We start from the raw sequence: 56,971 nt of genomic DNA, 5'->3' as shown, positions 1-56,971 counted from the left end.
CACATCGAGGACACGATGATCGCCGGCGCGGGGCTCAACGACCGCAAGGCCGTCGAGTTCGTCGTCGAACATGCGCCCCTGGCGATCGAGAAACTCGCCGCGCTGGGCGTGCCGTTCAACCCCGGCGGGCGTGAAGGTGCGGACGACCGCTGGCACCTGACCCGCGAGGGCGGGCACAGCCACCGCCGCATCGTCCATGTCAACGACGCCACCGGACAGGCGGTGCAGATCGCGCTGGAAAAGGCAGCGAAGGCGCATCCGAACATCACCCTGTTCCCCGACCGCGCCGCGATCGACCTGATCACCAGCCGCCATGGCGAACGCTATTCGGGCGATGGCCATGTCTGGGGCGTCTATGCGGTCGACCGCGCGAGCGGCCAGATCGAGACCTTCACCGGCAAGGCGACGGTGCTGGCCAGCGGCGGGGCAAGCCGCGCCTATCTCTTCTCGACATCGCCGCGCGGCGCGACCGGCGACGGCATCGCGATGGCGTGGCGCGCGGGCTGCCGCGTCTCCAACATGGAGTTCATGCAGTTCCACCCGACCTGCCTCTACAATCTGGAGGTCAAGAATTTCCTGATCACAGAGGCGATGCGCGGCGAAGGCGGACAGCTCAAGCTGCCGACCAACGGACGCCGCTTCATGCCGCGCTTCGACAAGCGCGCCGAGCTCGCCCCGCGCGACATCGTGGCGCGCGCTATCGACCATGAGATCAAGCGGCTCGGCCTCGACTATGTCCATCTCGACATCAGCCACAAGCCGCCCGAATTCGTGATCGAGCATTTTCCGACGATCCACGCCAAGCTGCTGACCCTGGGCATCGACATCACCAAGCAGCCGATCCCGATCGTCCCCGCCGCGCATTACACCTGCGGGGGCGTGGTAATCGATCTCGACGGCCGCACCGACCTGCCGGGCCTCTACGCGGCGGGCGAAGTAACCCAGTCGGGGCTGCACGGCGCGAACCGCCTCGCCTCCAACTCGCTGCTCGAATGCTTCGTGTTCGGCGACGCCGCGGCAGAGCATATCAAGGCCAATTTCGCCGATATGCCCGCTCCGCCGCCGATCCGCCCCTGGGACGAGAGCCGCGTCACCGATTCGGACGAGGAGGTGATCGTCCAGCACAACTGGCGCGAGATCCGGCGCTTCATGTGGGACTATGTCGGCATCGTGCGGACCACCAAGCGGCTCGAGCGCGCCGCGCACCGCGTCGCGCTGCTGCGGCAGGAAGTCGCCGACTATTACGGCAATTTCCGCGTGACCCCGGATCTGCTCGAGCTGCGTAACCTCGTCGAGGTCGCCGACCTGATCGTCCGCTCGGCGCTCCACCGCAAGGAGAGCCGGGGCTTGCATTACACGATGGACTATCCCGACCTGCTGGACGAGGCGAAGGATACTATTCTCGTTCCTTGAAGGACGGACTCAGGCCCGCTCCATGCCGCGCAGTTCGGTAACAGGCGCGCGCGCCGAGACCCCATCGATCAGCAGCCGCGCCGCGATCCAGCGTTCGCGGCCGATGTGCGCCTTGATCCGCGCGAGCAGGCGAACGACCGCCGGACGGTAACTGTCCCAATGCGCCGGAATGTCGAGATTGGCGCAACGCGCGACATGGGCGCGATATTCGTCGCCCAGCGCGATGCACTCCGCCTTCATCTGCTCGGCCAGCCGTGCCTTGTCGAGCGGACCGTTGCGGATGATCGGATCGAACAGTTCGTAATGCTTGAACATCTGATAGGCGCCCAGCACCCGCGTCAGCTCCCACCGCGCCTGGCTGAGCCGGCCCTGGTCGGGCCGGGCATGCGGCGCCAGCAGCACGTCGCCGCGGCTTATGATTTCCAGGGCCTTGGCCTGATGTTCGTCCAGGCGGGACAGCAAGGGGTGGTGATGTGCAGTCATGTCACTGCGCTGGACCGATAAGGTGACCGAGATATTACCGAGCCGCCCCGACCGGACGAACTTGCGACCAAGGTCTATGATCGGAGCGCCGGAGCATTGCTGCATCCCGCATCTCCCGGTCATCGTGATCAGACCTGCAATCGTTACCATTCTGCAACCAATGATAGGATATCACGCGAGTCGCAGGAGAGATCATTGCAGATCACCGTGGACAACAGCACATCCAATTTCTGGCAGCGGCTCGGCGCGCCGTTGATCGCGCTGGTCGGCACGCTGCTCGTCTGCGTCTTCGCGCTATTCTACTGGCTGACCCTCCAGCAGGATCGCTTGAGCATCGCCCAGGAGCAGCAGCTCACATCGGCGGCGCTCAGTGCACGGGTGGAGTTTCTCCGCCGCAATCTCGGCGACTATGCGGTGTGGGACGACATCGTCCACAACCTGATCGAAAAGCGTGACTACGACTGGGCCGATGCGAATATCGGCCCCTATCTCTTCACCATGCAGGGCTATGATTATACGCTGGTGCTCGATGGTCATGGCGAGGCCGTCTATGCCTCGGCCGGCAATAAGCGGACATCGCGGCTGCTGGCCCGGATCGACGACGGCGCGCTCGGCCGGCTGATCGCGGCGCTGGCACGTCAGCCTGGTACGGACCGCCGCAAGGTAGTGCTCGCCAGAATCGACGGCATCCCCGCCTTGCTGGGCGCTGCGGCGATCATACCGAGCACGCCCGGAGCGAAACTCCCCCCGCCCCATTATCTGGTCCTGATCAAGAAGCTGGATAGTTCCGTGATGGAGGCCTTGAGCCGCGACTATGCCTTGCGCGGCCTACGCATCGCCGGCCCGAACGTCTCCGACGGGCCGGGCATGGCGCTGTTGACCGATGACGGCCGATCGATCGGCAAGCTCATGTGGATTCCCCTCGGCCCCGGCAGCAAGCTCCGGTCGCTCGCCTGGCCGCTCCTCATGACGCTGTCGCTGATCGCGGCAGGCGGGGTCTGGCTCCTGCTGCGCCAGAGCTGGGTGTCCGTCAAGGCGCGGGCCGAGGCACAGGCTGAGGCGCTGGACAGCGCGCGTCAGGCCGCCGACGCCAATCAAAGGCTCGTCGACGCCGAAAAGGAACGTCAGCGGGCGCTGGAAAAGGCGGTGGCAGCGGCGCGCGAGGAAAATGCCGTCCTGAATGCCGCGGCCGAGCGCGAACGGGCGCTGGCCCGGCAGGCGGAAGCCCGCTCGCTCAACAACGCCGCCGATCATCTCGAGGACGAAATCGGCACGGTGGCATCCGCGCTGGCGATAGCCGCCGGCGCGCTGGAGGAAACCGCCGAGGCGGTGCGCCGGACAGCCGAGATGTCCAGCCGTTCGGCAAGCGATGTCGCCACCGCCAGCCACCAGACGCGCACCCATCTCGAAGAAATTGTCCCTGAAGCGAGTGCGCTCGCCAATTCGATGGCCGATGTCCGATCGAATATGGCGACTGCCGTGGAGGCGGTCTCCCAAGCCCGCGACGAAGCGCGGGTCGCGGTGGTGCGCATGTCCGATCTCACAAAGGCCGTCGATCAGATAGGGGGCATCGTCGGTGCGATCGGCGAGCTGACGAGCCAGACCAACCTGCTTGCGCTCAATGCGGCGATCGAAGCGGCGCGGGCCGGATCGGCGGGACATGGCTTCGCGGTGGTCGCCGACGAAGTGCGGCGGCTCGCCGCGCACACCGGCGATCTCCTGACGCAGATCGATCAGCAGGTCCAGGCGATACGCTCCACCAGCCAGGAGTCGGAACGAATCACCATGCGGGTCGGATCGCTGCTCGGACCGGCGGTCGACGCGTCGGCGAACATCGCCTCAGCGATCGACCGGCAAAATCAATCGATCGATGCGATGGGCGTCAGCTTCCAAAGGGTAACGCAGGTCGCGGCCGATCTCGTCACCCTGTCCACCCTCGCCGACGATGCCGCGCGCGAAGGTTTCGCGGCGGCCGATGTGGTGAAATCCACCGCAAGCGGCGTCGCCGACGAATCGGTGCGGCTCAATGGCGCGGTCGTCGATGTGCAATATCGCCTGCGGGGCCAAGCGAAAGACGAGGTCGACAAGGCGGCATAGCCTACCTTGGACAAGCGCTCTGCCATGGACTAGGGCCATCCGATGCAATCGGCGATCCGCGCATTTTTGAGAACTGAGGCCGGAGGCGGCATCGTCCTGATCATGACCGCGGCAACGGCGCTGGTTGCTGCGAATAGCCCGGCGGCTGAGCTCTATTTCGGCCTGCTTCATAAGAAGGCTGGCCCGCTCAGCCTGCTGCACTGGATCAACGACGCGCTCATGGCGCTCTTCTTCCTGCTCGTCGGGCTCGAAATAAAGCGCGAGTTCGTCGGTGGTCATCTGGCCAGCTGGTCCGATCGGCTGCTGCCGTTCCTCGCCGCGGCGGCGGGGATGGCGGTGCCTGCGCTGGTCTATACCGCGTTCACCGGGGGCACGCCGGGGCTGGCGCGCGGCTGGGCGATCCCGACCGCCACCGACATCGCCTTTGCGATCGGTGTGCTCGCACTGCTGGGTTCGCGTGCACCCGCGTCACTGAAGCTCTTCCTGACTACGGTTGCGATCGTCGACGACATGGGCGCGGTCGCGATCATCGCGCTCGCCTATACGCCTGCGATCAACGGGGCGGCGCTACTGGCGGCCGCGATCATCTTCGCAGCAATGCTGGGGCTCGGCCGCCTGGGGGTTCGCCGCCTGCCGCCCTACCTGCTGCTCGCCGCCGCATTGTGGGGCGCGGTGCTGCTGTCCGGGGTGCATGCGACGATCGCCGGGGTGCTCGCCGCCTTCGCCATTCCGATCGGCAGCGGAGACCGGTCGCCGCTCCACCGGCTCGAACATGCGCTCCACCCCTGGGTCGCCTTCGGCATCGTGCCGCTTTTCGGCTTCGCCAATGCGGGCGTTTCCTTCGCCGGAGTCGGACTGGCCGACATCGTCCGGCCCCTGCCGCTCGGCATCGCGCTGGGCCTGTTCCTGGGCAAGCAACTGGGAATCTTCGGCAGCGTCCGCCTGGCGGTGGCGCTCGGGATTGCTCAGCGGCCAAACGGCGCGACCTGGGTCCAGGTCTATGGCGTGGCGTTGCTCTGCGGGATCGGCTTCACGATGAGCCTCTTCATCGGCGGCCTCGCCTTCCACGATCCGCTGCTCGGCGACGAGGTCAAGATCGGCGTGCTCGGGGGATCGTTGCTTTCGGCGATCTGCGGCTATGTGCTGCTCCGCTTTTCCGCGGCGGCCCGGCAGGCGAAATAAGACCTATTTCAGCTTGTCCTTCAGCCCCTTGAGTGCGGCGAACGGACCGGTGACGATCTCGTCCTCCGACAGAACGCCCGCCGCCTTCAGTATCTCATCGGCATCGGCCGCGCGAGGGAAGGGATCGAGGCTCAGCGCGAGCGTCTCGGCCACCGCCTCGCCAAGGTCGACCATGCCGCCTGCATAGTCGATCGTGTCGAAATCCTCGGCGTCGAGCTCGATCTCCTCGGCGGTCTCCTGCCCCTCGGGCACGAAGCGCAGACTGAACGCCTCGTCGATCTCGGCCGGCACCGGCGCGCCGCTGGCGACGCAGGCCTGCGCGACCGACGCCTTCACCCGGCCCTCGGCGAGGACGAGATCGCCCTCGCGGCGCAGCGTGGCATCGGCGCTCAGTGAATAGAGTGCGATCAGCGCGAAGCGCTCGGCGAGCGCCGCACGCTCGGCCTCTTCCGCCACGATCGACAGCGCGCGGCCGCCTTCGCCCAGCGTGTCGATGCGCACCGGCCGGGAGAATTCGGGAATCATCCGCCGATCCCGTTGGCGCGCAGCGCGGCCCAGTCGGTCTTATCCAGCCGCGCCTTGATCGCGCGCATCCGTCCGGCAACCAGCGTGGGCTGCGCGTCCGGCCCGGGTTCGCCCCGCCACAGATTGCGGACCAGCGCCTCTTCCAGCACCGCACCCTGGCCGATCGCCTCGCGATATGCGGTGAGCCGCCCGCCCATCGCGGCGATCATGTTGCCGATATGCTTGCCGACGACGACGTCACCGATGCCGAGCTGGCGAAGCTGGCCGTCCATGTCGTCGATGAACACCTCGGTCAGCCGCGCGCTGGGCTCGCGCCCGGCATTGCCCTCGGCCTCGGCGCGGACGATCACCAGAGACAGGATCGCCGCGATCATGTCGAACCGGCCGTCGAGCGTGTCGGGCACGCCCATCTCGGCGTACCAGGCAGGATCGCGGGCCTCGGTCACTACCGAATTGTAGAGCGGGATCAGAACCTCGCGGGGATCGGGACCGATGCCGAAAAGCGTCTTCAAGAAATTCACGTCGAATCCTCACACCCGTTCAGCGGGTATCAAGCGCTGCCCTTTATATAGTGCGCGCGCATCTTGCCACTGGGTAGGGCCTGCGCATATTGAGGCGGAGCGCGCGGGCCATCCCACGTGTACGTGTTTCAAGGAGATGTCGATGCCCCGGACCCTGTTGCGATCGGCGGCCCTCGCCGGAACGATCGCCATATTGGGCCTGACCGCCGGCTGCTCGCGCACCCGCGACCATAAGGGCTATGTCGTCGACACCACCCTGATCGAGACGGTCGCGCCCGGCATCGACAACCGCGAATCGGTCGCCCGTACGCTCGGCCGCCCAAGCTTCGCAGGGCAGTTCGACAAGGATCGCACCTGGTACTATGTCGCCCGCGACACCCGGCAGATCGGCTTCCAGACGCCGAAACCGGTCGCACAGACCGTTCTCGCGGTACATTTCGACGACAAGGGCAATGTTGCCGCAGTCGAGCGCACCGGCATGGAGAAGATCGCCCATGTCTCGCCTTATGGCGACAAGACTCCGACCCTTGGCAGCAAGCGCGGCTTCTTCCGCGAGCTGTTCGGAAATATCGGTCGCGTGGGCTCGGTCGGTCAGGCCGGCGGCACGGCGGATAATCCGAACTGAGGCTGAGGCCTCAGTTCTTTTTTGTCAGCCCTCAGACGCCGGGCGGCCAGCATCCGCTGGCCTTGGCTTCCTCGCAATAAGCTCGGGCCGGCGTTGGCGCTTGGGGAGCCTGTCGGCTCCATTGTGACATCTCCACGTCATCCCCACGGGCCCTGGAATCTCACTTTCCCTTATCTTCCCTCTTGCTTCAGCGGGCGGGCCAGCAGGGCCCTAACCACATCGTCGACCTTCGCCGCGCCGGTGAGCAGCGCGCAAACTGCGTCGACGATCGGCATGTCGACCCCCACCGCCCTGGCGGCCTCGGCCAGGACCGGCGCGGTCGACGCGCCTTCCGCAACCGTGCGGCGGTCGTTGAGCAGGTCGGCAGGGGGGATGCCCTGCCCCAGCCCCTTGCCGAGCGAGAAGTTGCGCGAACTGGTCGAAGAGCAGGTGAGGACGAGATCGCCCAGCCCGGACAGACCCGCCAGCGTCTCGGCCCGTGCGCCGCGCGCCAGGCCGAAGCGCGTCATCTCCGCGAAGCCACGGCTGATCAGCGCGGCGCGCGCATTCTGGCCCAGCCCCGCGCCTTCGACCACACCGCAGGCGATAGCCAGAACGTTCTTGACCGCGCCGCCGATCTCCGCGCCGACCACGTCCTGCGACAGATAGGGCCGGAACCCCGGTCGGCGAAGCCGTTCGGCGAGCGCCAGCCCGACTTCCTCGTCGCCGCAGGCCAGCGTGATCGCGGTCGGCTGGCCCGCCGCCACCTCATGCGCGAAGGTCGGCCCCGACAGCACCGCGATCGGCGCGCCCGGCGCAGCCTTCTCCGCGACTTCGGACATGAGCAGGCGGCTGCCCGCCTCAATCCCCTTGGCGCACAGCACCAGCGGCCGCCTCGACGCGGGCAGGCCGGCCAGCACCGATCCCAAGAACTGCGCGGGGACCACGACGACCAGCGCGTCGCAATTGTCGAGCGCGGCGAGGTCGCCGGTCGCGACGATCTTTTCGCTCAGCGGCAGGACCGGCAGGAAAAGCGGGTTGTTATGCGTGCCGTTGATCGCCTCGACCACCTCGGGCTCGCGTGCCCACAGCAGCACGTCCGATCCGTCGCTGGCGATCACCTGCGCCATCGCCGTGCCCCACGCGCCGCCGCCGATCACGCCCAGCTTATTTAGGGGCAGCGTCTCCAGCTTCATCGTCATGCCTTCACCCCGGCGCCGCGCGCCTTTTCCGCCGTCGGATCGAGCGGCCAACGCGCCCGCGCGGGAACATCCATATCGTCGATCATCCCCGCCGCGAAGCGCTCCGCGCCCGCCCAGGCGATCATCGCGCCATTGTCGGTGCACAGCCACAGCGGCGGCGCGGCGAAGGCAAGGCCCGAGCGCTCCGCCAATCCCGACAACGCTCCGCGCACCGCCTGATTCGCCGCGACCCCGCCCGCGACGACCAGCGCGGTCGCGCCATCGGCGATATCGATCGCGCGGGTGGTGCGGTCGATCAGGCAGTCGACCACTGCCTGCTGGAAGGAAGCGGCGATGTCCTCCGGCTTGTAGATGGCGGCGTCGCGGGCGCGCAGCACCGCGCTCTTCAGCCCCGCGAAGGAGAAATGCGGCTCCGCGCTGCCGGCCAGCGGACGCGGCAGCGGCACCGCCTTCGCATCGCCCAGCCGCGCCGCGGCCTCGACGGCCGGGCCGCCGGGAAAGCCGAGCCCGAGCAGCTTGGCGGTCTTGTCGAACGCCTCGCCCGCGGCATCGTCGATCGTCGTCGCGAGGCGGCGGTAGTCGCCCACCCCGCGCACCAGCAGCAACTGGCAATGGCCGCCCGACACGAGCAGCAGCAGATAGGGAAAGGCGAGCGAGCGATCGGCCAGGCGCGGCGAAAGCGCATGGCCCTCGAGATGGTTGACCGCGATCAGCGGCTTGTTCGCGGCATGGGCGAGCGCCTTACCGGTGATCAGCCCGACCATCACCCCGCCGATCAGCCCCGGCCCCGCGGTCGCGGCGATCGCGTCGACATCCGCGAGGGTCACCCCCGCATCGGCCAGCGCGCCTTCGACCAGCGGCGTCGCCATCTCGACATGCGCGCGCGCCGCTAGTTCAGGCACCACCCCGCCAAATGGGCGGTGTGCCTCCTCCTGCCCGGCAAGGCGATGCGCCAGCACCTTGCCGTCGCTGGTCACCAGCGCGGCGGCGGTTTCGTCGCAGCTTGATTCGATACCGAGGATCAGGGCCATGGCGCGCCTGTAGGCGATGCCGCAGAAAATGTTAACCTTGCCGCGCTAGCGCAGGAGAATGGCTGGCTATGTCCCCGGCGGATCGATCGACAGGCGCGCCGCGCAGGGCGCGGCGCGTTGGGGCGCATCTTCTCCCCTCCCGCGTGCGGGAGGGGCCGGGGGTGGGCCGGCTGGACGCATCGTCGGCGTATATCTCGGGCCGGAGAGCCCACCCCTAGCCGCTCCCGCACGCGGGAGGGGAATATATGCGGTGCTCACCCGCCGCGTCCCCGCGACGATCCTGTTTGCGCTTCCGGTCGGCTGGCTCGCTTATGACCTGCTGCTGCTCTGCCGCTTCATAGGGCTCAACCATCCCGCGCTCCATGCGGCCTGGGCTATGCTGACCGCGGGCCTGTTCTGGCTGGCGACCCTGCCACGCCGCCGCGATCTGCAAGACGGGCCGACCGTCGCGACATTGCTCGCCTGCCTCGGCATCGCCAGTTTGCTGATGCTGTTGGGCGGCGAGGGGCGCTTCTTCTACGCCAACCCCGACTGGCAGGTGCGCGACGCGGTGCTGCGCGACATGCGCATCCACCCCTGGCCGTTCGTCTACGCCTCGGGCGACATGCTGCGCGCGCCGATCGGCATGTATCTGGTCCCGGCGCTGGCCGGGAAAGCCTTCGGCCAGACGGGGGCGGACCTTGCCCTGCTCGGGCAGAACAGCCTGTTGTTGGGCACGCTGCTGGCCCTCGGATCGACGCTGTTCGCAAGCCTGCCCAGGCGGCTCATCGCGCTCGCGGTCTTCCTCGCCTTCAGCGGCCTCGACGTGCTCGGTCAGCTCAAGGTCGGCCATGTGCCGGTCCCGACCGCGCATCTGGAGGGCTGGGGGCCGACGCAATTCTCCTCGACGATCACCCTTGCCTTCTGGGTGCCGCCCCACGCCATCGCAGGCTGGTTCGGTGCACTCGGCTTCCTGCTGTGGCGGGTCGAACGGCTCGGCCTCGGCAGCCTGCTCGTGCTGCCGCCGCTGATCGCGCTCTGGTCGCCGCTGGCCGCGATGGGGCTGATGCCCTTCATAGCCCATGCCTGCTGGCATGATCTGCGCCGCGGCCGGATCACGCTCGCCGATTTCGCGCTGCCCGCATTGGCGGCGGTGATCGCGCTGCCCGCACTGCTCTACATGGCGGCGGCGGGGGAGCAGGTCGGCGTGCGCTTCTTCCCGATCCACCCCGCCCATTATCTGTTGTTCGAAACGCTCGAGGCGCTGCCCTATCTGCTGATCGCTTGGGCCGGGTGGCGTGCGCGCTTCGGCGGTCCCGTACTCGCCATCGTCGCGCTGATGCTGCTGGCCGCGCCGTTGATCCAGGTCGGCTGGTGGATCGACTTCGCGATGCGTGCGACCATTCCGGCGCTGGCGATCCTGGCGCTGCATCTCGGCGACATGCTCGGCGGCGGCTGGGCCGCCTCGGCGCGGCGCAAGGCGGCGCTGATCGCGCTGCTCGCCATCGGAAGCCTGACGGGCCTGACCGAAATCGCCCGCGCGCTGACCCTTCCGGCCTCGCCCGCCCCCCGCTGCGGCTTCGCGCGCGCCTGGGACGAGAGCTTCGCCGCTTGGCCGAAGGCATCCTATCTGGCTCCGCTCTCGGCGATGCCGTCCGCGATCCGCCCCGCCGCCCCCGCCCGCGTCATCGCGTCGGACCCGGCCAGCTGCTACGACCGGCCCTGGCCGAAACCACCCCTGTTCTAAGGCTGGATTGACGCCTTAGGCGTGCGTTAACCATTATTACCCTACTGCCATCACATGGTAGATAACGAACCGACAATCCCGCAGGCGGAACGGCGCCGGACGAGAAGCGACAGCGGCGCATGGACGGCGATCTGCCGATCGCAGGCGGTGATCGAATTCGATCTGAGCGGCGTGATCCTGTGGGCCAACCAACTGTTCCTCGACACGATGGGCTACCGGCTCGACGAGATCGTCGGCGAGAACCACCGCATCTTCTGCTTCGCCGACTATAGCCGGACGCCGGCCTATGCCAGGTTCTGGGAGCGACTGAGTCACGGCGAGTTCGATGCTGGCGAATATAAGCGCCGCGGCAGAGACGGACGCGAAGTCTGGCTGCAGGCGACCTATAATCCCGTGATGGACGCCGATGGCCGCCCCGAGCGCATCCTGAAGATCGCATCCGACATCACCGCGGCCAAGGCGCATCAGGCGGAGTTCGAAGGCAAGCTTCGCGCGATCGACGCCTCGCAGGCGGTGATCGAATTCGCGCTCGACGGCACCATCCTTGCCGCCAATGCCAATTTCCTCGCCATCTTCGGCTACCGCGAAACCGATCTGGTCGGCCAGCATCACCGCCTGCTGTGCGACAACCAGCTCGTCCATTCCACCGAATATCGCGATTTCTGGATGCGTCTCGGCCGGGGCGAATATGACTCGGGCCGCTATATGCGCCGCGCCCGCGATGGCAGCCCGGTGTGGATTCAGGCGACCTACAATCCTATTCTCGACGCCGATGGACGCCCGTCGAAGATCGTCAAATTCGCTAGCGACATCAGCCATGCGGTGCAGCTGGAACAGGAAATCAAGGCGCGGCTGGCCGAGAGCCAGGCGTTCCGCGCCGACCTGGAGGCGCGCGGCGGGGACATCCAGGAGATGATCGCCGAGGTTTCCCAGATCGTCGCCAGCATCAACGACATCGCCGCTCAGACCAACCTGCTGGCGCTCAACGCCACCATCGAGGCGGCGCGCGCCGGCGAGGCCGGGCGCGGCTTCGCGGTGGTCGCCAGCGAGGTCAAGAAGCTGGCGAGCGACACCAAGGTCGCGACCGAAGCCGCGGCTCGTATGATGCGTGAACGGATCACCGCCGCAGCGCTATCGGCCTGAGTCGAGGGAGCCGGGGTTCACGCACCGGGACCGCCCCGCTAAGAGCCTCTTCATGGACGACAATGTGACTCCGAAAGCGCCCTGGCGTGCCGAGGCGCGCGCGCTGCTGTCGCTGAGCGTGCCGCTGGTCATCGGCAACCTCGGCTGGTCGGCAATCGCCGCGATCGACCTGCTGCTGCTCGGCCGCCTCGGCGCGGATTCGGTGGCGGCGGGCGCACTGGCGCTCAACCTCTACCATGCCTTCCTGATCTGCGGCATCGGCCTGACGACCGCCGCCTCGCCGCTGATCGCCAGCGAGCGCGGACGGCGGCTCCATTCCGTGCGCGACATTCGCCGCACCTTCCGCCAGACGATCTGGGCGGCGGCGCTGATCTGCGTGCCGAGCTGGTTCGCTCTCTGGCAGGCGACCCCGATCCTGATCTTCATCGGCCAGGACCCCGAGCTGGCCGTCGAAGCCGCCAGGCTGATGCACGCGCTGCAATGGGCGCTGCTGCCCTATCTGATGTTCATGACGATGCGCAATTTCGTCGCCGCGCTCGAGCGGCCGATCTGGGGCGTGATCGTCACCCTGGCCGCGGTGCCGTTCAACGCGCTGGCGGGCTGGGTGCTGATCTTTGGCCATTTCGGGCTGCCCGCTATGGGGCTGCACGGCGCGGGCCTGGCAAGCTTCCTGACGTCGCTGTTCATGGCGATGGGGCTGGCCGGCGTGATCATGCTCGATCGGCGCTTCCGCCGTTATCATCTGTTCGGGCGTTTCTGGCGCGCCGACTGGAGCCGCTTCCGGACGGTATGGCGCGTCGGCCTGCCGATCGCGGTGACGCTGGGCTTCGAAGTCACGGTGTTCAACGCGGCGGTCTTCCTGATGGGCCTGATCGGCCGCGCGCCCCTCGCCGCCCATGCGATCGCGCTGCAGATCGCAGCGCTGTGCTTCATGGTGCCGATGGGCATCGGCCAGGCCGCGACGGTGCGGGTCGGCTATGCCCATGGCCGGCGCGACCGCGCGGCGGCGGGCCGCGCTGGCTGGCTGGCGCTGCTGCTCGGCACCGCCTTCGCCGCCTTTTCCGCCGCGATGCTCGTCGCCATCCCCCGGTTGCTGGTCGGCGGCTTCATCGATGTCGACGCCCCCGCCAACGCAGAGGTGACGCGCCTCGCCATATCCTTCCTTGCCGTCGCCGCGCTGTTCCAGCTGGCCGACGGCGCCCAGGCGATCGGCGCGGGCGTGCTGCGCGGATTGCAGGACACCCGCGTGCCGATGATCTTCGCCGCCTTCGGCTATTGGGTGATCGGCATCGGCGTCGGCACGCTGCTGGCCTTTCCGGTCGGCCTCGACGGCATCGGCATCTGGCTGGGCCTGGCCAGCGGCCTCGGCGTGGTGGCCATCCTGCTGGTCTGGCGCTGGGCCTGGCGCGAGCGGCTGGGGCTGGTGCCGGGATAGACCTGCTTCTATGGACTGCCTGATATGACCACCCCCGCTCCTTCCCGCCCCTTACGTCTCGGCACCCGTGGATCGCCGCTGGCACTGACCCAGGCCCGCATGGTGATCGCGGCTTTGCGCGCCGCCCATGGCTGGGGCGAGGATGCGGTGGAGATCGTGACGATCAAGACCAGCGGCGACCGGATTCAGGACCGTGCGCTGGCCGAAGTCGGCGGTAAGGCGCTGTGGACCAAGGAACTCGATCGCGCGCTGACCGATGGCGAGATCGACTTCGCAGTGCATTCGATGAAGGACGTCGAGACGATCCGCCCGGCCGAGATCGTCATCGCCGCGATGCTGCCGCGCGCCGACGTCCGCGACCGCCTGATCGGCGCCACGTCGATCGCCGCTCTGCCACCCGGCGCGCGGGTCGGCACCTCATCGCCGCGCCGTTCGGCCCAGGTCCTGCGCGCCCGTCCCGACGCCGAAATCGTGCTGTTCCGCGGCAATGTCGACACGCGGCTGGGAAAACTGGCGGCGGGCGAAGCCGAAGCGACCCTGCTCGCGGGCGCGGGACTCGACCGGCTCGGCCGCGCCGATGTCGGCCACGCCATCCCGACCGACGAGATGCTGCCCGCCCCCGCGCAGGGGGCGGTCGGAATCGAGACGCTGGCGGGGCGGGCGGAGATGCGCGCGCTGCTCGGCGCGATCGACGATGCGACCACCAATGCCTGTGTCAGCGCCGAGCGCGCGCTGCTCGCGGCGCTGGGGGGCGACTGCCGCTCGCCGATCGCCGCGCTGGCGGTCCGTTCGGGCGCGGGGCTGCACCTGCGCGCCGAGATCTTGACCGAGGACGGCAGTGAATGCCGCCCGGGCGAGGCGATGCTGATGCAGACCAGCGATGCCGCCCGGCTCGCGCATCGGCTGCTCGACGGCGCATCGCCGCGTCTCCGTTCACTGTTCGCCGGCGCATGAGCCGCGCCCCGCTCCTGATCCTCCGTCCCGAACCGGGCGCGAGCATGACCGCGAAGCGCGCCTTCGACGAGGGCTGGAAGCCGATCGTATCGCCGATCTTCCGGATCGAACCGGTGGCCTGGGAGGCCCCGCCTGCCGGGGACTATGATGCCCTGTTCGCCACGAGCGCGAATGCGGTGCGGCAGGCCGGCAAGGCGGCGACGCGCTATGCGGCGATGCCGGCCTATGCGGTCGGCGACGCCACCGCCCGCGCGCTGAAGGCCGCGGGCTTCACCGATATCCGCACCGGGCGCGGCGACGCCGCAGTGATGCTCGACGCCGCCGCCGAAAATGGCGTGACGAGGGCGCTGCACCTGGCGGGAGAGGATTATCGCGACGTCGGCCATGACGCGATCAGCATCGACCGGCGCATCGTCTATCGCAGCGCCGCGCTCGAGCGGCTGAGCGAGAAAGCGCTGACGGCACTGCGCGACAGCGGGGCCACCGTCCTGCTCCATTCGGGCCGCGCCGCAGAGCAGTTCGCCAAGCTGTGCGACGGAGCCAGGGTTTCGCGCCGCCATGTCCGCATCGCCGCACTCGCGCCCGCAGTGCTCGCCGCGGCCGGCCCCGGCTGGCGCGGATCGATCGCCGCTACCAAGCCGGATGATGCGGCGCTGCTGGCGGCGGCGGCCCGGCTGTGCCAATAAGACGGTCAGAGAGCAAAGAGAGACGAGCCGCATGCCCGATCCCGCCGATGCTTATGGCCCCCGCCGCCGGTCGGTAACGCCGATCCTGGTACTGATGATCATCGCCCTGCTGATCGGCATGGGCGGCATGGCCTGGCTGTTCCATCGCTATGAAAGCGTCTCGGAACTGATCAAACCCGAGGTGCCGGTGATAGTGCCACCCGCGCCAGCGCGACGGCCCGCGCTCGTCAACATCGCCCCGCCGCCGCCGTCGGATGTCGTCGAGACGATCGTCGATCAGCGGATCGACCGGATCGAAGAACAGGTCGCCGATATCGGCGAGCGCGCCGCCGCCGCGACAGGCGAGGCGCATCGTGCCGAAGGACTGCTCGTCGCCTTCGCCGTGCGCCGCGCGATCGATCGTGGCGCGCCGCTCGGCTATCTGGAGGCGATGCTGCGTGAACGATTTGGCGGGGTCGAGCCCCAGTCCGTAGCGACAGTGATCAGCGCGAGCCGCCAGCCGGTGACGATCGACGCGCTACGCGAGCAGCTCGACACGCTGACTCCGCAGCTGTCGGTCGCGTCTCCCGACGAAGGCTGGTGGGAAGGCTTTCGCCGCGAGCTCGCCGGCCTGATCGTGGTTCGCCAGACCACTGCGCCGCCTTCCACGCCGGTCGACCGCGTCGCCCGCGCGCAGGACGATCTGGCCGCCGGCCGCGTCGACGCCGCGCTGATCGAGATCGCTCGCCTGCCCGGGCGCAAGGCTGCGGGAGGCTGGATCGCCGAAGCCCGCCGCTACGTTCAGGCCCGCACCGCGCTCGACCGGATCGAAAGCGCGGCACTGCTGCAACCGGCGAAGGTCGGCGAGTAGGGGGCTAGAACCAGCCGTCATGCTGAAAGAAGGGCCTGTCATCACTYGGCCGTGACGAATGCGTCGTTACCGTCACCCTGAACTTGTTTCAGGGTCCACCATGCCACCTGCTCCGGCGCTCCCGTGGAGGAGTGGATGCTGAAACAAGTTCAGCATGACGAAGTAGAAAAGTGCGGGCCTCAAAAATCCACCGCGATGCCCTTGAGCTCCCAGTCGCCATAGCGCGTCGGGTCGAGCCCTTCCTTGCGACCACCCCATTCCTCGCCCGGCGTCACCGCCTGCGGCTTGGGTACGGGGGTGTTCGGCGACAGGTGCGCGGGGGGCTTCACATGGGCGGGTCGTTTTCCGGGCATCTCTGATCCTTGCGCCGCGCAGCCGATTGAAGACCGCGCCAGTCTTCCCCACATTGGCGTTACGAGGAGCAATGGCAAGATGAACATGGTGAAGACGACGATGCTGCTGGCGGCGCTGACGGCGCTGTTCATGGCGCTCGGCTTTACGATCGGGGGCACCGGCGGCGCGATGGTCGCGTTGATCGTCGCCGCCGGTATGAACCTGTTCACTTATTGGAACGCCGACACGATCGTGCTGCGCATGCATGGCGCGCGCGAGGTGGACGCCAGCAACTGCCCCGAATTCGTTGGGCTGGTCGCAGGGCTGGCGCGCCGTGCGAACATGCCGATGCCGCGCGTCTACATCATCGACAGTCCGCACCCGAACGCCTTCGCCACCGGGCGCAACCCCGCCAATGCCGCGGTCGCGGCAACCACCGGGCTGCTCGCCATCCTCGACCGGGACGAGATCGAGGGGGTGATGGCGCACGAGCTGGCGCATGTCCGGCATCATGACACGCTGATCATGACGATGACCGCGACGATCGCGGGCGCGATCTCGATGCTCGCCAATTTCGGCCTGTTCTTCGGCGGCGGACGGGGCCGCGACGGCGGGCAGATACTGGCGACGATCCTGGCGGTCTTCGTCGCCCCCTTCGCCGCGATGATCGTCCAGATGGCGATCAGCCGCTCGCGCGAATATGGCGCGGATCGGGGCGGTGCGGAGATTTCCGGCAAACCCCGCGCGCTCGCCTCCGCGCTCGCAAAACTGGCGCAAGGCGCCGCGCACATTCCCAATCCGGTGGTCGAGCGCAACCCCGCCGCAGCGGCGCTGTATATCGTGCCGGGGATGACGCGCGGCAGCGACAGCCTGTTCTCGACCCACCCCGCGACCGAGAACCGCATTGCCCAGCTGGAAATGATCGCCAACGAAATGGGCGTGCTGACCCCCTCCCCCAATTTTGCCGCGATGCCCGCCCCCCGCCGGAGCGCCACGCCCTCGTCCGTGCCGAAGACGAAACGCCGCGCGAGCGCGCTCAATCCGCACGGCGATTGAGGCGCTGCCGACGAACGGCTAGGGGGCGTCGATGACATCACGCCAGGAAGACCCCGCCGGAACACCTACTCGCCGCGCCGCGCTGCGCCTTCTCGACGCCGTGCTGCGCCGTGGCCTGCCGCTCGAAGCCGCCATGGACGCCGCCTGCGCAGAGCTCGACCGCGGCGACGATCGCGCCTTCGCCCATGCCATCGCTGCCGAGGTGTTGCGCCGGACCAGCGATCTCGACGCGCTGATCGACGCCGCTACCGAACGCCCGCTCCCCGCCGATGCCAAGGCGCGGATGGTGTTGCGCATCGCGCTCGTCCAGGCGCTGGCGATGAACACGCCGCAGCATGCCGCGATCACCACCGTGCTGCCACTGGTCGATGGTGGACCGCGCAAGCTGGTCCACGGGGTTTTCGCGCATGTCCTGCGCGAGGGCGGGACGCTGCCCGATCCGCCGCATCTGCCGCCTGCCGTTGCCGAACGCTGGGCGCGCAGCTGGGGCGCGCAGGCCGCCGAGGCGGCGCGCCGGTCAATCGCCGTCCCGCCCCCGGTCGACCTCAGCTTCAAAGCCGGAACCGACATCGCCGATTGGGCCGGGCAGCTCGAGGGTGAAAGCCTCGCACCGGATCATGTCCGCATTCCTGCGGGCCGCCGGATCGTCGATCTGCCCGGCTATGACGACGGTGTCTGGTGGGTGCAGGACATCGCCGCCGCGATTCCCGCGCGCTTGCTGGGCAATGGCGCGGGCCGCCGCGCGCTCGACCTGTGCGCCGCGCCGGGCGGCAAGACGATGCAGCTCGCCAGCGCAGGCTGGACGGTCGACGCGGTCGATATGTCCGAAGCGCGGATGGCGCGCCTTTCCGAGAATCTGGAGCGCACTGGCCTGACCGCCCGCACGCACGTCGCCGACGCGGGCAGCTTCCGCGAAGGCGCGCCTTATGATGCGGTGCTGCTCGATGCGCCCTGTTCGGCGACCGGCATATTCCGCCGCCATCCCGACGTCCTTCATCGTGCAGGGACGCGCGTTATCGCGGACGCCGCCGAAGCCCAGGCGGGGCTGATCGGACATGCCGCCGAGCTCGTAGCCACGGGCGGAACGCTGGTCTATGCGGTCTGCTCGCTCGAGGCCGACGAGGGCGAACAGATCGCCAAGGCTTTCGTCGCGGCCAATAAGGAATGGCGGATCGATCCGGTGACGGCGGACGAGCTTCCCCAAGGCTTTGCGCCCGACAAGGTCGGCCGCGTCCGGGTGCGGCCGGGCACGCTCGCCGAAAAGGGCGGTGCCGACGGCTTCTTCATCGCGCGGTTTCGTCGCGGCTGAAGGTGCTGCCTACCTTGCCCCCCTTCCGACACCCCGCTAATCCGGGGCGATCATGACCAGCCCCATCCTCATTTCGCCCTCGATCCTTTCCGCCGACTTCGCCCGCCTGGGCGAGGAAGTCCGCGCCATCGACGAAGCGGGCGCCGACTGGATCCATGTCGACGTGATGGACGGCCATTTCGTCCCCAACATCACGATCGGTCCGATGGTGGTGAAGGCGCTGCGCCCGCATACCACCAAGCCGTTCGACGTCCATCTGATGATCTCCCCGGTCGATAGTTTCCTGGAGGATTTCGCCAATGCCGGGGCGGATATCATCACCGTTCATCAGGAGGCGGGCCCGCATCTCCACCGCACCGTCCAGCGGATCAAGGCGCTGGGCAAGAAGGCGGGCGTGTCGCTCAATCCCGCGACCCCGGCCAAGACCCTTGACTATATCATTGAGGAGATCGACCTCGTCCTGGTGATGAGCGTCAACCCCGGCTTCGGCGGGCAGAGCTTCATCGAGAGCCAGCTTCGCAAGATCGAGGCGATCCGCAAGATGATCGACAAGACCGGCAAGCCTATCGACCTGGAGGTCGATGGCGGCGTCGATGCGAAGACCGCGCCGCGTGTGATCGCGGCGGGCGCGAACGTGCTGGTCGCGGGCACCGCCACCTTCAAGGGCGGGCCGACAGCCTATGCCGGCAACATCGCGGGCCTGAAACAGGCGTGAGACGCGCGCGATGAGCGATGCCGGCGGATCAGGATTCGACGATACGGTCGAACCCGGCCGGCGCCTCATCCGCGTCGAGCACGACAAGAGCCGCTCGCTCGCCGAACGCCTTTCCGGCCGCCTCCACGAACTCGCCTGGCGCACCCCAGTCCATGGTCTGCGTCTGCGCGGCCGCTATCCGCTCAAACTCTATGACGTTCCCACCGACCCGATCGAGGGCATGGTCCGCCTCGGCGGCGCGATGCTCGACGGCGAGATATTGTGGCAGGGCGAGAGCGTGGCGATCGAAAGCTATGATTTTCGTCCGCGCGACATCTCATCCGCCTTTTCGGACCATTTGCAGAGCTTCGCCTGGCTGCGCGACCTGAGCGCCGCCGGGCCGCGCCAGCGGGTCGCGCCGATCGCCGAACTGCTCACCCGCCGCTGGATCGATGCCTTCGGCAAGCAGGTACACGAGGCAGCTTGGCGGCCCGATCTGTGGGGACGGCGCATCCTGTTCTGGGGCAGCCATGCGCCGCTGATCATGACCGCCGACGATCTGCGCGGGCCAGCGCTCAATGCGCTCAGCCGCGGCGCCAAGCATCTCGACCGCAGCGCCGACAAGGCGGCCCCCGGCCTGGGCCGCGTCGCCGCCTGGGCCGGGGTGGTCGCCGCCGGGCTGCTGATTCCCGGGGGCGAGCTGCGTCAGCTCCACGGCGAGAAGGGTCTCGCCCGCGCGCTCGACGCGGCGCTGCACGGCGATGGCGGCATCGTCAGCCGCTCGCCGATCGAACAGATGGACCTCGTCGGCCTGCTGGCGATGCTCCGCAAATATTATGAGATGCGCGGCCAGCGTCCGCCTGCCGCACTCACCGATGCACTGGCGAAGGCGGTGCCGCCACTGCTGGGCCTGACGCTGGGCGATGGCGGCCTGTCGAGCTGGCAGGGGTCCGCACCGATCGACGGCGGCCGGATCGACGCCGTGGTCTCCGCATCGGGAATCCGCACCCGGCCACTGCGCCAGTCGCGCGAATGGGGCTATCAGCGCCTCCAGACGGGCCACACCCGCATCGTCGTGGACGCGGCGCCACCACCGATCTCGCGCTTCGCGACCCGGGCCTGTGCCTCCACGCTGGCGATGGAGATGTCCGATGGCCCCTATCGGCTGATCGTCAATTGCGGCGGCGGGCGCGGCGCGAACAATGCCCTCCATCCCGAACTCGCCAATGCGCTGCGCAGCACTGCGGCGCATTCGACTCTCGTGCTCGACGACAGCAATTCGACCGCGATCCATTCGGACGGTTCGCTGGGCAAGGGCGTGACCGAGGTCGAGGTCGACCGGCAGGAGGATTTCCAGGGCAGCAGCATCGAGATGCGCCATGACGGCTATGTCCGCCGCTATGGCCTGGCCCACCGCCGCAAGATCGCGATCGCGCCCGGCGGCGGCGAGGTCCGCGGCCAGGACATGCTGATCCCCGAGGGGCGGCGCGCGCGCGGCAAGACGGTCGACTATGCGATCCGCTTCCACCTCGCCCCCGGCGTCGAGGTGTCCGCGACTGCCGATGGCGCAGGTGCTTTGCTCCGTATCGCCGAAGGCGCGCTGTGGCGTTTCCGCGCGATCGGCGGCGAGGTCGGTATCGAGGACAGCCTGTGGATCGACTCGCGCGGCCGGCCGCAGGCGACCCGGCAGCTGGTGATCACCGGCCCCGCCCCGGCTGAGGGGGTCGAAGTGACGTGGATCCTGGCGCGGTCCGGATAGCGGACATGGAGGCTGGTTGCGGTCGCGCGGGAATCCGCGCAGCATCGCGCGTTATGGAGAAGATGCAATGACCCAATCGGTAATCCTCACGGTGGTCGGCAGCGACCGGCCCGGCCTGACCCGCGCGATCGCCGATGCGGTCTTCGCGGCCGGGGGCAACTGGCTGGAAAGCCACTTGTCGCGGCTCGGCGGCAAATATGTCGGTTCGGTGCTGGTCGAGCTGCCCGAGGAGCGCCTCGGCGAGTTGGAGGCGGCAGCCAAGGCGATCGATGCGGTCGGGCTCAACGTAGCGATCGTGCCGTCGTCGCCCGCGGGCAGCGCGCGGCATGGCGAGCCCTTCGGAATCGAAATCGTCGGGCAGGACCGTCCCGGCATCGTCCGCGAGGTCACGACGGTCCTCGCCGGGCTCGACGTCAACATCGAGGACTTCACCACCGCGATCGAGGACAGCGCCTGGTCCGGCGCGCCGCTGTTCCGTGGCAAGGCCAGGTTGCTCGTCCCGGCCGGGGTTTCGACCGATCAGGTGCGTGAGGCGCTCGAGCGCATCTCGGGCGAGATCATGGTCGACGTCACCGTCCAGCCCGAGGCCGCCTGACGGCCGTGCCACCCAAAGCGCGCATCGACGAACTCCTCCGGCTGCAGCGATCTGGTCTCGACCGCGAAGTGATCGAGGCCGGATCGCAACTGGCGGAAGAATATCCCGACTCGGCCTTCCTTCAGCAGCTGCTGGGCATTACCCATGCCCGGCTGGGCGAGGTAGAGGAGGCGCTGGCCCGATTCCGGCGGGCGGTCGCGATCACACCAGGTGATGCCGAAGCGCATCACAATCTAGGGTCCGCGCTTACCAGGGCCGGGCAATATGATGCTGCTCTGACCGCCTATATGGAGGCCTCCGCCCGGCGGCCCGGCCATGCCCCAACCCATTTCGCCATCGCCGAACTGCTGCGCCGCGCCCGGCGCATTGACGCCGCGATCGACCAGTATCGCGCGGTGATCCGTTTCGATCCCGGTCACGCGATCGCGCTCAACAATCTTGGCAATCTCCTTCAGCAAAGGGGGCGTCCAGAGGATGCGCTCGACTGCTACCGCCGCGCGCTGGCCATCGCCCCCGGCTATGCCCCTGCCCGCACCCACAAGCTCAACCTTGAGGCGCATGGTTGCGATTGGGACGGGCTCGCCGCCGACGCAACATGGATCCCCCGTGTCGGTATCGAGGGTCATGCGGTCGCTCCGTTCATGATGCTGGCAAGGGAGGATGATCCGACGCGGCACCGCATCCGCTCCGAGCGGCTTATCGCCGAGCGATATCGGGCAACCCCACTCCCCGCCGCACCACGTCCGGCGCAAATGCCCGAACGGCTGCGGATCGGCTATTTCTCCGCCGACATCCATGATCATGCCACGATGTATCTTACGGCGCGGATGTTCGAGCTGCACGATCGCGAGCGCTTCGCGATCCACGTCTATAGCTACGGCCCTGCCCGCGACGACGCGATGCGTCGGCGGCTGACCAGCGCGGTCGAGACCTTCCGCGATATTCGCGGGCTCAGCGATCGCGAGGCCGCCGAGCTCGCCCGCCGCGACGGGATCGACGTCGCCGTGGACCTGAAGGGCCATACCACCGGAGCACGCCTCGGCATCCTCGCCCTCCGCCCTGCCCCGGTGCAGATCAACTACCTTGGCTACCCCGGGACGATAGGCGCGGACTTCATCGACTATATCATCGCTGATCCGGTGCTGATCCCCGAACGCCTGCGCGACGCTTACACGGAAAAGGTGATCAGCCTGCCGGACAGCTATATGGCGAATGACGACCGGCGCCCGATCTCCGCCGCGCCACAAAGCCGCGCCGCGATGGGTTTGCCCGAAAACGGCTTCGTCTTCACCAGCTTCAACAACAGCTTCAAGCTCAGCGCTGAATTGTTCGATATCTGGATGCGCCTGCTCGGCCAGGTCGAGGACAGTGTGCTGTGGCTGTTCCGCGCGAATGGCCAGGTCGAGGCCAATCTGGCGAAGGAGGCGGCGAAGCGCGGGATCGACCCGGCCCGGCTGATCTTCGCCGATCGGCTGCCGCAGGCCGAACATCTCGCCCGCCAGCGGCTCGCCGATCTGTTTCTCGACAGCTTCAATTTCAACGCCCACACCACCGCAAGCGATGCGCTGTGGGGCGGCCTGCCGATCGTGACGAAGCAGGGCGAGAGCTTCGCCGCGCGGGTCGCCGCCAGCCTGCTGACCGCGATCGGCCTGCCCGAGCTGATCACGCAAAGCGCGGCCGACTATGAAGCGCTCGCCCTGGCCCTCGCCACCAATCGGGACCGACTAGCGGCGATCCGCGCGAAGCTCGACGCGCAGCGGCTGACCACCCCGCTGTTCGACAGCGCGCGGTTCACCCGCAATATCGAGGCAGGCTATGTCGCAGCTTATCAGCGATATTTCGCCGGTCAGCCGCCTGAACATATAAGGATAACGCCCTGATCCCATCGCGGCGGCATCCCTGTGGAATACCACCGCAACCAACTGATTTCGGATGGTATCGTCTTCAACTCGACAAGCGTTCTGGAGCTTGCGATCCGAAGTGATCTCCGAACCGGCAGATGTTTCCATCCGCCTGGAAATCACTCCGAATCAACAAGCCAGGGCAAGCGATGTGATAAGATCAGCTCGACCGCCCCCACGCCCAGATCAATTGTCGTCGCGTGCCGCCTTGGCCTTCACCCCGATATCGACCTTCTCGCCGAAGGACGGTGCGCCCGCGGCCGCAAAGCCATCGGCCTTGAACTGCTGGAATTCACCGGCGATGTAGAAATCATCGGTAGATGTGATCTTGAGCGTGCCGGTCGTGCTCCAACTCAACGAAAGGCCACCGCTGACCGAACCAGCGACACCTCCGGGCAGGGGACCGTCGGGATATTTCGCCTTGAGATCCGTCGCCACTTCGGAGCTGAAGGTCATTTCAGTCGAAAACCCACTCACCTTCAGGGCGCGCGTCAGGATGTAACGCTGATTGTTCAGCACATCGTCCTTCACGCTATCGCCAACCGGAAGTGCCCGCACATAATTCTCGAACGGTCCCTCGGCGATCGGAACCCAACTGATAGACTCGGCCTTGGCGGTCACGCTGCGTGCCTTCGAGAGATCATTTTTCACTGCTGCCGAAACGACCTTCACGTCGAGCGAAGCATCGAGACCCAGCTTGAAGTTGGTCGAAACCTGCCCATCACATCCCGTAGGTGCGTAGGGCCCTGTAAAGCCCTGAGGCTTTGGCATCTGCGAAAGATCATAACGCAGGCGGAACACCCCCTTGTCGTCTTTGCGCCATATTGAGCCTGGACCAACAGCGTTGGTCGGTCCGAAATACAGGATCTTCTTACCGTTCAACGAAGAATTGGCGCAATGTTTGAGAACATCGTTCCAGGCGGTCTTCGAATTGACCCCGCCGCAGCCCGCAAGCATTCCCATTGCCGTCAGGCCGATCAAAGTCCGCGTCGCCATCATATGCCACCCCTTTGCTATTGAAAGAACTTGTCCAGCCGCAGACGGCGCCGATCATAACCTGCCGCTGTCGGATTCAGGCTGCTCGTCACCTCTTTCCAAAGACTGTTTCGCCATTTGCGATAATCAGTGGCCGGTAGGCGCATGGCTTCTCTGGCCGCCAGCAACCAGGCCACTCTCGGCGACGCGAAGCTGGTTCCACAGCCGTTTTTGAGCTGTCCGGAAAAGCCGAGGCCGAACACGTCGAGGTTGTCAGGCCCGAAAACACTCGATTCGCATGCCGGCGCACCCGCGGCGTCGATATTCATCACCGCGAGCACATCGCCCGGAGGCGACATGCTGCGCGCCGCGAACTGGACATTGTTTCCATATATGTCGCTCTTGTCGCCCTTGTTGCCGGCTGCGGCGACGATCGTGCCATAATAGGCGTCGGGCATACGCGGCTGCAGCCTGAAGGCAGGAACCGTCCAGGAGGTGTTCACGAAGCAGGGTTGGCGGAACGTCGCGCCATAATGCTGGCAAAAGGCGAATATCGATTGGACCAGCGCGACATCGGTCTTCTGGATGTCCAGATCCGTCGCCTTGCCGATCCGTTCGACCGCCGAGGCCGCGAACTCGCGCGACTTCGATAACACGTCGCTTGGCGCGGGGTCATCGAACGATCCGTTTCTCAGGATTATCGCCTGATCCAAGGCGATGATCTGTCGGAACACAGCTGCTGCCCCCTTCTGTAAAGCGAACAACGGGACATAGATCACGCGGACACGCGGCCCGCTCGTTTCGAGAGCCTGGAGACCTTCCAGCGCTTCCTTGATTTCAGCCGAATGAAGCACCGACGGCTTTGGTCGCAGCCACGGCGCGTCTGCCTGCTTCCATATCGCCGTGTCGATCTTGTCGTCGACAACACGATATTTTTCCCGGATCGTGTCGATCGATTGCTGGAAAAAGTCCCGCGCTTCGCGAAATGCATCGTCATCCGGCCACGAGTCATCAAGGATGATCAGAACGGGCAATTGTTTCGCCGGACCAGAAATCTTCGACCGGACCAATTTTTCGTCCGATGGCGACAGCGAAAATTCCTGTGCCTGACCAGCCGATGCGCCATCGGAGAAATCGATCTGGAGGATCGCCATCTCCAAGCTTACGGTATCGGGAGACGCCGCCATCGCCTGCTGCGCATCTTCCACGCTGGTCGTGCGGTAGATACTTACGGCCTGTGCCGCCGGGCGCCCGACGTCGCTTACATCCAGCGGGCTCGCCGTTACAGGGGTGCCGCCATCCATGGCCGCACCGCCGCCAAGACGCATCGCGATCTTTGGAATGCCGTTCCAAGCCTTCAAGGGATTGGGCTTCGAAAGCGCCAGCCTTGGCAGGTCGGGTATTCGTATTTCGGACCCGACGGGCAGCCCCTTCGTGGCGATCTCATTGCGGGTGAGCAGGGCGCGCTCCAGCAAGGCATAGGCCTGCGGCGCATTACTGACACCGACCGCGAATTGGCGAGAGATGATGGAAGACGGAGAATCGCCGGGCTGTACGACTATTGTGCGCTCACCCGCAGCAGCCAAATCCTTCTTGAAGGTCTCGGGCGCCTTCTCATAAGCCGCGTTCACGCGTTGCCGGATTACCACGCTGTCGAGATCGGTCAAATCCTGAGCGTGAAGGGGAGTGACGGCCCAGACTCCAGATATCAGAGCCGCCACAGAAAATCCTGCTGCCATTCTCGAATTTTGGAGGCTTGGTCTCGCAAACGGCATCTAACGCCCCCAGATATCGATGACCTACGCCGGATCGGCGATGCACGAAGGCAAGCGCCAATATCCTGCGGAAGAAGATCGTTATGAGGGTGCAATAATTCCTGGTCCGTGCCGGATCACAAAGCACAGATGAATCCGTTTTGGCAGAGATAGTCGGTTCAGGCTTCGGCCAGCTCCGCCGCGATGCCACGCAGTGCCTGTTCGAAGGCGTCGGGCGGCTGGCCGCCCGAGATCAGATAGCGATCGTTGATCACGATCGCGGGTACCGAATGCACACCCCGGCTCTGCCACAGATGCTCGGCCTGTCGGACGTCTTCGGCATAGCGGTCCGACGCCAGTATCTCCGCGGCCCGCGCACGATCGAGCCCGGCGTCCTCGACGGCTTCGAGCAGCACCCCATGGTCCGAAGGATCGCGCTGCTCGCTGAAATAGATTTCGAACAGCCGGTGCTTGAGCGCCTGCTGATACCCACCGCCTTCGCCCTCGGCCCAGTGCAGCAGCCGGTGCGCGTCAAAGGTGTTGTAGATGCGGCTGTCGTCGGTGAAATTGATCGCAAAGCCGACGTCGCCGGCGCGGCCGCGAATCATCTCGCGCGCGGCCGTAGATTGTTCGGGGGTCGAGCCATATTTACGCGCGACATGCTCACCGACATTCTCGCCCTCCTTCACCATCATCGGATTGAGCTCGAAGGGGTGAAAGCGGATATCGGCGCTGACCACATCGCTGGTCCGCTCAAGAGCGATTTCCAGCCCGCGCAGGCCGATGACGCACCAGGGACAGGAGACGTCCGACACGAAGTCGATCTTCAGGTCTTTGGGCATGGCGGCACCCTCTCTCTTGTGCTGCGAGGCTTATACCCATTCGAGCGCGAGGGCCAGTTGCTCGGCGGTGACGACCAGTTCCTCCTCGCCCTCGCCGAGGCCCGACAGGGTGACGCCGAGCAGCCGCACCCCAAGCTCGACCGGCTCCAGCGGCGCGAGCAGCGCCAACGCTACTTCGGTGATCCGGGCAGCGTCGGCGATCGGCGCGGGCAGCGTGCGGGCGCGGGTGAGCGTGCGGAAATCGGCATAGCGAAGCTTGATCGACACGGTGCGCCCCGCCTTGCCCGTTCGCTCGGCATGGCGCGCCACCGTCTCCGCCGAGTCGGCGAGCGCCGCGGCAAGGTCGTCATGGCTGAACAGGTCCTGGAAGAAGGTGTTCTCCGATCCGATCGACTTGCGCACGCGATCGGGCCGCACCGGGCGATGATCGATCGCGCGCGCGGCGAGATAGAAATAATCCCCCGACTTGCCGAACTGCTGCGCCAGAAACTCGCGGCTGCAGCGCCGCAGGTCGGCCCCGCTGTGGATGCCCAGCTTCTCCATCCGTTTTGCGGTGACGGGCCCGATGCCGTGAAAGCGCCCGACCGGCAGACGCTCGATGAAGGCCAGTCCCTGCTCGGGCCGGACCACGCACAGGCCATCGGGCTTGTTGTGGTCCGAGGCGAGCTTGGCGATGAACTTGTTGTAGGAAACGCCTGCCGAGGCGGTGAGGCCGGTCTCTTCCCGAATGCGCGCGCGGATCGCGCGGGCCACCTCGGTCGCGGTGGTGATGCCCTGATGATTTTCGGTGACGTCGAGATAGGCTTCGTCGAGCGAGAGCGGTTCGATCAAATCGGTATAGTCGGCGAAGATGGTGTGGATCTGACGCGACACCTCCCGATAGACGTCGAAGCGCGGGCGCACGAAGATCAGGTCGGGACATTGCCGCCGCGCCACCGCCGACGCCATCGCCGATCGCACGCCATATTTTCGGGCTTCATAACTCGCGGCGGCGACCACCCCGCGTTCGCGGGTGCCACCGACCGCGACGGGCTTGCCGCGCAGCGCCGGATCGTCGCGCTGTTCGACCGACGCATAGAAGGCATCCATGTCGATATGGATGATCTTGCGGCCTCCCTCGGCCGCACCCGCACGTTCGGGCGCCTGATCGGGTCGATCCATGGAACAAAGCAGATACAACAGAGCGAACGGCCATGCCAGCGCGCGTTTCGGCGCATATCGATCCTTTTCGCGGAACCCTGCCATGAGCGCGGCGTTTTTCCTGCAAATCCAGCATATCCTGAGAGGAGAAGCGACTATGGCTACCACGAGCACGACGACGCGCAAGCGTTCGGCCACTGCCAAAGCTACCCCGCGCAAGCGGACCACCCGTGCTGCCGCTACGCGCACGACCCGGGCACAGGCGCTGACCGACGAAGCAAAAACGGCGGTCCGCTCGGCGCGGACCCGCGCCACCCGCGCGATCAAACAGGTGCCGACCGACCGCACCAGCCTGTCGATCGCAGCAGGCGTCATCGCCGGCATCGTCGCAGCGGGCGTCGCGATCTTCATGAACCGCGACAAGCTGCGCGATGTCGCTTCCTCATCGGGTGACCGGCTCAAAAAGGCTGCCGACGACCTGTCGACGATGGCGCATGAGCGCATCGATCAGGCGCGCGACAACATCACCAAGTTCCGCGGCCGCGGTAACGAGAATACCCAGGCGCCGGAGACCCCGGCTTCGGTCGCGATCAACGGCTGAGCAAGCTTGCCGTACGTCTCCGTGCGGGACGGGGGCTAGCGGGAGCGGATGGCGATGCGGCTTCACAGTCGTGTCGCCATCCGTCATTTAGCAACTATGCGATTCGATCCCACCAGCGAGAAATGGCGCTATGACCTGCGCCTGTTCCTGCTTGCATATATATTCGGCGTTATCGCCTTCAGCGCCCTGATACCGGGTTGAACGGACAGCTCACGGGCTGAACGGACAGCTCAATCGCACGCCTTGTGGAGCAGCCAGGCCAGCCACGCCGCGCCGATGCTTGCCACCGCGACCATCAATAGCGTTTCGGCGACCGACACGCCGCCATGGACCATGGCAGCCAGCAGCAGCGTGGCGCCGACCATCGCGCCCGAATTGACGATGTTGTTCGCCGCCACGGTACGCGCGGTCTGCGACTTTGCGACGGTGGTGGTCAGGAAGGCATAGAGCGGCACGACGAACATGCCCCCGGCGATCGCGATCCCCAGCAGGTCGACCAGCACGCGATAAGCACCGGGCAGGTTCAGGAAGGCATCGAGCGTCTCGAGCGCACCTTCCGGCGCCGGCCAATAATGCGCAGTCCACCACAGATCGCAGACGAAGGCCCCCATCACCAGCGCGGCGACGGGCGAGCAGCGCGCCGACACCGCGCCCTGGAGGATGCGGTTGACCGCGACCGAACCGATGGCGACCCCGACCGAGAAGACCGCCAGGAACAGCGTCGCCACCGCCTGATTCGCGCCCAGCACATTCTTGACCAGCGGCGGGAACTGCGCGGCGAGGATCGCGCCCTGCGCCCAGAAGAAGCTGATCGCCAGGATCGCCAGGAACAGCCGGCGGACATGCATGGTGTCCGACACCAGCTTGATCGACGAACGGATGATGTGAAAGTCGACCCCGGCGTCCTGCACCAGCGGCGGCGCTGGAGGCACCTGACGCCCCGACAGCCAGCCCGCGAAGGCGACGAGCAACACCCCGATCGCGGCATGTTCGGAGGTGATGATGCCGCCCGCGATGGTGCCGGCGAGGATCGCGATATAGGTGCCCGCCTCCACCAGCCCGGTACCGGGCAACACCTGATCCTCCTCGAGATGCTGGGGCAGGATCGCATATTTGATCGGGCCGAAGAAGGTCGAGTGGGCGCCCATCGACAGAAGGGCGAGCAGCATCAGCGGCACATTGTGCAGGAATAGTCCCGTCGCGCCCACGACCATGATCGCGATTTCCGCGGTCTTCACGATCCGGATGATCTGCGCCTTGTCATGGCAATCGGCAAGCTGGCCCGACAGTGCGGAGAACAGGAAGAAAGGCAGGATGAACAGCCCGCCCGCTACAGCTGAGAAAGCAGCCTCCTGCGCCGGATCGTTGTAGATGCGGTAGATGACCAGCATGATCATCGCGGTGCGGAACAGATTGTCGTTGAAGGCCCCCAGGAACTGGGTGACGAACAGCGGCAGGAACCGGCGCTTGGCGAGAAGCCGGAAGGACGGGGTCATGCGGGATTTTGCGCCTTATTGGATCGTTATCGGCATCACTCGGGCGTCCCCATAGCCGATAGCGGCGACGAGGTCCAAGCCGATAACGACTGCCGGTGGCGGTTATGTGACGACCGCTGGCTGCGGCGCGCGTGCCCCACTGGACGGCGCGCTCTGATCGCGACACTATCTGCGCGACAGAGACGATCGGGGATCGGAAGGCATGAGACTGCACCGGCGGGAGCTGCTCGCGCTGCTCCCTGCGCTGGCGATGGCCACGCGGGCGGGCGCGCAGGGCGCGGGGATTCCCGAACAAGCCGGGTTCCAGGCGCAGCTCGCGCCCTTCTGGGACCAGCTCGCCATGCTGCCCAGCATCCGCCAGCCCGCGCGGGACAGGGCCTCGGCCGGCATATGCTATATGTTCACCAACAAGGACTGCGCCGTCTGTCAGGTGGTCCATCAGGAATATCCGGAGGGCTTTCGCCAGCTGGAGATGCGCTACGTCATCTACCCTTGGCCAGGCGAACCCTATCGCGAGCTCAATTACATGTATCGCCCGGAAACGACGCTTGCCGAATATCAGACCTATATGGCCCATAAGCTGACCGCGACGACCAGCTCGGACAGCGGTGCGCAGGCGGACCTGATCACCGCGGTCGCGTCGGACATGGCCGCTCAGCTGGTCGAAGGTGGCGGCTTCGGAACGCCCTTCTTCTTCCATGCGGTCGAAGAAGGCACTCCGGGCAAGCTGGTCTACAGCGCGGGCGACATCGTCGCGATGGGCCCGCTGCTCGACCGGTCGGCCTAGCCGTTATTCTGCCGCTTCGGCGGTGTCGGGCACGCGCACCTCACCCTCATCCTCACCATCCCAATAATGAACGCGTTCGGCGCGGACATGGATCATCACCAGCCGGGGCGTGTCGATCCCCTGAGGGAACCAGCGGTCGAGGTCCTTGGTCCAATGCTCCTCGAACCGCGCCTTGTCATGGACAAGATCCGCGGTGCCCTCCACCGCGACGAAGAAAGGCTTGGCATGGAGGATGCCCGACTTGCCCTGGAAACTGAGGCCGACATGACGATCGGCCTGGATGTCGGCGACCATCAGCGCGTCCTCATAGGTGAAATAATAGCTGTCGCCGTCATAATCGACCTGACGGTTGTTGCTCATCGGCCGCGCGCCGATCGCGCCGCCCGCCGTGCGCGTCGACAACATGGTGAAATCGATGTCGCGCATCTTTTCGGCCAGCTCGGCCAAGGTCCGGTCGCTCATGTCGCTCTCCTCTGCTGCTGAGGAGGAGAACGCCGCCCCTGGCCGATCGGTCCGCTCGTTACGGCGGCGCGGTCAGAGCAGCGCCGGTGCCGCGGGCTCCAACGCGGGGAGCGACCAGTCGATCGGCGTCAGTCCCTTCGATTCCAGAAAGGCATTGGCCTTGGAGAAGTGCTTGCATCCGAAGAAACCGCTATGCGCGGAGAGCGGCGAAGGATGCGGAGCCTTCAGGACGAGATGATGACCGCCCTTGTCGATCGAGTCGACGAACGCCGCCTTTTTCTGGGCATAGCTGCCCCATAGCATGAACACGACCGGATCGGCCTTGGCATTGACCAGCCGGATGATCGCGTCGGTGAACTTTTCCCAGCCGCGCTCGCGGTGCGAAGCGGCCAGCCCCATCTCCACGGTCAGCACGCTGTTGAGGAGGAGCACACCCTGCTGCGCCCAATGTTCCAGGAAACCGTGGCCCGGGCGCGGCAGGCCCAGATCGCTGTTCAGCTCCTTGTAAATATTGACCAGGCTGGGCGGCGGCGGGACGCCGGGCCGCACGCTGAAGCACAGCCCGTGCGCCTGCCCCAGGCCATGATAGGGATCCTGCCCCAGGATGACGACGCGGACCTTGTCGAGCGGGGTCAGGTCGAGCGCGCGGAACCACTCACTCGCCGCCGGAAAGATGCGCTTGCCGCTGGCGCGCTCGCCCGAGAGGAAGGTCTTGAGCGCGGCCATGTAGGGCGCGGCGAATTCGCCCTCCAGCGGGGTTTTCCAGCTATCGTGGAGCTTGATGTCGGCCATGCGCGATGTGTGGCGCAGGATCCCGCCACAAACAACCGTCATCCCAGCGAAGCTGGGATCTCTTTGCCTTATCCCACCAAAGAAAACTGATATCCCAGCTTCGCCGGGATGACAAAACCAGTGTCAGATCAGCAGCCGCTCGATCGCCTGCGCCAGCGCGACATAGAGCTTGCCCATATCCGACGACAGCATCGTCACCGCCAGCGCACCGCCGTCGCGGCTGCCGAGGACGCGTTTCAGCAGGCCTTCGAAATCGTGGATATAGCGGTTCACATGCTCGCGAAACTCGACATTGCCGTCGTAGAGGCCGGTGATCCGCGCGGCTTCCTCGGTCCTGAGCAGGCGGACGGCGGCGCGCGTGAAAGCGCCATGATCGCCATGCAGATAGGCTTTCCACGCGCCATCTGGCACGTCGTGCGACAGCAGCTTGGTGACGTCGATCGCCGCCGAATTGAGATGCTCGACGAGGATCGCGACCTCGCGGCTGACCTCTTCCTGGCCCTGCTTCTCCTGCCGGGCATGCGCCTCGGCGATTCGCTTCTCCATCCCGGCGGTCGCCTCCGCCACCGACAGCATCTGGCGCAACAGCCGTTCGCTCGCCTGGTTGGCGGCGGCCACCGCGGCCTCCGCGGTGTCGGAGATCAGGTGGATGCGCTGGGTGATCTGGTCGCCGAAGGCGCGCTCGATCGCTTCCGCGCCGCTGCGCGCCAGCTTGTCGCTGGCGTCGGGGATGATCGATTCGAGCGCCGCCCGCGCACCGCGCGCCGCCTCGCCCGCGGTCTCGCGGATCTTCAGGATCGCGTCGATCAGCTTGCCGCCCGACAGGTCGGACAGCGCGCGCATGTTCGCCTCGCTCTCGCCGATCAGCCGCGCCAGTTCGTTGCTATGATCGCGCAGCGCCTCGAGTCGCGCGTTCGCCTCTTCGGCGAAGGCGTCGGACAATTGCCGCTGGCGTTCGAGCATGTTGTCGCCCTCGGCCGCGATATCCGCCATGCGCCGCGCCGCCTGGTCGCCCAACCCTGCGATGGCGTCGCGCTGCCGGTCGATCATCATGTCGGCTGAGCTCAGCCGGTCGGTGGCGCGCTCGACAGTCGCGGCGAGCTGCTCGGCCTGTGCGGTGATCGCGCGCATCGCCATATCGCCGCGGGCTGCCTCGCCCTCGACGCGCTGCATCGTTTGCGGCAGGTCGCGCTCGACATTGGCGATGATCGAATCGAAGGCGATGCGCAGGCCGTTGGCACGGTCGGTGAGCGTGCGTGCGCCCGCCATGCTGTTGCTGACGGCGGAGCCAAGGCTCTCGACATGGTCGCTCAGCGCCACGATCACCTCCGCCAGGTCGGCGGTCTGTTCGGCGCCGGTCGCGCCCAGCGCCTCGAACCGGCCCTCGATCGCGCCCAGCGCATGTTCGAGATTGGCGACGAGGCGGCGGGCATCCTCATCCTGCTGAACGAGCTGCGCCGACAGGCCGTTGGCGAGACGGCTCATTTCCGACAGGCGCTCCGCGATCGAGGCGGCGGCGGCGGTGCCCGCCTCGTCGAGCGCGGCGCGGCCATGCTCAATCATCGCCGCCATCGCCTCGCGCTGCAGGTCGAGGCTGGTACGGCTCTGGTCGAGTGCGGCGGCCGCGCGGTCGAGCGTGGCGTCGACGGCGGCGCCCAGTCCGGTCGCGGCCTCGTCGATCGTCCGCGCCGTGCGCTCGGTGCGGGTTTCGATCTTGCCGATCTGGGTCGCGAGCCGTCCCGAAGCCGTGCCGATCAGTTCGTCGGCCTCATGGCTGCGCGCGATGATGGCGCTCAGCGCCTCCGACAGACCCTCGGCATGCTCGCGGGCGCTGCTGCCGATCGACTTGATCAGTTCGTTGACCTCGCCGACCATATCGAGCGACCGGGGCAGGTCCTGCATCAGCCCGCTCATGTCGGCGCGGGCAACCCCGGCGGCGTTGTGGAGCAACGTGGTCTGGCGCGAGAGCAGGTCCGTCTCGTCACGCATGTCCATGCTGATCTGCTGGAGCTTTTCGGCGGCGCGATTGCCTTCTTCGAGCAGGGCCCGGCTATGGGCGGCCAGGTCGCTGCGGCGGCTGTCGAGCGCCGCGGACACGCGGGCGACGGCCTCCTCGAGGCGCCGGCTCTCTATCCGCATCGACAGCGCCGTCTCTCCGAAGCGGCGCACCTCGCCCCGGGTGCCGCGCTGAATCAGCATGTAGATGATGCCGAGCAAGGCGAGCGGTCCGCTGGCCAGCGCGACGCTGCTGGCGATCGCGGCGACGTCGAATCCCGTCGGAGCGACTCCGCCAATCCACAGCGCTACCCAGCCCGCCGCCATCATGCCGAACAACGCGCCGACCGCGACATCCCCCGCGCGGCGGCGCGGCATCGAAGACACCGGCTCGGCCAAGGCCGCCAGATCCGTCGGCACGGCATCGGACAGCAGCAGCTCCTCACCGTCGCGGGAGGCTTTTTCCTCTGATGTTTCAGAGGTTTCGCTGTCGGCGGCAGCGGCTCTAACGGCGTCCGCCTCGGCCCCCGTAGCCGCACGCCAGCGATCCAGTGGATGCGGTGCCTTCCCCATGGATCGCGATCCTACAGGAATCGCGAATCGAGCGATAGTCTCGGCTAACGAAATCTTTACCTGCGCAGGGCCTTATCGGGGCATGTCCTTCGAACCCGCCACGCTCGATCATCTGCTTGCCGAAGCCGTCGGCGCCGACAGCGCCGTTGCGAGCGAATTGCGCGCCCTGTTCCTCGCCTCGGCGACAATGCACGTCGCCGCGCTTTCGCAGACGCAGGCGGTTTCCGTCTGGCGCGAAGAGGCGCTCAAGCTTCAGGGGCTGGCCGCCAGTTTCGGCATGAGCATGCTGATGGACGCCGCCGCCCGCGCGGCGCAGGCCGGACCCGATCCGCTGCTGCTGGACCTTGTCGCCGACGCGCTGGCAGCCTGCCGCTAAACGCCTGTTTTCCCTTCGCCTCGCGGAGCGGAAGCCAAATCCCGAACCGCCCCAAATCCGTACAGGCGCGGCGGGATTCCCGCTTTGCCGAATCGCCCCGCAACGCCTATCTCTGTAGGATTGCCCAGGGGGAGTCAGACGTGCCGCTCGCCGCGCTTGTTGCCGCGCAGGAACAGACCGATATCGGCGACGGATTGCGCGCTACCCTGCCGCTCGCCGGGCGCACGCTGATCGAATATCAGGCCGGGCTGGCGATGGCGGCAGGAGCAGAGCATGCCGTCATCCTGGTCGAGCGGGTCCCCGCCGCGCTGGCGCAGGCGGTCGACCGGTTGCGGCGCGAGGGTCTGCGCGTCGAGATCGCGCGCAGCGTGACCGACGCACTCGACCGTTTCCATCCCCAGGAACGCATCATCCTGATAGCGGACGGCGCTGTCGCGGCGCAGGGGGCGGTCGATGCGCTGGCGGCGGCAGGATCACCCGCGCTGCTCGCCTTGCCCGATGTCGAGGACCATGCCGATTTCGAACGGATCGACGCAGCGGACCGCTGGGCCGGCTTTGCGTTGCTCGACAAGCCTGCCTTCGAGGCGACTGCGCAGATGCTCGGCGACTGGGACCTGACCTCGACGCTGTTGCGCCGGCTGGTGCAGGCGGACGCGGCGAGGATCAGCGCGATCGATCCCGACGGCGACCAGGAGCTGCCCCGGCCCGTGCTGACGACCGGCCCCGCCGCGATCAGCGCGATCGAAGCCGGGCTGTTGCGGCGGGCCCAGCCCGACGAAGGCAATTGGACCGAACATGCACTGCACCGCCTGTTTGCAGGGCCGCTGGTGCCACTGTTGATCGCGCGGCGGATCGATCAAAATCATGTCGCCCTCGGCGCGGCCGCGCTCGCCTGGATCGCCGCATTGTTCGCCGCGCTCGGCCTGTACTGGGCCGCCGTCCTGCTCCTGCCCGTTGCCGCCGCCGGCGCTTCGGCGGCGCGGCGGATGGCGCGGATTTGGAGCAGGACGGCGCCACCGCCCCGCCTGACCGACCTTGCCCGCCATGCTGCCGCCCTCGCGGCACTGATCCTGCTCGGCCGGACGCTGGCAGCCGAAGGCGGCTGGGGCTGGTGGACGATCACGGTGCTGGTCCCGGCGGGGCTGTGCGGCGCCGCCGCGCTGACGCCAATCGTGTCGGCATTGCGGGCGCAGCCCGCGCCGCGCTGGCTGGCCAATGCCGATGCGCTGGCGTGGACCGCACCGCTGCTTGCAATAGTGGGCGGCTGGCGATGGATGGTGGCGGCGCTGGCCGGGTACGCGATGATTTCCTTCACGGAGCGGTTCTCCGCAGCGTGGAAGGCGGCACGAACAGGTGAGAGTTGAGGGTTTAGCTTCGATTTAACGACAACGGCCTATGACCTGAACATGATGGAGCTGGACGAAGAACGGCTGGACGGCATGCGGCCCGCGGCAGCGCGGTGGCTGAGCGATGCCGCGCGCGCTCTCGACGGCATCGAAAGCCGCATCGACCGCGCCGCCAGCGACCTGTTCCATAACGACGCCTTCGCCTTGTCCGACCAGCACCGCGCCCAGATAACCCAGCTCATGCGCGCGCTGATCGGCGCGATCGAGGATGAGCTGCGCATCCATATCGGTCATGCACTGCCCGCCGATGCCAGTCCGGAGCTCGTCGCCGCGCTGGGTGCGGCGCGGGTGCCGATCGCGCTGCCCTTGCTTGAGCGCACCCAGTTGCTGCGCGATCCCGATCTCGTCTCTGCGATGCTGCGCCGGGTCGACGAGCATCGGCTGGCGATCATCCTGGGACGCGATTCGCCCTATCATGTCGCGGACCTTGCCCAGCGGCTGCTCGATCTCGGCGACGACGCGGTGGCCGAGGGGGTGATGGCACTGCTGATCGCCGAGAGCCGCCGCTACGATCAGTTCGGCGATCCCGCGCTCGCCCGCACCGATCTGCCTCCCGGCCCCCATCGCCGTCTGCTCTGGGCGGTGGCGGCGGCGCTGCGCCATTATCTCGTCCGCCAGCACGCCCTTCCCGACACCCAGGCGGACCTGCTGATCGCTGGCGCGGCGCGCAATCTGCTCGCCGAACATGAGGACGCCGACACGCTGGAGGGCCGAGCCGATGCCCTCGCCGCGCTCCTCGCCGAGCGCGAGCTGATCGACGACGCGCTGCTCACCGCCGCCCTGGAGGAGGGCTGGCTGGCCTTGTTCACCGCCGCGCTGGCGCAGCGGGCGTCGATGGATTCGCCCGGCGTCTGGTCGATGGTCGCCGACCCCTCGGGGATGATGCTGAGCACGCTGCTGCGCGCGATCGACTGCGGGCGCGAGGCGGCGGTGACGATGCTGTGGCGGATCGGATCGGCCGAGGGCGCGAGCGAGGAGACGCTGGTCGAACGCGCCAACGCCTTCGACTCGCTGAACGTGCATGACGCCGCCGAGGCGGTGCTGATCTGGCGGCTCGACCCCAATTATCGCCGCGCGGTGATCGAGATCGGCGAGAATCCAGCCGCCCGCGGAGCAAAGCGCCGATGAACGCCTCCGCCGGCGTCCGGCCCGTCCATGGGAAAGTCGACGAGCAGGGTCGCCTGGTCGAGGCCGATCCACCGCTGCTGCGGCTGCAGGAACGCGCGGGCGGCGTTCGCGGCGGCGCGCTCGCGGTGCCGCAACTCGCCTCGCTGGCGCGGCTCACCCGGCGGCTGGGGATCAGCATCTCGCGCCGCGTCGTCGCGGCCAATGGTGAACAGGACGTCGATCTGTGGGTACAGGTCAAGCCCGAGGGTCCCTGCGTCGAGCTGGCCATCACCGGCTGGCAGGACATCGCCCCCGCCCCGCCGCAGCCGGGGCAGGACGCGTTGCGCTGGCGCGATTTCAGCCGGGCGAGTGCCGACTGGATCATCGAGACCGATGCGATGCTGCGGATCACCCAGCCACCCGCCAACATGCCCGCAGCGATAGGCCTGCCGATCGAGGCGTTGTTCGCGCTGACCTGCGACGAGGCGGGCGTCAGCCGCATCGCCGAGGCCGCGCGCACCGCCGACCGCTTCGAGGACGACAGCGCGACCTTCCTGCTCGGTTCGGGCGTACCGGTGCGGCTGGCCGGCGTTCCGCTGATCGATGGAATCGGCCATCTTGCGGGCTATCAGCTGCTGATCAGCCGCCGCGACCCCCTGATCCAGGGCCGAGGCTGGACCCCGCCGCCGCCGCCACTCGACGAAGCCTTCGGCAGCCAGCTCGGCCGGGCGATGCGTGAGCCGCTCGACCGGATCATCGCCAATGCCGACATCATCCAGGAGCGCAGCGAGGGCCCGGTCCGGCGCGACTATGCGGCCTATGCGGAGGATATCGCGGGCGCGGGCCGGCACCTGCTCGCGCTGGTCGAGGACCTGGTCGATCTCCAGACGATCGAACGCGCCGACTTCCGCCCCGAGATCGACATGGTCGACCTGACCGATACCGCGCTGCGGGCAGCCGGGCTGCTCGCGGTGCGCGCCTCGAACCATCATGTGTCGATCGATGGCCCGTTACCGGGCCGCGCGATTATGGCGCGCGGCGACTTCCGCCGCATCCTTCAGGTGCTGATCAACCTGCTGAGCAACGCGATCCGCCATTCGCCCGAAGGCGGCACCGTGTGGATCCGCTGCGAACGCGAGGGCGACATCGCGGCGATCATCGTCGCCGACGCAGGCGACGGCATCGCGCCCGAGGATCATGAGCGCATCTTCGACCGCTTCGAGCGGCTCGGCCTGCGCGACGGTACGGGTAGCGGTCTCGGCCTCTACATCTCCCGCCGCCTCGCCCGCGCGATGGGCGGCGACCTCGGCGTCGACAGCGCCCCGATGCACGGCGCGCGGTTTGTTTTTACTCTCCCTGCGGGAGAGTAGCCCTCAGACGCCGGGCGCGAGCTATCCGGCTCGCTTGGCTTCCTCGCATAAGCTCGGGCGCGCGTTCGCGCTTGCGGACGCTAACGCGTCCGACGCCGAGCTCATCGTGGGAGCCCGACAGGGCTCCGCAAGCGCGAAGCGCGCGCCGGACCCGGACGCAGTCCGGGGAGGATCGGAGCCGGTTCGCGGACTGCCCGGGGGCAGTCCGTAGGCGGAGATCGGTTCGCAAGGCGAGCCGCGGGGTCGCGGATGCGACCGCCGGCGCTTGAGGCCAAACAAAAAGGCCGGAGCTTTCGCCCCGGCCCTTCCGTTTTAAAAATCGTGAAGCTTAGCGCTTGGCAACCGGCACATAGTCGCGCGCGGCCGGGCCCATGTAGAGCTGGCGCGGACGGCCGATCTTCTGCTCGGGATCCGAGATCATCTCGTTCCACTGCGCGACCCAGCCGACCGTGCGGGCGAGCGCGAAGAGCACGGTGAACATCGTCGTCGGGAAGCCGATCGCCGACAGGATCACGCCCGAATAGAAGTCGACGTTCGGGTAGAGCTTCTTGTCGATGAAATACTGATCCTTGAGCGCGATCTGCTCGAGCTCGCGGGCGGTGTCGAGCACCGGATCATTGATGCCCAGCTTGTCGAGCACTTCGGTCGCGGCCTTGCCGAGCACCTTCGCGCGCGGGTCGAAATTCTTGTAGACGCGGTGGCCGAAGCCCATCAGGCGGAAGGGATCGTCCTTGTTCTTGGCGCGGGCGATATATTCCGGGATGCGATCCGGGGTGCCGATCTCGCGCAGCATGTTGAGCGCGGCTTCGTTCGCGCCGCCATGCGCCGGGCCCCACAGGCAGGCAATGCCCGCCGCGATGCAGGCGAAGGGGTTCGCGCCCGACGAACCGGCGAGACGCACGGTCGAGGTCGAGGCGTTCTGCTCATGGTCGGCATGGAGGATGAAGATCTTGTCCATCGCCGATTCGATCACCGGATCGATCTCATATTCCTCGGCCGGAACGCCGAAAGTCATGCGCAGGAAGTTGCCGGTGTAGCTGAGGTCGTTCTTCGGATAGAGGAAGGGCTGACCCACCGAATATTTATACGCCATCGCCGCGATCGTCGGCATCTTCGCGATCAGCCGGTGCGACGCGATCATGCGCTGCTTGGGATCGGTGATGTCGGTCGAGTCGTGGTAGAAGGCCGACAGCGCGCCGACGACGCCGCACATGATCGCCATCGGGTGCGCATCGCGGCGGAAACCGCGGTAGAAGGTCGCCAGCTGCTCGTGCAACATGGTGTGGCGGCTGATCGTGTAGGTGAAGTCCTCCAGCTCCTTCGCGCTCGGCAGTTCGCCGTTGAGCAGCAGATAGGAAACTTCCATGAAGCTCGACTGCTCGGCGAGCTGGTCGATCGGATAGCCGCGGTGGAGCAGGACGCCCTGGTCACCGTCGATATAGGTCAGCGCCGACTGGCACGAGGCGGTCGAGGTGAAGCCGGGATCGTAGGTGAACGCGCCGGTCGCGCCATAAAGCTTGCGGATGTCGATGACGTCGGGCCCGACCGTCCCCGACATGACTGGATATTCGGACGCCTTGCCGCCGAACTCGAGCTGAACCTTATCCGCCATGTCGCAATCTCCTGTAATGTCGCCCCTCGGCCGGTTGACCGGCACGTCACTTCACTTCAGCTGGTCCTCCAGCCGGCCCAGGCTCTCCTCTCGACCGAGAAGGACCAGGACATCGAAAATACCTGGGGAGGTAGCACGACCGGTAAGCGCCGCTCTCAACGGTTGCGCAACCTTGCCGAGGCCAATCCCCGCCTGTTCCGCCATCGCCTTGACCGCCGCTTCGAGCGCCGGCGCTGACCAGTCGCCGGTACCCGCAAGAACGTCACGAGCCTGAGCCAGCAGCGCCTTGCCGGGCTCGTCTAGCAGCGATGCGGCCTTCTCGTCCATATCGAGCGGGCGAGTGCGAAACAGAAAGCCTGCAGCATCCGTCAACTCATTGATATTCTTCGCTCTTATTTTGATAAAAGGAATGGTGCGGAGCAGTAGCGCATGGTCTTCCGAGTCGAATTCGCGAGCCGCCTGGGCCGCGACTCCGGGCGCGATCAGGCTCGCCAAGCGCGCATCGTCGGCCTCGCGCATATAATGGCCGTTGAGATTCTCGAGCTTCTTGAAATCGAAGCGTGACGGCGAACGGCCCACCCCGGCGAGATCGAACCATTCGATCGCCTGATCGCGGCTGATGATCTCGTCGTCGCCATGCCCCCAGCCGAGGCGGAGCAGATAGTTGTTCACCGCTTCGGCCAGCATGCCCATCTCGTCGCGATAGGCATCGACGCCAAGCGCGCCGTGGCGCTTGGAAAGCTTGGCCCCATCGGCGCCGTGGATCAGCGGAATATGCGCGTAGATCGGATCCGGCCAACCCATCGCACGGATGAGAGCAAGCTGGCGAAAGGCGTTGTTGAGATGATCGTCGCCGCGGATAACGTGCGTTACGCCCATGTCGTGATCGTCGACCACCACCGCCAGCATATAGGTCGGCGTGCCATCCGAGCGGAGCAGGATCATGTCGTCGAGCTCGGCATTCTGGACCGTGACTGGGCCCTGGACCTGATCGTCGATCGTCACCTCGCCCTCGCGCGGCGCCTTCAGGCGGATCACGAAGGGCGCGCCCGCCGGGGCCTCGGACGGATCGCGATCGCGCCAGCGGCCGTCATAGCGCAGCGGCTGCTTGGCGGCGCGCTGCTGCTCGCGCAGCTCCGCCAGTTCCTCGGGGGTCGCATAACAGCGATAGGCGTGGCCTTTCGCGAGCAGTTCGTGGGCGACGGCGGCATGGCGCTCGGCGCGGGCGAACTGGTAGACGACATCGCCGTCCCAGTTCAGATCGAGCCAGGTCATGCCGTCGAGGATCGCGTCGATCGCCGGCTGGGTGGAGCGGGCGCGGTCGGTATCCTCGATCCGCAACAGAAACTTGCCGCCATGGTGTCGCGCGAACAGCCAGTTGAACAGCGCGGTGCGCGCGCCGCCAATGTGGAGGTAGCCGGTCGGCGAAGGCGCGAACCGGGTGACGACAGTCTGCTTTTCGGTGCTTGCGCCCACGCGCTATTTCTCCAAGATCGGCGCGATGGCCAGCCAGGTCGACGCGCCCCCTAGCCCATTTTCCCGCACGGTCAACTCGGCTGGCCGGCGCGGCGCGGGATTCGGGGCGGCAGGAGCATGATCGATGCCGGCCGCGCCCCTAGCATAGCGCCCGCCGCGCTACAAACCGGACGCTGGCCCGGCGGCCCGCGCCTCCTCGCCGCGATTGAACATGCGCTGGAGTCGGAACGCGACCAGCTCGGCCTGTGGCTGCCCGTCGCGTTGGCGGCCGGAATCGGGCTGTGGCTCGTCCTGCCCCACCGAATCGCCTGGCTCGCGGCAATGACCGCGCTCGCTGGTATGGCGCTGGCGGGGGTGGCGATCGGCACCGCCCGGCGGATCGGCCGGGCGGTGATCGTCATCGCATTGGCGGCGCTGGTCGGGATGATCATCATCTGGTCGCGCGCCGACTGGGTCGCATCGCCGCGTATCGACAGACCGATGGTCGCGATGGTGACGGGGCGGATCGAGACGGTCGAGCGCCTGCCCGCGCGCGAAATGGTCCGGCTGACGATCGCGACCGATCGCGACCCCGCCGGTCCCGTCCTGCTGCCGCCGCGCGTGCGGGTGAATGTCGACCAGGGCTATGTACCCTGGATGGTGCCCGGCGGCGCGCGGATCGCAGTGCGTGCACGATTGCTGCCGCCCGCCCCGGCGGCGGTACCCGGCGCCTATGATTTCGCGCGCGCCGCCTGGTTCCAGGGAATCGGCGCGACCGGCAAGGCGCTCGACCGCCCGGCAATCGATGCATCGGACGCGGGCGGCGGTTTCTGGACCTGGCTCGCCGATCGGCGCGCGCGGCTGTCCGCGCATATCGAGGCGAGCGTCACCGGCCAGAGCGCAGGTGGGATCGCCGCCGCGCTGGCGACCGGCGACCAGGGCGCGATCGCCGAGGAGGATGCCGATGCGATGCGCCAGTCGGGGCTCGCCCATCTTCTGTCGGTGTCGGGGCTGCACGTGTCGGCAGTGGTGGGCGGCGTCCTGCTGCTCACACTGCGCCTGCTAGCGCTCAGCCCGCGGCTGGCGCTCCATGCCCCTTTGCTATTGATCGCGGCAGGCGCGGGTGCGCTCGCGGGGATCGGCTACACATTGCTGTCGGGATCGCAGGTGCCGACGATCCGGTCCTGCGTCGCCGCCCTGCTCGTTCTCGCCGGGATCGCTATGGGGCGCGAGGCGATCACCTTGCGGCTGGTCGCGGCCGGCGCGTTGATCGTGCTGTTGCTCTGGCCCGAGGCGCTCGCCGGGCCGAGCTTCCAGCTTAGCTTCGCGGCGGTGACCGCGCTGGTCGCCTTCCTCGAACATCCGCGCATCACCGCGTTCGCCGCACGGCGCGACGAGGGGCTGCTCTCTGGATGGGGCCGGAGCCTTGCCCTATTGCTCTTGTCCGGCCTCGTCATCGAAGCTGCGCTCGCGCCGATCGCGCTGTTTCACTTCCATAAATCGGGTCTTTACGGCGCGGTGGCGAATATCGTCGCGATTCCGCTCACCACCTTCATCATCATGCCCTTGGAGGCGCTGGCGCTGCTGTTCGACCTCATCGGCCTCGGCACGCCCTTCTGGTGGCTCGCGTCGCAGGCGATCGCGCTGCTGCTGTGGATCGCACGCACGGTCGGCGGTGCGCCGGGTGCGGTGGCGATGCTGCCGACCATGAGCTGGGGCGCCTTCGCGCTCATGGTTGCGGGCGGCCTGTGGATCGCTTTATGGCGAACGCCGATCCGGCGCTGGGGCCTGCTGCCCTTCGCGGCTGGCGCGGTCTGGGCGCTGTTCTCCCCTGCGCCCGACTTGTTGGTGACCGGGGACGGCCGCCATGTCGCGGTCGTGCTGGGCGACGGCCGGGTCGCGCTGCTCCGTGACCGGGCGGGCGACTATGTCCGCGACATGTTGAGCGAAGCCGCCGGGGTCGATGGCGAACCGCTGCCGATCGACGCGCTGCAGGCGGCACGGTGCTCGGCCGATCTGTGCGAGGCGACGCTGCGACGTGGCGGCCGCGACTGGCATATCCTGGCGACGCGCAGCCCTTATCTGGTCGACATCCGGCGGATGAACCGCGTCTGCGCCCGCGCCGACATCGTGATCAGCGAACGCCGGATGCCGCGCAGTTGCATGCCGCGCTGGGCAAAGATCGACCGCCCGTTGCTGGCGCGAACGGGCGGCCTGTCGATCGATCTCGAGGGGGGGACGATAACGACGGTTGCGTCCGGGGTGGGACAGCATCCCTGGTCGGTGTTTCGAGAACGACCTCAGGACGCAACGACCCAGAAGTGGCAGCCCGGACGCGCCTCCCCACATCATCATTCCCGCGAAGACGGGAATCCACCGGCAAACGAACTCCGAGCCAATAGAGGTTCGACCTAGCCGCCAAGTGGATTCCCGCCTTCGCGGGAATGACGAGGAGAGAATTGAGGTCGGTCGCCCGGCCTCATATCAGCTCAATAGCGCCGCAGCAGACCGGCCAGTTTGCCCTGCACCCGCACCTGATCAGGCTTGTAGCGCTGCGGATCATAAGCGCGGTTGGCCGGGTCGAGCCGGACCATCGCGCCTTCCTTGCGGAAATATTTGAGGGTCGCTTCGCTGTCGGCGATCAGCGCGACGATGATGTCGCCGTCGCGCGCCGTCTCGGTGCGGCGGATCAGCGCATAGTCGCCGTCGAGGATGCCTGCCTCAACCATCGAATCCCCCGACACTTCCAGCGCATAATGCTCGCCCGCGCCGAGCAGCGCGGCGGGCACCGACAAGGTGCTCTGCCCTTCGAGTGCCTCGATCGGCAGGCCGGCGGCGATGCGGCCGTGCAGCGGAATCTCCAGCACATTCTCGTTCGCGGCCTGCGGGACGACCGCGGGCGCCTTCGACTTGGCGGCAGGCGCGGCGGGTGCCTTGATCGCGGTCTCGGGCATGCGCAGCACCTCCAGCGCGCGGGCACGGTTGGGCAGGCGGCGGATGAAATTGCGTTCCTCGAGCGCGCTGATCAGGCGGTGGACGCCCGATTTCGACTTGAGGTCGAGCGCTTCCTTCATCTCCTCGAACGAGGGCGACACGCCGGTCTCGGCAAGACGGTCGTGGATGAAGATCAGCAGTTCATGTTGCTTGCGGGTCAGCATGGCGAATGCCCTCGTCGGGAACGGACGAGGAACATTTAGGCAACAACGCTGAATCTGTCAAGCGAGCGAAATGATCTCGACTTCGGCCCCCGCGGCGAGCGCCTCTGACAGCGCCGGACGGACGATCAGCAACTCGGCTTCCACCAGCGCGGCGAGGCCCGCGCTGTCCTGCCCTGCCACAGGAACCGCCCACCCGTCGGCCCACCGGCCGCGCAGATATTCGGCGCGCTTGGCGGTCGCCGGGACGGGCGCGCCGAGCCGGGCCGAGGCCATCGCCGGACCGGGCCGGGCCGCGCCGAGCAGATGCGCAATCAGCGGCTTGAGGAACAAGGTCGCGGTCACGAAGGCCGACACCGGATTGCCGGGCAGGCCCAGCACGATCGCATCGCCCAGCGTGCCGATCATCACCGGCTTGCCGGGCTTCATAGCCACCCGCCAGAAATCGATCTTCGCCCCCGCCTTTTCGAGCGCGGGGAGGACCAGGTCATGGTCGCCAACCGACGCCCCGCCGGTGGTGACGATGATATCGGCCTGCCCCGAGAGCAGGGTGAAGGCGGCGCTGATCGCGTCGAGATCGTCCGCGACGATCCCCTGATCGGTCGCTTCGCACGCCAGCCCGGAGAGCAGCGCCGCGAGCATCGGGCCGTTCGAGGCGGGGAGCAGCGCACCTTGCGCCGGTTCGCCCGCGGGCACCAGCTCATTGCCGGTCGACAGGATCGAGACGCGGGGCAGCCGCCGCACCGCCAATATGCCATGGCCGCCGCTCACCGCCAGCGCCACCGCCGCCGCGCCGATCGGCGCGCCCGCCGGCACCAGCAGCCCTCCTTCGACGAAATCGCCGCCCGCGCGGCGGATATGCGCGCCGGGCGCGGGCGGGCCTTCGCCGCTCATCACCAACCGATCGCCTTCGCGACTCGCTTCCTCCTGGATCAGGATGACGTCGGCGCCCTCGGGGACAGGTGCGCCGGTGAAGATCCGCACCGCCTCGCCCGGGGCCAGCGCGTGATCGAGCCCGCCGCCTGCCGCGCTTTCGCCGACCACCGTCCAGGGGCCCGGCCGCTCGGAATAGCGGATCGCATAACCGTCCATCGCCGACAGATCGAGCGCGGGCTGGGTGCGCCGCGCGACGATGTCCTCCGCCGCGTAGCGCCCGGCGGCGCGCGCGACGGGCACCGCCTCGATCGGCAAGGGTTCCTTCAGCGCAAACATCCGCGCCTGCGCCTCGGCCACCGCCAGCAACGCCATCAGGCGGTCCAGTCGCCCGACTTGCCGCCGGTCTTCGACAGCAGCCGCACCCCTTCGATCCGCATGCCGCGATCGAGCGCCTTGGCCATGTCGTAGACGGTGAGCAGCGCCACCGAGACGGCGGTCATCGCCTCCATCTCGATGCCGGTGGTGTAGGTGGTGACGACCCGCGCGGTGGCGCGGATGCCGCCCTCCTCGATGTCGAGATCGAGCGTCACGCTGGAGATCGGCAGCGGATGGCACAGCGGGATGAGATCGGCGGTCTTCTTCGCCGCCATGATCCCGGCGACCCGCGCGACGGCAAGGACATCACCCTTCTTGACCGCACCCGCCCGGATCGCGTCGAGCGCCGCAGCGGCGATCAGGATGCGGCCTTCGGCCACCGCCTCGCGCTTCGTCTCGGCCTTGGCCGAAACGTCGACCATGCGCGCCGCGCCGTCTTCGTCGATATGGGTGAGTTTGCCGGTCATGCGCCCGTCAGCAGCTTGCGCGTGGCGGCGGCCACGTCGGCCTGACGCATCAGGCTCTCGCCCACCAGGAAGCAGCGCACCCCATGTCCGGCCATCGCGTCGAGATCGGTCTTCGAGCCGAGCCCGCTTTCGGCGACGAAGGTGCAGCCCTCGGGCGCACGGCCGACCAGTTCATAGGTCCGCGCGAAATCGACCGAGAAGTCGCGCAGGTCGCGGTTATTCACCCCGATCAGCCGCGAGCGGAGCTTCAGCGCACGTTCGAACTCGGCCTCGTCATGGACCTCGACCAGCGCGTCCATGCCATGCTCGATCGCCGCCGCCTCGATCTCGGTCATCTCGCCATCGTCCAAGGCGGCAACGATGATCAGGATCGCGTCGGCGCCCAGCGCGCGTGCCTCGGTCACCTGCCAGGGATCGACGATGAAATCCTTGCGCAGGCAGGGCAGCGAACAGGCGGCACGGGCTGCGACCAGATAATCGTCATGCCCCTGGAAATAGGGAATGTCGGTGAGCACCGAGAGGCAGGCAGCACCCGCTTCCTCATAGGCCTGAGCATGGGCCGGCGGATCGAAATCGGGACGGATCAGCCCCTTGGACGGCGACGCCTTCTTGATCTCGGCGATCAGGGCATAACCCTGCGCGGCCTTACGATCGAGCGCGGCGCGGAAGCCGCGCGGCGCGCTTGCGGCCTTGGCACGCGCGGTCAGGTCGGCAAAGGAGGTCGCCGCCTTCATGCGCGCGACATGATCGCGCTTGGTGTCGCAAATCTCGATCAGCTTGTTGCTCATGGCCGCGGGCCATAGCGCGGGAAAGGGCCTGAAGAAAGGCCGCGCCGACCGGCCGTTGGCGGCCCGGCATTCAGCAACGTAACGAAGCAGTTTGCATATCGGGCCGATTTGGGACGATTATGGCGGCAGCCGGGGCGCTCGGCGGAGGGCCGCGTCGCCGACATCTCGGTCCTCAAGCGCGCGGCCGCCGCGATACCGGCCGAGCGGCTCGCGGCGCTGGCCAACTAGGATTGCCGGTACGAAGCGAAGGTGGCTAGGAGGAGGCATGACCAGCTCTACCTCATCGTCATCGCTCCAACTGCGCCTGAGCAAGGAGGAGGTCGCGGCCTTCCTCGACACAACCTTCCCCGCCCTCACCCGTCGCCAGCTCGGCGAGGTGGAGAGCCTATCGCTCAATCATCTGCGGATGCGGCTCGATCCCGATCCGGCGATGATCCGGCCCGGCAACCTCGTGTCGGGGCCGGCGCTGATGGCGCTGGTCGATGTCGCCGCCTATGCGGTGATCGCAGCGCACAATGGGCCCGAGGCGATGGCGGTGACCAATGCGCTGTCGATCTCCTTTTTGCGCGGCTGCCAGTTCGAAGCGGTGATGGCCGACGCGACGATCCTGAAGCTCGGCCGCCGCCTCGCCACGGTCGACGTGCGGATCTGGCAGCGCAGCGAGGACCGGATCATCGCCCAGTCGACCGTCGGATATGCGCTGCCCTGACATAGGGAAACGGCCCGGGCGCAAGGGTTGCCCGGGCCGTCCCGTCATATGACCGGGCAGGACGAGCCCACCCGGCCCACGCATCAGAACTGATAGTTCAGGCTGAACACCGCCGAGCGGGTCGCGGCGGGCTGGGCCCAGCTTCCGCCGACCGAGTTACGCACCGTCGTGACATATTTCTCGTTGGTGAAGTTCTGGACGTTGACCTGCGCCTTGAGCTGCGGCGTGATCGGATAGGCCGCCATGAAGCGGTGGATCGTGTAGCTCGGCACGCGATAGCCCACATAGCTGTTGGCGACGAGCTGCGCGAGCGTCGGCTGGTTGAGCAGGAAACTGCCCTGATGGGTCAGGCCGTAACCGAGCTCGAGCCCAAAACCGAAACGATAGGTGGTGAACAGGCTTCCCGAATGCTTCGGCGTGTTCGTCAGCGAAGAACCGCGGGTTGGATCGGGGAAGGCGGGGCTGTTGACCGTGGCACAGGCCGCCGCCGCATTGGTCACGCCCGGATTGGCCAGACAGAGATCGGAGACGCCCTGCAGGATCTTTGACTTCAGATACATATAGTTGGCCGAAATCGTCCAACTGCTGGTGACGTTGCCCGATGCGCCGAGCGACAGGCCCTCCACCCGCTGCTTGCCGTCGAGTGTCTGGTCGGTCTGGGTAGGATCGTTCGACGCGACCTTGATCGAATTACGCTCGTTGCGGAAGATCGCGGCGGTGAGCAGCAGCTTCGCATCGAGCAGTTCAGCCTTGGCGCCGAGCTCCCAATTCTCGGTCGTCTCGGGCTTCAGGCGGCAGTTGCTGGCCGCGCAGGCCCCATCGACCGATGCCTTCGACGGCAGCTTCGAGTTGCCATAGGCGATATAAACGCTGGTCTGCGGGCTCGGCTTCACCACCACGCCGACGCGGTAGGAGAAGAGATAGTCGCTGGTCCTGAACGGCCCCGTCGTGATGATCGCGCCCAGCGTGGGGCCGACCACCGTGCTGTAGGTCAGACCATGGTTCGAACCCTTGAAATGCTCGTAGCGGACGCCGCCGTTGATCTCGAGCCAGTCGGTGAATTTGGCGGTGTCGAACAGATAGGCGGCCAGGGTCCGCTGTTCGCCGAAATTGCGGCTGGACGGGATGAAGTTGATCGGCCCGCTATAGTTGTTGTTGCCATAGGTTTGCCCCGCCCCCGTCGGCCCCTGCACGATCGCCCCGGGGTTTGAGATGCTCACATAAGGGAAGGTCGGGGTCGATCCGTTCGGGTTGCGCGGCAAGGTGCCCTGATATTGCGAATAGTCCTCCCACAGCGCCGACGCGCCGAGCACCAGGCTATGGCTGATACCGCCGGTGTCGAAGCTCGCGGTCAGATCGCTCTGGCTATAGAAGGTGTCGTTGTCGATGAACCGCTGCACGCCGCGGCCGCCGGTGGGCAGATAATAGCCGGCAGGGACCGTGAAAGCCGGCGCCGCGCCGTTCGCGGGGATCGTGCAGCTCGCGGCGACGCCGTCGATGTTGAGCGGCTGCAGGCCGGTCGACGCAAGGCAGAAGGTCCCGTTGGGCTGGCTGGTTATCGTGTTCTGCCTGATCTGTTCCCAACGGGTCAGGTTGCGGACACTGAGCGTGTCGCTGAAGCGGTGGCTGAAGATGCCCTGCAACGATTTCGTCTTGCTGTTCTGCTGGTCGAGATTGGCGAAGCCATAATAGCCGCCGCGGTCGAACTCATCGAGGAAGCCGCCATTATTGGCATAATAGCGCAGACCATATTGCGGCATCGCCTTGTCATCGAGATATTCACCCTGCAGCGTCAGGCTGGTGGGACCGTCGATGCCGATGGTGATCGCGGGCGCGATGCCCCAACGCTTGTAATCCTCCACGTCGCGGCCGGGCACGTCATTCTCGTGATAGACCGCGTTTAGGCGCACCGCGATCAGGTCGCTGACCCGCTGATTGGTGTCGATCGTCGCGCGGTAATAATTATCGGTGCCGAGCCCGGCATTGAGGATCGTCTGGTCGTCGGCCAGCGGGCGCTTGGTCACGAGGTTGATCGTGCCCGCGACCGATCCGCCGCCGTTCATCACCGAATTGGCGCCGTTGGTCACTTCGACCTGCTCGATGTTGTAGACTTCGTTGCGGTTCAGGAACGCTCCCGAGCGGACTCCGTCGACGGTGACGTCGTTCTTCGCATCCTGGCCGCGCAGGATGATGCGATCTCCATAGCCGAAGCCGCCTTCGCCCGCACCGAAGGTGATGCCCGGCACCGTGCTGAGCACTTCGCGCAGGGTGAGCAAGTTCTGCTGCTGGATCGTCGCCTTGTTGATGACGGTGATGGTCTGCGGCGTATCGAGCAGAGGACGGGTATATTTCGGCGACGCGGCCCGTTCCACCTTGGGGGTGCCCTCATCGATCACGGTCGAGCTGACGGTCATTCCGCCAAGCTGCCTTTCGTTATCGGCTCCCGCCCCCTGCTGCGCCGCCGCCGGCGCGCTGGCGATGAAGCCGACACAGGCCAGTGCCAGAAATCCACCCGTCGAACCCACCTCATTGCTGGTCATGATAACCCCTTTCCCTATCGGTGGGAGCGGCGTTATCGCTATTGAGTTTGATTCGCAATAGCTATCGAGGTTCGAACTTGTCGCTGCGGATTCAGCCTTTTTCTTGCGCGGGGGGGTCACCCGGTGCGGGCGAGCGTTGCGCCAGCGAGTATCTCTCCGATCTTTTCGCCGAGATCGTCGAGCGAAAAGGGCTTGGTGATCATCGACATATTTTCGCCCAGGAAGTCGGCGCGGATCGCCGCTTTCTCGGCATAGCCGGTCACGAACAGGATCGGCAGGCTGGGCCGGTGGCTGCGCGCGGCGTCGGCCAGCTGCCGTCCGTTCATGCCCGGCAGGCCGACGTCCGAGATCATCAGGTCGATCGTACGGCCCGACGCCAGGATCGGCAGCGCCTCGGCAGCATCGCTCGCTTCGATCGCGGCATAGCCGACCTCCTCGAGCACATCTCGGATCAGCAACCGGACCGAGGGGTCGTCCTCCACCACCAGCACGCATTGCCCATTGCCCTGGGGCAACGCCCGTATCGCATGATGCTCCTCCAAGCCGGGCCGTTCGGCGGCAGGCAGGTAGATGCTGACGGCGGTGCCCCGCCCGACCGCGCTGTCGATCGCGACATGACCGCCATTCTGCTGCGCGAAACCATAGACCATCGATAGGCCGAGGCCGGTGCCCTGGCCGATCGGCTTGGTCGTGAAAAAGGGCTCGAATACCTTGCCGAGCAGATCGGCGGGCATGCCGGCGCCGGTGTCGGCGACGGTCACGACCACATAATCGCCCGGCTTTGCGTCTGCCGACGCGGCTGCCTCGGCCGCATCGATCCGCACTGCCCGGGTGCTGACCGACAGCGTGCCGCCCTCGGGCATTGCGTCGCGTGCGTTGATCGTCAGGTTGAGTAGCGCGCTTTCGAGCTGGTTGGCGTCGGTGACGCCCGCCGGAATCCCCGGATCGAGCCGCATATCGAGCGAAATTTGCTCGCCGATCGTCCTCGTCAACAGGTCGCCGAGCGAATCCACCAGCGCGTTGATGTCGATCGGCTTGGAATCAAGCGACTGGCGGCGCGAGAAGGCGAGCAGGCGCTGGGTGAGTCCCGCCGCGCGCAGCGCCGACGTCGTCGCGGCGTCCATGAAACGATCGAGCTGGTCGTAACGGCCCGCGGCGATCCGCCGGCGCATGATGTCCATCGATCCGATGATGCCGGTCAGCATATTGTTGAAATCGTGCGCAATGCCCCCGGTCAGCTGGCCGACTGCCTCCATCTTCTGGCTCTGGTGGAGATGCTCGTTCGCGCGGCGCAGCGCCTCGGTCCGCTCCTCGATCATCGCCTCGAGGCTTTCGCGGCTCCGCGCGAGCACGTTGCGCGCTTCGACGATCTCCTGAATGTCGGTGCAGGTACCGAACCAGCGCGTGATCCGGCCACCATCGTCGCGCACCGGCTGTGCGCGGCCGAGCACCCAGCGATAGTCGCCCGAGCGATGCCGCAGTCGATATTCGATATGGTAGGGCTCGCCGGTCTCCAGCGAATGCCGCCAGCGCGACCAGGCACGCTCCTGATCATCGGGATGGAACATGCCGCTCCACGCCGCCCCGTCGGTCGAACCCTCGGGAACGCCGGTAAATTCGTACCAGCGCTGATTGTAGTAATCATGATAGCCGTCTGGCAGGGTCGACCAGACCATATGATCGATCGAATTGGCGATCGCCTGGAACTTGGCCTCGCTCTCTCGCAGCTTGTCCTCGTTACGCGCAAGCTCCGCATTCTGCGCGCCGATTTCCGCCAGCCGGTCGCGCATCTCGAACTGCTTCTGGCGCGACCGCATCGCCGATGAGACGGCGCTGATGAGCGACACCGAGCTGAGCGGCCGCTCGAGCACCGTGAAATTGTCGACGGCCGAAGCAATGCGCAGCACCGCCGCCTGGCCCGGCGGGAGCGGTCCCATACGTCGCGCCGCCAGCACGACGAAGGGCACGTCGGACCAGGCGGGCTGTGCGTCGAGCGCAGCGCGAAGACGTTCGCGATCCCGCGCCAGCGCTTCTTCGGTAAGCACCACTGCGCCCACCTGGTCGTCGAGCAATCCCGCGACGGCCGCCAGATCGCGACAGCTCGTCGAATCATAACCCTCACGAGTCAGCAAACCGGCTATGCTTTCGGCATCCCTGCCGAACGGAGCCAGGACAAGGACCTTGTGACCGAGTTCCGCCCGCCTATGGGGCACCACGATCTTCCATCAGAGGCTCTGCTATGCCCATATATTCGGGCGTTCCGGTGAGCACGCCGCGGAACTTGGTCAACGGCTCACCAATCCTGATGCCTTCCGCGTCGATCCGCAGTTCGCGAACCGAGTCTTCATGCGCGCCACCACGGTTCTTCAATACGGATATGGCCTTGCGAATGCGGCCTTCGGCTTCGAAAAAACGGATCAGGACAACCGCGTCGGCAATATAGGAGATGTTGAGGCTGCTCGACATCGATCCGACCAGGCCATGTTGCGGATTGATCAGGAACGTCACCACGCCGTGATGATTCAGATAGGACAGAAGCTCGTGCATCTGCAGGATCAGTTGCTGCTCCTGCGGCATGGCCGCCAGATAGCCATTGAGGCTGTCGATCACGATGATCCGGGAGCCGCGCTCCTCGACCTCGCGCCGTACCATCGCCGCGAATTCTCCAGGGGAAAGCTCGGCCGGATTTACCTGGCGGATAACCAGGCAACCGCTGTCGATATGCTGTTGGAGACTGCTTTCCAACGCTCCGGCGCGCGACAGCAGCGTACCCACGCGCTCGTCGAACTGATACATCGTCGTCCGTTCGCCCCGGCCACAGGCGGCGACAAGGAATTGCATCGCGATCGAAGTCTTGCCGGTACCCGCCGGGCCGGTGAGCAGCGTGCAGGTACCGCGCATCGGCCCACCGCCGAGCAGATCGTCGAGCTCGGCAACCCCGCTCGACGTCAGCCCGTTCGTATAATCCGCGCCATGATCGGCCGCGATCAGACGCGGGAAAATTTCGAGGCCGCCCTTGCGGATGATCAGGTCGTGATAGCCGGCGGTAAAGTCGACCCCACGCATCTTCTGCACCTGCATCCGACGCCGCGCCGCGCCGAATTCCAGCGTCAGCCGCTCGAGCGTAATGACGCCGTGGCACAAGCTATGAAGATGGGTGTCGCGCTCCCCGCCCGAGGAGGTCAGGTCGTCGACAAGCATGACCGTCGTGTCGCGGCCCGCGAAATATTGCTTCAGCGCCAGAACCTGACGACGGTAGCGTAGCGGATCCTGTGCGAGCAGCCGCATCTCCGATAGGCTGTCGAATACGACCCTCCGCGGATTGATGCGTTCGACCTGCTCTTCGATCAACCGGACGGTTTCGCCCAGTTCGACTTCCCAACTGTACAGCACCGACTGATCGCGGTCGCCGCCCAGCACCGCTTCGGCCGACGCGAACTCGAACAGGTCGATGCCGTCGAGGCTCCAGCCATGCGATGATGCGACGGCGCGCAACTCCTCGCTGGTTTCCGACAGCGTGATGTACAGACACCGGTCGCCCCGACGCAGCCCTTCGAGCAGGAACTGCAACGCAAAGGTAGTCTTGCCTGACCCCGGCGATCCTTCAAGCAGATACAGGCGGTTGCGCGGCAATCCCCCCTTCAAAATGGCGTCGAGCCCAGGATTGCCCGACGATATGCGGTTACTCATCTAGCTTATCGTCTCCGTGACCCGGCGTAGCCGGAGTCAACCGCGCTACGCCGTTTGGGTTCCATCGGTACTGCCCCGGTCATGGAATTATTACACCGGGACAACAACCCGCGGATTGGCACGTTCATGCCGCGTCAACTATCGACTAGTCATCACATCGGCTTTCTATTCGGGATTTCTGGCATGCCACGCCTTCCTCGCCTTTTTGCCGCCATCGCGGCCGTGACCACCTTGTCCGCCTGCGCAACCGTCTCGCCGGAGGCGCGGGTACGCAGCAAGCTGATCGAGGCAGGCTTGCGCCCGCCGGTCGCGGCCTGCATGGCCGAACGCATGGTCGACCGGCTGTCGCTGGCGCAGCTCAAGCGGCTGCAATCGCTGGGCGCCCTCGCCAGCCGCGACCCGCGCGGGATGAGCATCGACGAGTTCGCCCACCGCCTGCGCGCGCTCAATGACCCGGAAATCGTGTCGGTCGTGCTGCGCGCGGGGATAGGCTGCTCGATCGCGGCCTGATTATCCCGCTCCAAACAAACTCTATCGCACCGCAACAGTCGAATCGCCCCGCTTGGGGTTTTCATCGCCGGACTTTCATGCTTAAGCCCCACCGATTTTGATCGGACTCAGGGATTAGGCTCGACCATGAACATCCATGAATATCAGGCCAAGGAATTGCTGGCGAAGTTCGGCGCGGCGATTCCCGCCGGCTATGCGGCGCTGACGGTGGAAGAAGCGGTTGCAGCCGCTAAGAAGCTGCCTGGGCCGATCTATGTGGTGAAGGCGCAGATCCATGCCGGCGGCCGCGGCAAGGGCAAGTTCAAGGAACTGCCCGCCGACGCCAAGGGCGGCGTCCGCCTGTCCAAGTCGGTCGACGAAGTCGCCGCCAACGCCGCCGACATGCTCGGCAACACGCTGGTCACGATCCAGACCGGCGAGGCCGGCAAGCAGGTCAACCGCCTCTATGTGACCGACGGCGCCGATATCAAATCCGAATATTATTTCTCGATGGTCGTCGATCGCGCCAGCGGCCGAATCGCGATGATCGTGTCGACCGAAGGCGGCATGGACATCGAGGAAGTCGCGCATTCGACCCCCGAGAAGATCCGCACCATCATCATCGATCCGGCCGAAGGCTTCATGCCGCATCATGGCCGCGCCGTCGCCTTCGCGCTCAAGCTGAAGGGCGATCTCAACAAGCAGGCGGTCAAGATCGCCGAGCAGATGTATAACGCCTTCATCGCCACCGACATGTCGATGCTCGAGGTCAACCCGCTGGTCGAGACGACTGACGGCAAGCTGCTCGTGCTCGACGCCAAGGTGAGCTTCGATCCGAACGCGCTGTTCCGCCACCCCGACATCCTCGCCCTGCGCGACGAGACCGAGGAAGACCCGGCCGAGATCGAGGCGTCGAAATACGACCTCGCCTACATCAAGCTCGATGGCGACATCGGCTGCATGGTCAACGGCGCGGGCCTCGCCATGGCGACGATGGACATCATCAAGCTCAACGGCATGTTCCCCGCAAACTTCCTCGACGTCGGCGGCGGCGCCACGACCGAGAAGGTCACCGCGGCGTTCAAGATCATCCTGAGCGATCCGGCGGTGAAGGGCATCCTCGTCAACATCTTCGGCGGGATCATGCGCTGCGACATAATCGCGCAGGGCATCATCGCCGCGGCCAAGGAAGTGAACCTGTCGGTGCCGCTGGTCGTCCGCCTCGAGGGCACCAACGTCCAGCAGGGCAAGGATCTGCTCGCTGGTTCGGGCTTGCCGATCGTCGCCGCCGACGATCTGGGCGACGCCGCGCGCAAGATCGTGGCGCAGGTCAAGCAGGCCGCCTGATCCGCCCGGCGGATCGGCGAAGGAATAGACCGGGATTGCAAAGCTGCGTTTCGCAGTTTCGCAATTTCGCAATTGCCTTGGCCGGTCCGACCGGCAAAGGCAGTAAAACATTGGGCCCGTCCGGATCGGGCGGGCCTTGTTTTTTGATGGATACAGCCTCCCCAGGGCAAGTGCCAAGGCCAAGGAGTTGAAGCTATGAAAGTCCTGGTGCCCGTGAAGCGGGTGATCGATTACAATGTGAAGCCGCGGGTGAAGATGGACGGGAGCGGGGTTGACCTTGCGAACGTCAAGAT

Annotated in this window: 50 protein-coding genes and 1 pseudogene (1 of these 51 cut by a window edge); 28 read left to right on the top strand and 23 right to left on the bottom strand. The window is 66.6% G+C overall.

All coding sequences use genetic code 11. The annotated features are described in order from the left end of the window. Window positions 1-1,413, top strand: the 3' portion of a protein-coding gene (gene nadB / locus ASE00_RS19725; protein ID WP_056383442.1) for an L-aspartate oxidase. The gene continues 186 nt to the left of window position 1, outside the view; only the last 1,413 of its 1,599 coding nucleotides appear in the window; its start codon lies beyond the left edge, outside the window; its stop codon occupies window positions 1,411-1,413. A 9-nt stretch (window positions 1,414-1,422) separates the two neighbouring features. Here the strand turns inward: nadB and ASE00_RS19720 are convergent, their stop codons facing one another. Continuing rightward, window positions 1,423-1,896: a hypothetical protein gene (locus ASE00_RS19720; RefSeq protein ID WP_162256507.1), complete on the bottom strand. Its 474-nt coding sequence runs from the start codon at window positions 1,894-1,896 to the stop codon at window positions 1,423-1,425. 195 nt (window positions 1,897-2,091) lie between these two features. Between ASE00_RS19720 and ASE00_RS19715 the strand changes: the two genes are divergently transcribed. Next, window positions 2,092-3,993, top strand: a complete 1,902-nt coding sequence (locus ASE00_RS19715; protein ID WP_056383440.1) for a methyl-accepting chemotaxis protein — start codon at window positions 2,092-2,094, stop codon at window positions 3,991-3,993. 42 nt (window positions 3,994-4,035) lie between these two features. After that, entirely contained in the window at window positions 4,036-5,175 is a 1,140-nt protein-coding gene (nhaA, locus tag ASE00_RS19710) for a Na+/H+ antiporter NhaA (protein ID WP_056383439.1), read from the top strand. Between the two features lie 3 nt (window positions 5,176-5,178). On the opposite strand, the gene ASE00_RS19705 is transcribed toward nhaA, so the two are convergent. Both ASE00_RS19705 and ASE00_RS19700 read right to left on the bottom strand, forming a co-directional pair. Further along, window positions 5,179-5,700 (bottom strand): YceD family protein, encoded by a 522-nt coding sequence (locus ASE00_RS19705; protein ID WP_056383438.1) that lies wholly within the window; start codon window positions 5,698-5,700, stop codon window positions 5,179-5,181. Further along, window positions 5,697-6,221, bottom strand: coding sequence for a ubiquinol-cytochrome C chaperone family protein (locus ASE00_RS19700; protein ID WP_056383437.1), 525 nt, complete (start codon window positions 6,219-6,221; stop codon window positions 5,697-5,699). The genes ASE00_RS19705 and ASE00_RS19700 overlap by 4 nt, the downstream gene beginning before the upstream one ends. 142 nt (window positions 6,222-6,363) lie before the next feature. Between ASE00_RS19700 and ASE00_RS19695 the strand changes: the two genes are divergently transcribed. After that, window positions 6,364-6,846 (top strand): outer membrane protein assembly factor BamE, encoded by a 483-nt coding sequence (locus ASE00_RS19695; RefSeq protein ID WP_056383619.1) that lies wholly within the window; start codon window positions 6,364-6,366, stop codon window positions 6,844-6,846. 170 nt (window positions 6,847-7,016) lie between these two features. On the opposite strand, the gene ASE00_RS19690 is transcribed toward ASE00_RS19695, so the two are convergent. After that, on the bottom strand, window positions 7,017-8,027 hold the full coding sequence (locus tag ASE00_RS19690; RefSeq protein ID WP_414819867.1) for an NAD(P)H-dependent glycerol-3-phosphate dehydrogenase: 1,011 nt from the start codon (window positions 8,025-8,027) through the stop codon (window positions 7,017-7,019). After that, a complete protein-coding gene (gene tsaD, locus ASE00_RS19685) occupies window positions 8,024-9,058 on the bottom strand; it encodes a tRNA (adenosine(37)-N6)-threonylcarbamoyltransferase complex transferase subunit TsaD (RefSeq protein WP_056383435.1) in 1,035 nt (344 codons plus the stop codon). The genes ASE00_RS19690 and tsaD overlap by 4 nt, the downstream gene beginning before the upstream one ends. A gap of 58 nt (window positions 9,059-9,116) precedes the next feature. Between tsaD and ASE00_RS19680 the strand changes: the two genes are divergently transcribed. Genes ASE00_RS19680 through ASE00_RS19655 form a run of 6 tightly spaced genes read left to right on the top strand, consistent with a single transcriptional unit; the run spans window position 9,117 to window position 15,852 of the window. Next, entirely contained in the window at window positions 9,117-10,784 is a 1,668-nt protein-coding gene (locus ASE00_RS19680; RefSeq protein ID WP_162256506.1) for a hypothetical protein, read from the top strand. A 54-nt stretch (window positions 10,785-10,838) separates the two neighbouring features. Continuing rightward, window positions 10,839-11,927 carry a PAS domain-containing methyl-accepting chemotaxis protein gene (locus ASE00_RS24130; RefSeq protein ID WP_056383433.1) on the top strand — a complete coding sequence of 363 codons (1,089 nt, stop codon included), beginning with the start codon at window positions 10,839-10,841 and terminating at the stop codon, window positions 11,925-11,927. A 52-nt stretch (window positions 11,928-11,979) separates the two neighbouring features. Then, window positions 11,980-13,362 carry an MATE family efflux transporter gene (locus tag ASE00_RS19670; RefSeq protein ID WP_056383432.1) on the top strand — a complete coding sequence of 461 codons (1,383 nt, stop codon included), beginning with the start codon at window positions 11,980-11,982 and terminating at the stop codon, window positions 13,360-13,362. 24 nt (window positions 13,363-13,386) lie between these two features. Then, entirely contained in the window at window positions 13,387-14,316 is a 930-nt protein-coding gene (gene hemC / locus ASE00_RS19665) for a hydroxymethylbilane synthase (protein WP_056383431.1), read from the top strand. After that, complete coding sequence (locus tag ASE00_RS19660) at window positions 14,313-15,002, top strand: uroporphyrinogen-III synthase (protein WP_056383430.1); 690 nt, start codon at window positions 14,313-14,315, stop codon at window positions 15,000-15,002. The genes hemC and ASE00_RS19660 overlap by 4 nt, the downstream gene beginning before the upstream one ends. 31 nt (window positions 15,003-15,033) lie before the next feature. Continuing rightward, window positions 15,034-15,852 carry a COG4223 family protein gene (locus ASE00_RS19655; RefSeq protein ID WP_056383429.1) on the top strand — a complete coding sequence of 273 codons (819 nt, stop codon included), beginning with the start codon at window positions 15,034-15,036 and terminating at the stop codon, window positions 15,850-15,852. A gap of 179 nt (window positions 15,853-16,031) precedes the next feature. Here the strand turns inward: ASE00_RS19655 and ASE00_RS23130 are convergent, their stop codons facing one another. Continuing rightward, the gene (locus tag ASE00_RS23130) at window positions 16,032-16,205 is read right to left on the bottom strand and encodes a DUF1674 domain-containing protein (protein ID WP_082594860.1); all 174 of its coding nucleotides are present in this window, start codon (window positions 16,203-16,205) and stop codon (window positions 16,032-16,034) included. A 79-nt stretch (window positions 16,206-16,284) separates the two neighbouring features. On the opposite strand from ASE00_RS23130, the gene htpX reads away from it, so the two are divergent. The 6 genes from htpX (at window position 16,285) to ASE00_RS19625 (ending at window position 23,478) form a co-directional block, all read left to right on the top strand. Beyond that, a complete protein-coding gene (gene htpX / locus ASE00_RS19650) occupies window positions 16,285-17,241 on the top strand; it encodes a zinc metalloprotease HtpX (RefSeq protein WP_056383428.1) in 957 nt (318 codons plus the stop codon). 31 nt (window positions 17,242-17,272) lie between these two features. Next, window positions 17,273-18,550, top strand: coding sequence for an RsmB/NOP family class I SAM-dependent RNA methyltransferase (locus tag ASE00_RS19645; protein ID WP_056383427.1), 1,278 nt, complete (start codon window positions 17,273-17,275; stop codon window positions 18,548-18,550). Between the two features lie 52 nt (window positions 18,551-18,602). Further along, window positions 18,603-19,265, top strand: a complete 663-nt coding sequence (rpe, locus tag ASE00_RS19640) for a ribulose-phosphate 3-epimerase (RefSeq protein WP_056383426.1) — start codon at window positions 18,603-18,605, stop codon at window positions 19,263-19,265. A gap of 10 nt (window positions 19,266-19,275) precedes the next feature. Beyond that, window positions 19,276-21,003, top strand: coding sequence for a heparinase II/III domain-containing protein (locus ASE00_RS19635; protein WP_056383425.1), 1,728 nt, complete (start codon window positions 19,276-19,278; stop codon window positions 21,001-21,003). A 67-nt stretch (window positions 21,004-21,070) separates the two neighbouring features. After that, on the top strand, window positions 21,071-21,598 hold the full coding sequence (locus ASE00_RS19630; protein WP_056383618.1) for a glycine cleavage system protein R: 528 nt from the start codon (window positions 21,071-21,073) through the stop codon (window positions 21,596-21,598). A gap of 5 nt (window positions 21,599-21,603) precedes the next feature. After that, on the top strand, window positions 21,604-23,478 hold the full coding sequence (locus ASE00_RS19625) for a tetratricopeptide repeat protein (RefSeq protein WP_235538760.1): 1,875 nt from the start codon (window positions 21,604-21,606) through the stop codon (window positions 23,476-23,478). A 207-nt stretch (window positions 23,479-23,685) separates the two neighbouring features. Here the strand turns inward: ASE00_RS19625 and ASE00_RS19620 are convergent, their stop codons facing one another. From ASE00_RS19620 to dinB, 4 genes are all read right to left on the bottom strand, one after another. After that, window positions 23,686-24,498: a hypothetical protein gene (locus tag ASE00_RS19620; protein ID WP_056383424.1), complete on the bottom strand. Its 813-nt coding sequence runs from the start codon at window positions 24,496-24,498 to the stop codon at window positions 23,686-23,688. A 14-nt stretch (window positions 24,499-24,512) separates the two neighbouring features. Next, on the bottom strand, window positions 24,513-26,141 hold the full coding sequence (locus ASE00_RS19615) for a hypothetical protein (RefSeq protein WP_056383423.1): 1,629 nt from the start codon (window positions 26,139-26,141) through the stop codon (window positions 24,513-24,515). A gap of 266 nt (window positions 26,142-26,407) precedes the next feature. Further along, window positions 26,408-27,070, bottom strand: a complete 663-nt coding sequence (locus ASE00_RS19610; protein ID WP_056383422.1) for a DsbA family oxidoreductase — start codon at window positions 27,068-27,070, stop codon at window positions 26,408-26,410. 30 nt (window positions 27,071-27,100) lie between these two features. Next, entirely contained in the window at window positions 27,101-28,231 is a 1,131-nt protein-coding gene (gene dinB, locus ASE00_RS19605; protein ID WP_200957976.1) for a DNA polymerase IV, read from the bottom strand. 136 nt (window positions 28,232-28,367) lie between these two features. On the opposite strand from dinB, the gene ASE00_RS19600 reads away from it, so the two are divergent. Next, window positions 28,368-28,811, top strand: coding sequence for a hypothetical protein (locus ASE00_RS19600; protein ID WP_056383421.1), 444 nt, complete (start codon window positions 28,368-28,370; stop codon window positions 28,809-28,811). Window positions 28,812-28,859: 48 nt separating this feature from the next. Continuing rightward, on the top strand, window positions 28,860-29,012 hold the full coding sequence (locus ASE00_RS23640) for a hypothetical protein (RefSeq protein WP_156405528.1): 153 nt from the start codon (window positions 28,860-28,862) through the stop codon (window positions 29,010-29,012). Window positions 29,013-29,041: 29 nt separating this feature from the next. On the opposite strand, the gene ASE00_RS19595 is transcribed toward ASE00_RS23640, so the two are convergent. Continuing rightward, complete coding sequence (locus ASE00_RS19595; protein ID WP_056383420.1) at window positions 29,042-30,307, bottom strand: MFS transporter; 1,266 nt, start codon at window positions 30,305-30,307, stop codon at window positions 29,042-29,044. A gap of 202 nt (window positions 30,308-30,509) precedes the next feature. Between ASE00_RS19595 and ASE00_RS19590 the strand changes: the two genes are divergently transcribed. Next, the gene (locus tag ASE00_RS19590) at window positions 30,510-31,094 is read left to right on the top strand and encodes a permease (protein WP_235538759.1); all 585 of its coding nucleotides are present in this window, start codon (window positions 30,510-30,512) and stop codon (window positions 31,092-31,094) included. Between the two features lie 3 nt (window positions 31,095-31,097). Here the strand turns inward: ASE00_RS19590 and ASE00_RS19585 are convergent, their stop codons facing one another. The 3 genes from ASE00_RS19585 to ASE00_RS19575 form a co-directional block, all read right to left on the bottom strand. After that, on the bottom strand, window positions 31,098-31,556 hold the full coding sequence (locus ASE00_RS19585) for a pyridoxamine 5'-phosphate oxidase family protein (protein WP_056383419.1): 459 nt from the start codon (window positions 31,554-31,556) through the stop codon (window positions 31,098-31,100). A 72-nt stretch (window positions 31,557-31,628) separates the two neighbouring features. Then, entirely contained in the window at window positions 31,629-32,348 is a 720-nt protein-coding gene (ung, locus tag ASE00_RS19580) for a uracil-DNA glycosylase (protein WP_056383418.1), read from the bottom strand. Between the two features lie 123 nt (window positions 32,349-32,471). Next, a complete protein-coding gene (locus tag ASE00_RS19575) occupies window positions 32,472-34,916 on the bottom strand; it encodes a hypothetical protein (RefSeq protein ID WP_056383417.1) in 2,445 nt (814 codons plus the stop codon). Window positions 34,917-34,998: 82 nt separating this feature from the next. Here ASE00_RS19575 and ASE00_RS19570 point away from each other — a divergent pair, with 82 nt between their 5' ends. From ASE00_RS19570 to ASE00_RS19555, 4 genes are all read left to right on the top strand, one after another. Continuing rightward, the gene (locus tag ASE00_RS19570; RefSeq protein WP_056383416.1) at window positions 34,999-35,292 is read left to right on the top strand and encodes a hypothetical protein; all 294 of its coding nucleotides are present in this window, start codon (window positions 34,999-35,001) and stop codon (window positions 35,290-35,292) included. A gap of 140 nt (window positions 35,293-35,432) precedes the next feature. Beyond that, window positions 35,433-36,656, top strand: coding sequence for a hypothetical protein (locus ASE00_RS19565; protein ID WP_056383415.1), 1,224 nt, complete (start codon window positions 35,433-35,435; stop codon window positions 36,654-36,656). Between the two features lie 42 nt (window positions 36,657-36,698). Then, the gene (locus ASE00_RS19560; protein ID WP_056383414.1) at window positions 36,699-37,826 is read left to right on the top strand and encodes a DUF2336 domain-containing protein; all 1,128 of its coding nucleotides are present in this window, start codon (window positions 36,699-36,701) and stop codon (window positions 37,824-37,826) included. Next, window positions 37,823-39,175, top strand: a complete 1,353-nt coding sequence (locus tag ASE00_RS19555; RefSeq protein ID WP_056383413.1) for a sensor histidine kinase — start codon at window positions 37,823-37,825, stop codon at window positions 39,173-39,175. The genes ASE00_RS19560 and ASE00_RS19555 overlap by 4 nt, the downstream gene beginning before the upstream one ends. Before the next feature lie 328 nt (window positions 39,176-39,503). Here ASE00_RS19555 and ASE00_RS19550 read toward each other — a convergent pair whose 3' ends face one another. Then, window positions 39,504-40,787: a citrate synthase gene (locus tag ASE00_RS19550; protein ID WP_056383412.1), complete on the bottom strand. Its 1,284-nt coding sequence runs from the start codon at window positions 40,785-40,787 to the stop codon at window positions 39,504-39,506. A 51-nt stretch (window positions 40,788-40,838) separates the two neighbouring features. Next, window positions 40,839-42,263 carry a glutamate--tRNA ligase gene (gene gltX, locus ASE00_RS19545; protein WP_056383411.1) on the bottom strand — a complete coding sequence of 475 codons (1,425 nt, stop codon included), beginning with the start codon at window positions 42,261-42,263 and terminating at the stop codon, window positions 40,839-40,841. A 117-nt stretch (window positions 42,264-42,380) separates the two neighbouring features. Between gltX and ASE00_RS19540 the strand changes: the two genes are divergently transcribed. Next, on the top strand, window positions 42,381-44,657 hold the full coding sequence (locus tag ASE00_RS19540; RefSeq protein ID WP_082594859.1) for a ComEC/Rec2 family competence protein: 2,277 nt from the start codon (window positions 42,381-42,383) through the stop codon (window positions 44,655-44,657). Between the two features lie 74 nt (window positions 44,658-44,731). Here ASE00_RS19540 and lexA read toward each other — a convergent pair whose 3' ends face one another. Genes lexA through trpC form a run of 4 tightly spaced genes read right to left on the bottom strand, consistent with a single transcriptional unit; the run spans window position 44,732 to window position 47,903 of the window. After that, window positions 44,732-45,400, bottom strand: a complete 669-nt coding sequence (gene lexA, locus ASE00_RS19535) for a transcriptional repressor LexA (RefSeq protein WP_056383410.1) — start codon at window positions 45,398-45,400, stop codon at window positions 44,732-44,734. Between the two features lie 57 nt (window positions 45,401-45,457). After that, window positions 45,458-46,645: a gephyrin-like molybdotransferase Glp gene (gene glp / locus ASE00_RS19530; protein WP_056383409.1), complete on the bottom strand. Its 1,188-nt coding sequence runs from the start codon at window positions 46,643-46,645 to the stop codon at window positions 45,458-45,460. Continuing rightward, window positions 46,645-47,115 carry a cyclic pyranopterin monophosphate synthase MoaC gene (gene moaC, locus ASE00_RS19525; protein ID WP_056383408.1) on the bottom strand — a complete coding sequence of 157 codons (471 nt, stop codon included), beginning with the start codon at window positions 47,113-47,115 and terminating at the stop codon, window positions 46,645-46,647. Before moaC ends, glp begins: the two co-directional genes overlap by 1 nt. Further along, on the bottom strand, window positions 47,112-47,903 hold the full coding sequence (gene trpC, locus ASE00_RS19520; RefSeq protein WP_056383407.1) for an indole-3-glycerol phosphate synthase TrpC: 792 nt from the start codon (window positions 47,901-47,903) through the stop codon (window positions 47,112-47,114). Before trpC ends, moaC begins: the two co-directional genes overlap by 4 nt. Before the next feature lie 265 nt (window positions 47,904-48,168). On the opposite strand from trpC, the gene ASE00_RS19515 reads away from it, so the two are divergent. Next, window positions 48,169-48,612, top strand: a complete 444-nt coding sequence (locus ASE00_RS19515; protein WP_056383406.1) for a PaaI family thioesterase — start codon at window positions 48,169-48,171, stop codon at window positions 48,610-48,612. Window positions 48,613-48,695: 83 nt separating this feature from the next. On the opposite strand, the gene ASE00_RS19510 is transcribed toward ASE00_RS19515, so the two are convergent. The 3 genes from ASE00_RS19510 to ASE00_RS19500 form a co-directional block, all read right to left on the bottom strand. Then, the gene (locus ASE00_RS19510; protein WP_056383405.1) at window positions 48,696-51,152 is read right to left on the bottom strand and encodes a TonB-dependent receptor; all 2,457 of its coding nucleotides are present in this window, start codon (window positions 51,150-51,152) and stop codon (window positions 48,696-48,698) included. A gap of 116 nt (window positions 51,153-51,268) precedes the next feature. Further along, window positions 51,269-53,284: a PAS domain-containing hybrid sensor histidine kinase/response regulator gene (locus ASE00_RS19505; RefSeq protein WP_235538758.1), complete on the bottom strand. Its 2,016-nt coding sequence runs from the start codon at window positions 53,282-53,284 to the stop codon at window positions 51,269-51,271. Window positions 53,285-53,354: 70 nt separating this feature from the next. Then, entirely contained in the window at window positions 53,355-54,842 is a 1,488-nt protein-coding gene (locus tag ASE00_RS19500) for an ATPase domain-containing protein (RefSeq protein WP_056383403.1), read from the bottom strand. 183 nt (window positions 54,843-55,025) lie between these two features. On the opposite strand from ASE00_RS19500, the gene ASE00_RS19495 reads away from it, so the two are divergent. The 3 genes and pseudogenes from ASE00_RS19495 to ASE00_RS23635 form a co-directional block, all read left to right on the top strand. Further along, entirely contained in the window at window positions 55,026-55,352 is a 327-nt protein-coding gene (locus tag ASE00_RS19495; protein WP_056383402.1) for a hypothetical protein, read from the top strand. Between the two features lie 126 nt (window positions 55,353-55,478). Further along, entirely contained in the window at window positions 55,479-56,678 is a 1,200-nt protein-coding gene (gene sucC / locus ASE00_RS19490) for an ADP-forming succinate--CoA ligase subunit beta (protein ID WP_056383401.1), read from the top strand. Between the two features lie 195 nt (window positions 56,679-56,873). Then, window positions 56,874-56,971 (top strand): annotated as a pseudogene (locus tag ASE00_RS23635) (electron transfer flavoprotein subunit beta/FixA family protein); the annotation flags it as partial.

Source organism: Sphingomonas sp. Root710 (assembly GCF_001429065.1).
Classification (GTDB): Bacteria; Pseudomonadota; Alphaproteobacteria; order Sphingomonadales; family Sphingomonadaceae; genus Rhizorhabdus.
The sequence above is the reverse complement of the archived record's forward strand: the minus strand, read 5'-3'. Positions and strand labels throughout refer to the sequence as shown.

What these genes read in the sequence shown, in the direction of transcription:
- ASE00_RS19720 (WP_162256507.1), bottom strand. Translation starts at nt 1,896, where the DNA reads ATGACTGCACATCACCACCCCTTGCTGTCCCGCCTGGACGAACATCAG.
- nhaA (WP_056383439.1), top strand. Translation starts at nt 4,036, where the DNA reads ATGCAATCGGCGATCCGCGCATTTTTGAGAACTGAGGCCGGAGGCGGC.
- ASE00_RS19705 (WP_056383438.1), bottom strand. Translation starts at nt 5,700, where the DNA reads ATGATTCCCGAATTCTCCCGGCCGGTGCGCATCGACACGCTGGGCGAA.
- ASE00_RS19695 (WP_056383619.1), top strand. Translation starts at nt 6,364, where the DNA reads ATGCCCCGGACCCTGTTGCGATCGGCGGCCCTCGCCGGAACGATCGCC.
- ASE00_RS19690 (WP_414819867.1), bottom strand. Translation starts at nt 8,027, where the DNA reads ATGACGATGAAGCTGGAGACGCTGCCCCTAAATAAGCTGGGCGTGATC.
- tsaD (WP_056383435.1), bottom strand. Translation starts at nt 9,058, where the DNA reads ATGGCCCTGATCCTCGGTATCGAATCAAGCTGCGACGAAACCGCCGCC.
- ASE00_RS19680 (WP_162256506.1), top strand. Translation starts at nt 9,117, where the DNA reads ATGGCTGGCTATGTCCCCGGCGGATCGATCGACAGGCGCGCCGCGCAG.
- ASE00_RS24130 (WP_056383433.1), top strand. Translation starts at nt 10,839, where the DNA reads ATGGTAGATAACGAACCGACAATCCCGCAGGCGGAACGGCGCCGGACG.
- ASE00_RS19670 (WP_056383432.1), top strand. Translation starts at nt 11,980, where the DNA reads ATGGACGACAATGTGACTCCGAAAGCGCCCTGGCGTGCCGAGGCGCGC.
- hemC (WP_056383431.1), top strand. Translation starts at nt 13,387, where the DNA reads ATGACCACCCCCGCTCCTTCCCGCCCCTTACGTCTCGGCACCCGTGGA.
- ASE00_RS19660 (WP_056383430.1), top strand. Translation starts at nt 14,313, where the DNA reads ATGAGCCGCGCCCCGCTCCTGATCCTCCGTCCCGAACCGGGCGCGAGC.
- ASE00_RS19655 (WP_056383429.1), top strand. Translation starts at nt 15,034, where the DNA reads ATGCCCGATCCCGCCGATGCTTATGGCCCCCGCCGCCGGTCGGTAACG.
- ASE00_RS23130 (WP_082594860.1), bottom strand. Translation starts at nt 16,205, where the DNA reads ATGCCCGGAAAACGACCCGCCCATGTGAAGCCCCCCGCGCACCTGTCG.
- htpX (WP_056383428.1), top strand. Translation starts at nt 16,285, where the DNA reads ATGAACATGGTGAAGACGACGATGCTGCTGGCGGCGCTGACGGCGCTG.
- ASE00_RS19645 (WP_056383427.1), top strand. Translation starts at nt 17,273, where the DNA reads ATGACATCACGCCAGGAAGACCCCGCCGGAACACCTACTCGCCGCGCC.
- rpe (WP_056383426.1), top strand. Translation starts at nt 18,603, where the DNA reads ATGACCAGCCCCATCCTCATTTCGCCCTCGATCCTTTCCGCCGACTTC.
- ASE00_RS19635 (WP_056383425.1), top strand. Translation starts at nt 19,276, where the DNA reads ATGAGCGATGCCGGCGGATCAGGATTCGACGATACGGTCGAACCCGGC.
- ASE00_RS19630 (WP_056383618.1), top strand. Translation starts at nt 21,071, where the DNA reads ATGACCCAATCGGTAATCCTCACGGTGGTCGGCAGCGACCGGCCCGGC.
- ASE00_RS19620 (WP_056383424.1), bottom strand. Translation starts at nt 24,498, where the DNA reads ATGATGGCGACGCGGACTTTGATCGGCCTGACGGCAATGGGAATGCTT.
- ASE00_RS19610 (WP_056383422.1), bottom strand. Translation starts at nt 27,070, where the DNA reads ATGCCCAAAGACCTGAAGATCGACTTCGTGTCGGACGTCTCCTGTCCC.
- dinB (WP_200957976.1), bottom strand. Translation starts at nt 28,231, where the DNA reads ATGGATCGACCCGATCAGGCGCCCGAACGTGCGGGTGCGGCCGAGGGA.
- ASE00_RS19600 (WP_056383421.1), top strand. Translation starts at nt 28,368, where the DNA reads ATGGCTACCACGAGCACGACGACGCGCAAGCGTTCGGCCACTGCCAAA.
- ASE00_RS23640 (WP_156405528.1), top strand. Translation starts at nt 28,860, where the DNA reads ATGGCGATGCGGCTTCACAGTCGTGTCGCCATCCGTCATTTAGCAACT.
- ASE00_RS19595 (WP_056383420.1), bottom strand. Translation starts at nt 30,307, where the DNA reads ATGACCCCGTCCTTCCGGCTTCTCGCCAAGCGCCGGTTCCTGCCGCTG.
- ASE00_RS19590 (WP_235538759.1), top strand. Translation starts at nt 30,510, where the DNA reads ATGAGACTGCACCGGCGGGAGCTGCTCGCGCTGCTCCCTGCGCTGGCG.
- ASE00_RS19585 (WP_056383419.1), bottom strand. Translation starts at nt 31,556, where the DNA reads ATGAGCGACCGGACCTTGGCCGAGCTGGCCGAAAAGATGCGCGACATC.
- ung (WP_056383418.1), bottom strand. Translation starts at nt 32,348, where the DNA reads ATGGCCGACATCAAGCTCCACGATAGCTGGAAAACCCCGCTGGAGGGC.
- ASE00_RS19575 (WP_056383417.1), bottom strand. Translation starts at nt 34,916, where the DNA reads ATGGGGAAGGCACCGCATCCACTGGATCGCTGGCGTGCGGCTACGGGG.
- ASE00_RS19570 (WP_056383416.1), top strand. Translation starts at nt 34,999, where the DNA reads ATGTCCTTCGAACCCGCCACGCTCGATCATCTGCTTGCCGAAGCCGTC.
- ASE00_RS19560 (WP_056383414.1), top strand. Translation starts at nt 36,699, where the DNA reads ATGATGGAGCTGGACGAAGAACGGCTGGACGGCATGCGGCCCGCGGCA.
- ASE00_RS19555 (WP_056383413.1), top strand. Translation starts at nt 37,823, where the DNA reads ATGAACGCCTCCGCCGGCGTCCGGCCCGTCCATGGGAAAGTCGACGAG.
- ASE00_RS19550 (WP_056383412.1), bottom strand. Translation starts at nt 40,787, where the DNA reads ATGGCGGATAAGGTTCAGCTCGAGTTCGGCGGCAAGGCGTCCGAATAT.
- ASE00_RS19540 (WP_082594859.1), top strand. Translation starts at nt 42,381, where the DNA reads ATGATCGATGCCGGCCGCGCCCCTAGCATAGCGCCCGCCGCGCTACAA.
- lexA (WP_056383410.1), bottom strand. Translation starts at nt 45,400, where the DNA reads ATGCTGACCCGCAAGCAACATGAACTGCTGATCTTCATCCACGACCGT.
- glp (WP_056383409.1), bottom strand. Translation starts at nt 46,645, where the DNA reads ATGGCGTTGCTGGCGGTGGCCGAGGCGCAGGCGCGGATGTTTGCGCTG.
- moaC (WP_056383408.1), bottom strand. Translation starts at nt 47,115, where the DNA reads ATGACCGGCAAACTCACCCATATCGACGAAGACGGCGCGGCGCGCATG.
- trpC (WP_056383407.1), bottom strand. Translation starts at nt 47,903, where the DNA reads ATGAGCAACAAGCTGATCGAGATTTGCGACACCAAGCGCGATCATGTC.
- ASE00_RS19515 (WP_056383406.1), top strand. Translation starts at nt 48,169, where the DNA reads ATGACCAGCTCTACCTCATCGTCATCGCTCCAACTGCGCCTGAGCAAG.
- ASE00_RS19510 (WP_056383405.1), bottom strand. Translation starts at nt 51,152, where the DNA reads ATGACCAGCAATGAGGTGGGTTCGACGGGTGGATTTCTGGCACTGGCC.
- ASE00_RS19500 (WP_056383403.1), bottom strand. Translation starts at nt 54,842, where the DNA reads ATGAGTAACCGCATATCGTCGGGCAATCCTGGGCTCGACGCCATTTTG.
- ASE00_RS19495 (WP_056383402.1), top strand. Translation starts at nt 55,026, where the DNA reads ATGCCACGCCTTCCTCGCCTTTTTGCCGCCATCGCGGCCGTGACCACC.
- sucC (WP_056383401.1), top strand. Translation starts at nt 55,479, where the DNA reads ATGAACATCCATGAATATCAGGCCAAGGAATTGCTGGCGAAGTTCGGC.